Below are 42,742 nucleotides of genomic sequence, written 5' to 3'. Positions count from 1 at the left end.
GCGCATCACCCTCTTCAAGCACCCGCGTCTCAGCAAGCCTTACCAGTTCGGCCCAGGCCGCCCAGGTGGCAAACGGTGTGTCGGCTGTCGCGCCGTATGCGCACCACTCCGGACTGAAAAGCAAAGGCGGTGTGTCTTGTAGGATCGCTCGCGTGGGAAGCGCTACGCCCTACACACCGTTTGCCACCTGGGCTGCATATGCGAGTCGCTGTCGCTCGGGACGCTACGGGTGAGTGGAGTGGGGTAGGCGCTTATTCGAAGCGTGAGTAACGAGCATGAAGAAGGGCGATGCTGTGTGAGGGATAGGACCGGTTGGGGGCCCGCAGGCAACAACTAGCACTGGCGGTGTTAGCCCGCTTTCTTTGCTTACTTTCTTTGCGGCGGCAAAGAAAGTAAGTGCCGCCCCGCACAGGGGCAACACTAGCAGACCACTAACAAAAAGCGGATGCCAGCACCGAACGAATCAAAATCCAGACTAACCGCGGAAGCGAAACCAACAACGATCAATACCGCCTGGCAAGCCTCATCCTCATCAACTGCTTAGTCTCCCCATCAACATCATCAGGCAAAAAAAACTCACCACCAACGAGAGCAGCAACCGGCACCCCATCCCGATACAACACGCGATTCCCTGCAACAGCAGGCACTTTATTCCCAGGCAACAACGTGCCGACAAGATTCAACGGATCACTCCCCGCGACACAAACAAACGCGCCATCGTCCGCATGACGACGCACCTCACGCAACAGGGGAATCGCCTCAGGCAACGCAAACTGCTCGCCTGCAAGGCCATTCACAAAACGTCCGCCTCGCACCTGGCCACGCGCCTCGAGCCGCTGATACACGCGCAGCAGATCGCGCCACGGCGGCAACCATTCTGCTTCGCGCTCGAGCAGGCGCCAGAACACAACGCCATATCGCCGCAACAGTGCCATCGCGACATGCTCGATCACTTCGGGCGCGAACGATGCCGCACGCGGTGAAGGTCCGCGAGCCTTCTCCGATCCAACGCCAACGGCACCAACATCAGCCCCAGCAGGCCGCCTCAACAACGCCCACCGCCCCGCATCGTCCATGCCGCCGATCAGCGCGCCCGCACCACGCGGCCGGCGGCTCGGATAGTACGACGCATTGCGTTTTGCCACCGGCTTGAGCAGTGCACGCAAACCCGCAAAACTATCCGAATTCACGAGTCCCGCCGCCACCAGTTCGCCGAGCGCATTCTCCAGTTCCACGCGCAGCAGATGCACATCGCCCGTCAGTTCGTCGAAGAACATCGCGCCACGCTGCGTCAGCGTGTCGAACACCAGTTGCGCTTTCGACGATAACCCCGGCTGATTCGATGTATCGACCAGCGCCGTCCATGCGGGCAGCGCGCGGCGCGGCAATAGCACGATCGGCGTGCTGCGCACCGGGCCGCTCGTGCTGCGCGCGCGATCGGTGAGCCGCATCCAGACGATCTTGCCCGCGCGGCAGAAATCGTCGAGCGAGGTGATCGAATAGTCCTTCAGGCGCGCAGGCAGGATGTCTTCCTCCCACGCGCTCGCCGCCGCCTGAAACCCTTCGAGCTGATCGAGCACGGCGGCCAGTGCGTCGCGTCCTTCGCCGCGTGTGTCGGGTGTAAGACGTTGCCACGCGAACAGGAAGCGCATGAAATCGTGCCGTTCGACCGGCTCGATCTCGCGCCGCAAACGTCGCACCGTATAGCGATGGATGCGCGCGAGCAGATGCCGCTCGCACCATTCTTCGTCGAGTGTGCCAGGCGTGAAGCGGCCGCGCATCACGTAGCCTTCCGCTTCGAGCCGCGTGAGCGCGAGCGCAACGGCGGACGCAGGCAGCGTGAGCGCGCGTGCGATTTCCGCAAGCGGCAGCGGCCCGAAACCCGTCAGCCGCGCGCGCACCACGTCGACCAGTGCATCGTCTTCCGTCCAGCTTTCGTCGAAACCCTTCGGCACGCGCAACGCCGGTTCGACGGGCGCATGTGGATAGATCGCGCGCAGGCACGTCAGGCGCTCGGCGGGCAGCCACAACGCGTCGTGCGGACCGGTCTGCATGCGCGTGGCGTGGCCCGTCGTCGCCAGTTGCGCGAGCCATGCGGGCCAGCCTTCGTTGCGCTGCGCTTCGGCTTGCGTAATGCACGCGAGACCCATCAGTGCTTCGTGCATTTCGTCGGCGGAGCGCACTTGCGGCCACGCTTCTTCAGCGACGCTCGCAATCGCATCGGCATCGAGCGCGCCGAGATCGTCGGCGGATTCGGGGCCGTTCGTGTAACGCCGGTTCAGCACGGCTTGCGTGCGGCGCTCTTCGATGGGCGCGTCGTCGAGAAACGCGTAAGGCTTGGCCGTGAGGATTTCGGCTGCGAGCGGCGAGGGCGCGGGCAGGTCGCGCGACACCAGCGCAATCTGTCCGCTCTCGATCCGCCGCAGCAGCGCGAGCCACGCATCGGCATCCATTGCTTCATGCAGGCAATCGTCGAGTGTCTGATCGACGAGAGGATGACTCGGCAATTCGCGCTCGCCGACGATGTTCTCCAGGCACGCGGCCTGATCGGGAAACACGGTCGCGAGCAGATCGTCGCTGCGCATGCGCTGCAGCGGCGGCGGCGTTTTGCGGCCGCCCGTGTAGCGCGGCAAGGCGAGCGCGGTGGTCGCATTCCAGCGCCAGCGCACGCCGAACAGCGGCGCATCGAGCAGCGCCTGCACGAGCACGTGTTCGGCTGTCGTCGAACGGAGATAGCGCCACACTTCATCAAGCGCGAAGCTGTGCGCGCCCGTCAGCGACAGCACGATCGCATCTTCCGTCGCGGCGGCCTGCAGTTCGAAGTTGAAGTTGCGGCAGAACCGCTTGCGCAGCGCCAGACCCCACGCGCGATTCACGCGGCTGCCATACGGCGTGTGGATCACGAGTTGCGTGCCGCCCGATTCGTCGAAGAAGCGCTCCATCACAAGCGTGTCTTGCGTTGGCAGCGCACCGAGCGCTTGACGTGCACGCGCCAGGTATTCGACGATCTGGCGCGCGGCAGCCTCAGGCAACTGCGTTTGTTCGACGAGCCATGCGATGGCGGGTTCGAGATCGACTGTGGTCGTCGTCGGCTGTGCTTCGATGGTGGCGACACTGTCTTGCGTATAGACGGATGTGACAGCATTTGCAGCAACGCGGTCAGTCGCTTTCACGACGCCCAGCCGCCGCTCGATCTCCGCTCGCAGCCGCGCGACACCCGCCGACAACTCGTCGCTGCGTCCAGGCGCTTCGCCCAGCCAGAACGGAATGTTCGGCGGCTGGCCTTGCGCATCTTCGACGCGCACGCGGCCGCTTTCCACCCGCATGATCCGGTACGACGCATTGCCGAGCTGGAACACGTCGCCCGCGAGACTTTCGACGGCGAAGTCTTCGTTGACCGTGCCGATGTTGAGTCCTTGCGGTTCGAGAACCACCGCGTAATCGGCATTCTCGGGAATCGTGCCGCCCGACGTCACTGCGTAAAGCTGCGCGCCGCGCCGTCCGCGTAGCGTGCCGTTGACAGCGTCACGGTGCACGTACGCGGCGCGCGGGCCGTGACGGCTCGTGTAGCCTTCGGCGAGCATGCGCAGCACGGCGTCGTATTGCTCGCGTTCGAGCGTGGCGTAGGGCGCGGCGTGGCGGAAGCGTTCGAACAAGGCATCTTCGCTCCATTCGGCATTGCAGACTTCGGCGACGATCTGCTGCGCGAGCACATCGAGCGGCGCGCGCGGAATATGCAGCAGATCGAGTTCGCCACGCCGCACGCAATCGAGCAGCGCCGCACATTCGATCAGATCGTCGCGCGACGACGGAAACAGCCGTCCCTTCGGCATGCCGCCCACATGATGGCCCGATCGCCCGACACGCTGCAGGAACGGCGCGATCGCGCGCGGCGAACCCATCTGGCAGACCAGATCGACATCGCCGATATCGATGCCCAGTTCCAGCGAAGCCGTCGCGATCAGCACGCGCAATTCGCCGCGCTTCAGGCGCTGCTCGGCGTCGAAGCGCTGTTCTTTCGCAAGGCTGCCGTGATGCGCGGCGACGGCATCCTTGCCGAGCCGCTCGGTCAGATGCCGCGCGGCGCGCTCGGCCATGCGCCGCGTGTTGACGAACACGAGCGTGGTGCGATGTTGCGCGACCAGTTCGGCGAGCCGGTTGTAGACCAGTTCCCATGCTTCGTTCGACATCTCCGCTTCGAGCGGCACGGGTGGAATCTCCAGCGCGAGATCGCGCTCGCGCACATGGCCGATATCGACGATCGCGCAATCGGCGGACTCGTTGCTTTCAATAGGCGCGCCGCCGACCAGAAAACGCGCGACGGCTTCGATCGGCTTTTGCGTCGCCGACAGCCCGATACGCGGCAGACGCCGCCCGCACAGCGCGTCGAGCCGCTCCAGCGATAACGAAAGATGACTGCCGCGCTTGCCGCCCGCCACCGCATGGAGTTCATCGACGATCACCGTGCGCACGGTCGCAAGCATCTTGCGACCCGAGGCAGAACCGAGCAGCACATACAGCGATTCGGGTGTCGTGACGAGAATATGCGGCGCGCGCTTTTTCAGCGCGTTGCGTTCCTGCTGGGTCGTGTCGCCGGTGCGCACGGCAGTGCGGATTTCGGGCGCGGGCAGGCCGCGTTCGACCAGTTCACGCGCGATGCCTTCGAGCGGTGTCTGCAGGTTGATGCGGATGTCGTTCGATAGCGCCTTCAGCGGCGATACGTAGATCACCAGCGTTTCGTCGGGCAGCGCGCCGCCGTGCGCGAGGCCGTCGCGCACCAGTTCGTCGAGGGCGGCGAGAAACGCGGTCAGCGTCTTGCCCGAGCCAGTCGGCGCGGCCACCAGCGTGTGCCGTCCGCTGCGGATCAGCGGCCATGCGGCGGCTTGCGCGTCGGTGAGCGCGGGGAAGGTCTTCCGGAACCAGCCCGCGACGGCGGGATGGAAGTCGGCCAGCGGATCGGACCGATCTGCGGCAGGGCGTGAGGCGCGAGTCATGACGTCGAAGATGGGGGCGGCGCGCCGCATATCCAGTGCGCCTTCAGCCGTGAAAACGTTAGACCTGTCCAGTCTCGCAGGTTTCGCGCGGTCTTGCTGGTGCTGGTTTGTGGCGACGCAACTACCCGTCACCAACTCCAGCGTGCGCCTGCATCGCCCGTAATGGTACGTTGATGCGCACCGCCCAGATTGGTCAGCCAGCCGGCGGTGACAAACACGCTACCCGAACGCCCGATGCGCGCCACGACGCCCGCGCCGATCTGCGCGGCCGTCTGCCCGATCTGCGTGCCGAGCGCGGTGGCGCCGCCGAACGTCGTCGTATCGTCGCTGCCGAACGTGCGCAGCACGTTCACGCGCAGCCATGGCTGCCAGCGCGTGCCGAATCCGTCGACGTCGCCCGCCACCCGCGCGCCAAGCCGGGCGACAAACGTATCGCCGCTGCTGAACGAGACGTTCGAGACACCGTCGTTCAGATCGCTGATCGACAGATGCTGCCAGATGACTTGCGCCTGCGGTTCGACGGTCACGCCCGCGCCGACGGGCACGGGCAGGCCGCCTTCCACCGATCCCGCCACAGCCGTGCCGTGCGCGGACGCGCCCGTGCCATCTGTCGATTGCGGATCGGCGTGCAGCGAACTGCCTGCGAGCACGGCGTCGGTGTACCAGCCGGACGGGCCGATGTGTGTCCAGTAGCCGCCCAGCGTATAGGCGTTGATGGCGAGATGACCGGCATCGTAGCCCGGCGTGCCGAGCGCGAACCCATCGACGTCGCCGCTCGCGCGCGTGAAGCCTGCGAACAGGCCATAGTGATTGCGATGGCCGTTTTCATTCGAATCGGCGTACAGATCGTGCCCCACCTGCACGCCATAGACGGAGCCATCGAAAGTGGGGCTGGCGTCGCCGTCCTGGCTGATCGTGCTATGTCCGCCCCATGCGCGGCCCCACGCGGCGGGCAGGTTACCCGTCTCCGTCAGCAGCGACTGGTCGCCCTGGCGTTCGTGGAACGAGTCGAGTTGCAGATAGCCGATATGCCGCGCCACGCTGGCGATTTCCGTATAGACAGGCACTTCCGGGCGATATAGCGGAACCGGCGCGGAGCCGGGCGGCGCGCTGGGAAGGGGCGGCGTGCCGGCTGCGAACTCGGGTGTATCGGCCGGGTTCGACGCGGGCGCGACCGTGTTCCTGAGAAACCAGTCGCCCGATGTACCGTCGGTCACGCCGCCTTTCGCCAGGAAGTATTCATACGCGCCGGCCTTGACGGGCGCACCGAGCGTGAATGCGCTGGCGTTCGTGGTGGCGCCGTTCACGGCGTCGATGATCTGGATACCGTTGGCCTGGGGCTGCGCGCCCGAGCCGCCGATGTTCGTCACGCGCAGGCTGGTCGCCCCCGTCGCGCTGCCGCCGTCGATCACCAGCCGGTCCGACGCCGCGCCATCCTGCGCGACAACGGTATTCAGCGCGATCGAGCCGCCTTGTCCGACGTAGTTGCCCGCCACACGCAACTGGTTGCCGACTCCCGATCCGCCGATCCGCACGAGGCCCGCGTTAGCGAGCGAGCCGTTGATCGTGAAGCTGCCGTTCGTGCCTGCCGACGACGATGCAAGTGCGTTCGCCACGGCAATCGTGCCGCTGTTCGCGACCGCGCCGCTCACGCTGCCGTAGCCGCCGAGCGTCGCGCCCGACGCCACGTTCACACCGCCGCCTCCCGTCAGCGCCGCATTGCGATGCGCGTCGTCACCGACGGCGAGCGTGCCTGCCGCGACGTTCGTCGTGCCTGTGTAACTGCTGGCGCCTGTCATCAGCAGCGTGCTGCTGCCCGCCTTCGTGAGCGCGCCGCTGCCGGTGACGGACTGCGCGAGCGTCGTATCGAACGATTGCGTATCGATCGTTCCGCCGCCCGCGTCGAGGGTGATGGCGCGCGTCGCGGCGAGATCGAACGACTGGGTCAGTTGCAGCGCGCCGCCGTCGAAGGCGAGACCGCCCGTGGCGGCCCCGAGCGCATTGTCAGCGCCTGCCGCGAGCGTGCCAGCCGTGACGGTCGTGCCGCCCGCATAGGTATTGCCGGACGCCGACGTGGGCGCGAGCGTCAGCGTTCCCGCGCCGGTCTTCTCGACCGAGCCGGTGCCGGAGATCGTGCCTGCGTAGGTGCCCGCGCCAGTCTGTGCAACCCGGACCACACCGTTGTCGGTCACGTTCGAAGGCAGCGATTGCGCGTTGCCTTGCAAGGTTGCGCCCGCATCGACGAGTCCCGCGGCAGTCGTGCCCAGCGTGCCGGTGACGTTCAGCGTGCCCGTCTGAACATGCGCGAGCGTGAAGGTGCCGCTGCCGGTCCAGTCCCATTGCGCGCCCTGCATCAACAGCGTCTGGAAGTTGGTGAACGCATTCGAGGCCGTACCCGTGCCTTGCAGCGTGACCGTGTTCGAGCCGCCGCCGCCGTCGGCGATGCCGACGATCGACGAGCCGGTTTGCAGGATCAGCGAATTGTTGCCGTTGCCCATCGCGACGGCCGTGCCTGCGTTGCTTTGCAACAGGCCGGCGTTGATGATCGTCGACGCGCCGTTGAGCGTGCGTATGGCTGCGCCATTCTGGCTGACGATGACACCGCCCGCGAGGTTTTCGATAGTGACGGTGAAGCTGGATGCCACGGTGTTCGAGAACACCGCATCGGATCCCGCGCCACTCGAGGTGATCGTCCCCGTGTTGATCAGGTGGTCGGCATTGCCTTGCATGTAGACCGTCACGCTGCCTGTGCCGCTGGTCGATAGCGTGCCGCTGTTGGTAATGGTGCCGCTGCCGCCCAGTATCGACATGGCGCGCGCGTTGCTGCCCGTGGTCGATACGCTGCCCGTGTTGGTCAGCGCGTTGCCCGTCTGACCGACGTTCGTCTGTCCCCATGCCGCCGTCATGCCATACGCGTTGGGTCCCGCGGTGCTGATGGTGCCGTTGTTGACAAGCGTGTTGTTGCTGCCGTTGGCGGCCATGCCGTCGTTGAACGCGCCGCTGGTGGTGATGACGGCGCCTGACGCGGTGGTGAGGGTATTACCGTTGTTCGCGCCGAGCAGTACCGCGCCACGTTGCGTGCCTGTGCTGCCCGAGCCGGACAGCGTGAGATTGCCCGCACTCGTGATGCTGCTCGATGTATCGACGCCATACACGACAGCAGTGGCGGCGCGCGTGAAGTTGCCGCTTGCCGTGTTGTCGACGTCGATGGTGACGTTGGTGGAAGCCGCAGGCGCGACCACTGACGGCACGTTTGCGCCTGAGCAGACGACCGTCGTACCGCTGGCGGGCGGCGTATTCGTGCACGCGGCCACCGCGGGTGTCGAGCACGCACGCGTGAGCAGGATCATGCTGCCGATGCCCAGTTCGACCGACTTCCTCATCCGCATCTCCTGTTAAGGAAACACATTGATCAGTCACCGCATGCATGCGTTTTATAGCATCCCTTACAGCAGGGCAATGAATTGAAATGGATTTACATCGATTGAAAGACTTTTAGCGCGCGTGCAGCGTGGAAATGAAGGCAAACACGAGACAGAAACCCTTGCGCGCGCATCGAGTAGAAGCGCGCGCCGTGCATGAATGCTGCGGTGCGAAAGCGGTACGGACCGTTGGCAACCCACCAGCAGCCTTCACGGGCATTGAGTATGCTGGTGAGTCCAGCACGCTTCATCAGCTTCATCACCCAACGTGGAGTCCTGAACCATGCGATATAACCAGCTTGGCCGCACTGGCGTGTTCGTGTCGGAACTGTGCCTCGGTACGATGACGTTCGGCGGCACAGGTGAAATCTGGCAGCACATCGGCGACTTGCAGCAGAGCGACGCCGAAAAGCTGATTGGCCGCGCGATCGACGCGGGCATCAATTTCATCGATACAGCCGACGTTTATTCTTCCGGCATCTCCGAGCAGATCACCGGGCAGGCGCTGAAAAACCTGAAAATCCCGCGCGATAACGTGGTGGTGGCAACCAAGGTGTTCGGCCAGATGGGTGCTTCCGGGAACGCGCGCGGCGCGTCGCGCTATCACATCATGGACGGGATCAAGGCCAGTCTGCAGCGTCTGCAACTCGACCACGTCGATCTCTATCAGATTCACGGTTTCGATCCTGCTACGCCCATCGAAGAGACGTTGCGTGCGCTCGATACGCTCGTGCAGCACGGCCATGTGCGCTATATCGGCGTATCGAACTGGGCCGCGTGGCAGATCGTGAAGGCGCTCGGCATCTCGGAACGTCTGGGCCTTGCGCGCTTCGATACCTTGCAGGCGTATTACACCATTGCAGGCCGCGATCTCGAACGCGAACTCGTGCCGATGCTAAAGAGTGAAGGCCTGGGCCTGATGGTGTGGAGTCCGCTTGCGGGCGGCCTGTTGAGCGGCAAGTATCAACGCGGCCAGAAGGGCGAGGCGGGCAACCGCCGCGCGACCTTTGATTTTCCGCCCGTTAATCAGGAACGCGCGTTCGATTGCGTCGACGTGATGCGAACCATCGCTGAAGCGAAAGGCGTGTCCGTCGCGCAGATTGCGCTGGCGTGGCTGCTGCATCAGCGCGCCGTGATGAGCGTGATCGTCGGTGCGAAGCGGGTCGAGCAACTCGACGACAACATCGCCGCGACCAAGGTCGAACTGAGCGAGGACGATCTCGCGAAGCTCGACAAAGTGAGCCAATTGCCGTCCGAGTATCCGGGCTGGATGCTGGAACGGCAGGGTGAACCGCGCCGCAAGCAGATCAAGGAGACGCGCTTTGGTTTTCAGGAAGTGGGCAATGCCTGACTGACGCGCAATGCACTTTGGCGCGGCAGATTCACACTGACCGCGCCGAAGCCTGACTTCACTGCAACATAAACGTCTCATACTCCAGCGAATCGAGCTTGCGATCGAGCAGATAAAGACTCGCCAGCACCACGATCAGCAGCGACCCGGCGAACCCGTAACCGTAATAGGCCGGGTTCAGCGACAGCGTAATCGCCGTGAGCACCACGTTCGAGACCACGAACGTGCCCACCAGAAACAGCACGATCTTGCGCTTGTCGAGATAGAAGAACACGTTGATGGTGCCCATGAACACCACCTGCATGCTCGCCGCGATCACGTCGATATACAGCAGCGGCAGGTAAAGCGTGGAAATCTGCAGCCAGTTCAGCAGGATCGTGCCCGCCGCGAACAGCATCATCGCGGCGATGGCCTGCACTTTCATGATCTCCCAGATACCGTTGCGCAGCGCCTCGACCATCGCGTTGCGCATGCGCTCGATATGCTGCAGCGACGCGCCTTCGCGCACGGCATCGTAGAACGCGTCGTAGTATTCGACGAAGTCCGTTTCGATCCGCATCAGGAACACGGCCATGCCCGGAATGATCGCGAGGTACGCGAGAAACACGGGAATGTCGTAGATGATCGACGCATGCAACGGACCGATCACCGGCTGCCCCGTACCAGGCGAATACCAGAACATGAACTTGTCCGCCCAGATGCCGAGGTTGTACAGAAAGCCCGTCAGCATCAGCGAAGGGTAGCGGTACTGCTTGCGGAACATCTCGAACGAAAGGAAATGATCGCTGACGTAATCGCGGTAGATGAGCGCGAGCAGACCCACCAGCAGAATCGTCTGTCCGATCACGAACCCCGACAGCAGACCCGTCAAACCATAGCGGTTCAGCGACAGCGCCGCGATCGTCGTCACCGCATAGCCGATGAAGAACACCACGATGATCGACATGTACTGCTTCATGCCCGACAGGAAGATGGTCGCGATCCAGATGTTGCCCATCACGACAAAGCCCGCCAGCATCAGCAGCCGGTACGCGGCCGTCTGCTGCGGAAACAGGAACACGACAGCAAGCCCGCCGAGCACCGTCGAAGCCGCCGTAACGATGAACATCACCGCATGAAAATTCGGCAGCACGAGATCGCGGCGCTTTTCGAACAGCCGGTCCGACGTGAAGCGCGTGTACGCAAGCTGCAACGGTCCCGGCAGCACCAGCGAGAGCGAAATCAGATAGGGGACCGACACCTGGAACTGCGTGATCAGGCCGGTAGGCAGCACGAACGGAATGCTGAGCACGCCGATCAGCAGAATGCCGACGATCGACAGCACCCACGGTCCCGCGCCGATCAGGCCCGCATACGTATAAGCCTGCATCAGCCCCAGCAGCGTGTTGCGCCGGAGCATCTTGCGCAGTTCGAAACCAATCCCTGCCATGGTCGCGTGCTCCCGTTCAGTGAGGCATCGGCATCGGAAGATCGGCTTCCGTTGCGGGTGGATCGACGAGATCCGTTTGCGACGTAAGCCGCGCGTACAGGTCGCGATACGAGCCGACCATCTGTTCCTGCGTGTAGTAACGCTCGACGCGCGCAATGCCCGCCTGTTGGGCGCTATGCCAGTTGTCCTCGTCCAGCAGATCGAGCGCGGCTTCGGCGAGCGCGCGCGGATCGGCGATCTGCACCACGCGGCCAGCAGCACCGAGCGCGGCATCGTCGCCATCGAGGCCATAGATCAATTGGCGGCACGAACCGACATCCGTCGTCACGGACGGCACACCTGCCGCGAAACCTTCCAGCACCACCAGCGGCAACGCTTCCGAAATCGAACTGAGCACCAGCACGCCGCATTTCGGCAGCAGTTCGTCGATCTTCTGGAAGCCGAGAAACTTCACCTTGTCCTGCAAGCCGAGGCTTTCCACCAGCGCATGACACTCAGCCGCATACGAAGGATCTTCGTTTTCCGGGCCGGCGATCCATGCTACCGCTTCGGGCATGCGGCGCACCACGGACAGCATCGCGCGGATAAATGTCTTGATGTCCTTGATGGGCACCACGCGGCCAATCAGGCAGAGCGTCTTCGGCACACCGGCTGCGCGCTGTGTGCGCAGCGGGGCGAGCTTCGGCAGATTCACGCCGTTCGGAATGTTGGACGTCTTCGCTTCAGGCGCGCCGTCGATGATCTGCCGGCGGCGATTGCCTTCGTACAGCGCGATGATGTCTTCTGCGGAGTCGTAGCACACATGGCCGAGCGTTTCGAAGAAACGCACCCACAGGTCGCGGAAATAGCCGATCTGCGACACGTCGCGTTCGAAGATGCTGCGGTTGTCGCGAATCCATTCGCTCTGGAACAGATCGATCTTGCGTTCCTTCGTGTAGATGCCGTGCTCCGACACGAGCAGGGGCCGCGCATAGCGATAGCGTGCCAGCGCGCCGAGAAAGCCCGCATAACCCGTCGAGACGGTATGGAACATCTTCACGCGCGGCAGGCCCTCGGCGATCTTCGCGAGTTGCCACAGCGGCTTGTGCATGATGCGCACGGTCCAGAAGTAATCGACGAACGACGGGTCCGTGCAGAACTGCCGGTACTGGTCGGTAAGATACTGCCAGGCTTCCTTCGAATAGAGAAACGCGTCTTCGCCCAATGCGCCGCCGGGGCGCAGATCCTTCAGCATGTCCTTGAGCATGCGGCCCGCTGCGTGGCGCATGGCGGGGTTGCGCAACGATTCATGCAGATCCGCCGAGCGCATGAACGCCGACGAATCGCCGCGCTGCTTCTGCACCAGCGGCGGCGGCGCGAAGTCGTACAGATAGTGGTTCTCCAGATGCACGACGTTGTCGGGCAACGTGTACTGCATCTTCGGATAATCCTGCGGACGGCTGCCGAGAAAGCACAGCGCGAACGAATAGTCCGGAAACGCGCGGATAATCTGGTTGACCCAGCTCGACACGCCGCCGCTCACATACGGAAACGTGCCTTCGAGCAGCAGGGCAATATCGGCGGACTCCGCGTGCGGCAGGGATGGCGCTTTCGATGAAAACATGAGGGCAGCCTCAGGTGGAGCGGGATGGCGCGGCGGCAGGGCCACGCGGTTTCCAGAAATCGAGTACGGCGGACAGCGTGGGCGTCGCCGCGCGGCTGTCCATTTCGGCGAGCAGCTTGCGCACGCGCGCGAAATCGCGGCGCAGGTAGGACGTTTCCGCAAGCCACGGCAGCATGCGCTCGCGCGGAAAACCGCAGTCGATCGCACGTTGCAGCATCATGTCCGCACCGTCGAGATCGCCGCGTGCAATCGCAAGACGGCCGCGCAGACGCCAGAGCGCGGCATCCTTGGGATCATGTTCGAGCGCGGCGGCAGCGAAGCCGTCGGCCTGATCGGCGGCATTGCGGTACACGTCGCCTGTGACGAGGTTTTCGTAGATCAGTTCGCTATAGAGTTGCGCGAGCGTGCGGTTCGCATGGGCGCGCTCAGCGTTGCTCAACCCGGGATGCAGTTTTGCATCGAGCTTCGGACGTTCGACGAGAATCTGCTGCGTGAGCACTTTCTCGCGATTGTCGAGAATGCCGTAGGCAAGCAGACGAATATCGTCGAGGGGATCGGCGAGCATGCCTTGCAGCAGCGGTGACACGGTGCGCGCGGGCATCGATTGCATGGCGAGCAGCGCAGTCATGCGGAACGACGTGCCCGCTTCCGAGTTCTGCAATTCCGCCTTCAATCGCGCGCCGCGCCCATATGACACGGTGCCGATCAGATTCGCCGCGAACTCCGGTTCCTCGACCAGCACGATAGGCAATTGCGCGCGCGGCCGCGGCAACACGGCAGCAATGGCAAGCGCGCCGATCGAGCAAAGTATTCCGCCGACCGGCACCGCAAAGTTGAAGAACCACAGCCATACGAGCAGCCCTACATGCGGCCGCCGGTAACGCATCGGCATTAGCAATGTCAGACCGAGCGAGGTGGCGAGCGCGGCACAGGCCTGCATGAGCAGACACAGCAGCAGCGTTTGCGTGTTCAGCTGCGCGGCGGCCTGCAACGTGGCGACGTCGATCGTGACGAGACCGCCGAGCCATTCGGCGGACGTATCCGGTGCGCTGCGCGTGGCGATCAGCAGGACGACGCACTGCAACGCGAGGCCGAGCACGACCAGAACGACGCCCGCCAGTCTGGCGAGAGGTCGCGTGGGCTGGCCGCGTCGCGCCACGGCGGCGTCAGAAGCGGACATCGCAGCGCTCCAGCAGACGCCGCAACGCGGCGCCGGGTTCGTCGGCGGGTACGGCCATCGAATGCACGGCGACGCGCGCGGCTTCGAAATCGACGCCATACTGCGCGCGCAGATTTTCTTCGATCCGCAACAGATAACCATCCACTGCGCTATCGCCGGATAGCGGCATCAGCGTCAGCACCACGCGATGACGTTCGTCGCGCAGCGGCCATTGCACGTCTAGCGCGCGGCGTGTGCGCAGCACGTGTTCGTAGAGCGTCGTGCTGCGTTCGTCGTTATGAAACACCAGCGCGACAATCGACGAACGCACCTGCGTATCGCGCTGCAGATGCACGAGCCGCGCGTAATCGAGGGCGAACGTATGCGGGCAGGTGGGGAACGCGCCGAGCGTATCGCGCGTAATGACGGCGTGCTGCACGCCGTCCGCATAGAAGTTGCACAGCACCAGCAGGAGCTGCAGGTTGTCGCGCGTGAGCGCGAGGAACGGCATCCGTTCGACAGCCAGCACGCCGACGGGATTCTTCTGCGCGTCGATCAGCGGCACCACCACGACATAGCGGCTCGCCGACATGTCCTGATTCGTCTTCGATTCGACATGCACCAGCGTGCGGGTATCGAGCGCTTCGCGCACGAGCGGATCGTCCGGCTCGAACGCCGAAGGCGCGCCGATCGATGCAGCGGCAGTTGCCGACGGCTTGCCGCTACGCCACGCATGCACGCTCGCGCTTTCGATCTGGCAAGCCTGGGCGGCGGCTTCGAGAAACGGCTGCGCGCCACGCAGATCCACTAAGCCGTGCTGCGCGTCCGTCGGCTCCTGATTGAGCACCACCGTGCGCAGGCGCGCAAGCGAATCGCGCAACGTAGCAGGACGCCCGAGCAGATCCTGTTCGAGCCGTTCGTGCGAGATGCGCAGCATGAACTGATTGCGCGTGAGGATCGACAGGCGCTCCGCGAGGTAGTCGTTAGCGACGCGGCCTTGCCGCAGGCGCGTGATCCAGATATCGCCGAATTGCCCGCACAGCATCGTGATGACGAAGCCGCCTAGGAAGAAGCTCACGGGAAAGAGCCGCGCGCCCGGTGGCTCCATCAACGCACGGGCGAACGAAATGGGCGCGGCCGCGTTGCTGGTGTCGGGGTAGAGCACATACCAGGAACCCAGCAGGATCAGCCCGGAAACCACGCCTGCAATGGTGCCGTAACGCAGCGCGATCACGAGCGGCACGATCCAGACCCAGCCGAAGCCGCTCTGGACCAGAAGCGGATCGGAGTGGTCGAAGGCCCAGCAGATCGCCACGGCGGCGAGCGTCGCGACGATCGTCTCCAGTGCGGCAATAGTGCGGCGGCGCGCGGAGCCGCGCGGCGGCGCGATCACGCGCGCCCACCAGGAGCCCCCGCCGACGCTTTGCGCCTGACGGCGTCTGTGCCGCCCGCGCGCGGCGGCGTGTTCGTTAGCCTGCGTGTTCATGGCGTTCGCCTTAAATCGAACCCAGCTTCGATGATAGTCATGCCGAGCAGGGTGTGCTTCACTGCGCGAGCGGCGAGAGCAGGGCGCGTTCGAGCTTCTGCGCAACGCCCGACACGGCGTCGCGGCTCCAGCCGGTGCGGCTACCCGTGCCTGTCCACACCACCTTGCCCGTCTGCACGTCGATCACGTCGAAGGTTAGCCCCACGGCCGGCTCGCCGTCCACGCCGACCTTGTAGCGCCATTCGTTGACGGCACCCGACAGCGCGTAGCGTGCGTTCTGCTGGCGCGCCCAGTTCAGCGCGTTCTGCTGCGCGTCGGGCTTGGCGGCGTCGAACAGCGTTTCGTCGTCGGCGCTCGCGGGGTAGCGCGACAGATTGGTGTAGCCATACGATGCCAGCAGGCTTTGCGCAATCGATGCCGCGCGCTGGCCCGCTTGTGGCGTCTCGGTGTTGTTCGCAATCGGCAGGATCGCGACGCTGTCGCCTTTGCCGATCGTGGGCGGCGCGCTGCGGTCGACGACGGCGCAACCCGCGAGCGTGAGCGCCATCAACGCCAGCGCCGCAGCGCCTGCGCGAATGTTCTTGCTTTGGTCCATGTCGTTCTCCTCAAAGACTCTTCAATACTTCAATACAGGTAGCGATAGCGCACGCCGACTTCTTTCACCGACGTCGAATGATTCGACGAAACACCCTGATACGCGCCGTACAGCAGCATCTGATCGTTGCCGAACACGCTGCCGACGAGGCCCAGTTCCGCCTGACCCGACCAGCCCGCGCGCGAGTCGCGGATCGGGCCGCCTGCGAACATCGGCCGCCAGCCCTTCGAATACTGGTCGGGCAGATCGTCGCCGAACGAGAAAAGCAGGCCGCCTTGCGTAAAGGTCTGCGGCATGAACGACGCGGCCGTGAGCGGTGTGTTCTGCGGCAGCAGTACCGCGAGGCGGTCGCCCGGCGTGCCCGTCGCGTTGTACTGGCCGTGCGCGAATACGGCGCGGATCGTGTAGTCGGGGTAATCGGCCTTGATCTTGTAGCCGATGTTCGCTTCGACGAGACTGCCGTTGCCGAGATACGAGCGGTCCTGGCCATGAAAGCGCGCGTATTCGTAGCGCGCGCCGCCGAACCAGTGCGGATCGAGCCGGTAGTTGAAGCCCAGCGACGCGAGATCTTTGGTGCCGCCCACCGTCAGTTGCGTCGATTCCGTCGCGGCCTGGTTGTAGCCGAGCGCATAGGTCAGCGTGAGGCTCGGCGTGACGTTGTACGTGCCTTCGACGCGCGCCGTCGTAAAGTCTTCGAGCGCATTGCGGCGGCCCACCGTGACGTGCTCTTCGTCGTATTGGCCCTTGTGGCCGTAGATCGCTTCGGCAAGCCGGTCGTGCTTCGGCGCATATGCGAGTTGCGAACCGTCCACCGTCTGGTCGCGCTGCATGTAGCGGAACTGCAGGTTCTGCGACGGCGTGAGGCGCACGCTGCCCGTCGCCGATTCTTCCGTGAAGCGCAGCGATCCCTGATCGACGTAACGGAACGCGCCCGCCAGCGCCTGCGCGTTGGTCAGCAACTGTTCGCGCGCCATCGCCTGCATCACTTCGTCGTTCGGTTCGCGTGTCAGCGATTCGAACGCGCTGGTTTGCGCGGCGGAGGTGCGGCCCGTCAGCGCCTGTGCATCGACGCGGTTCTGGCGCGGCACGAGATCGGGCAGCGTGTCGAGCAGACGCGACAGTTCGTTGACGTCACCGTCGTTGATCGCGAGTTGCGCTTCGGCATAAATGGGACGCTGGCTATCGTCGATGTACTGCTTTTCGAGCCATGCGCGTTCCATGTCGGACGCGTCTTCGTTTTGCGCCCACGAAATAGCCGCTTCGCGTGCAATCGACGAATACAGCCGCTGTTGCTTGCGGATTTCTTCCTGCTTCGCCTTGGGCAACAGGCCGATGTCGCCGAGTTCGGAGGTGGCCGGTTGCGTCTCGCCCGCACCGTTGCGATCGGCGCGCAACATGTCGATCAGCACCGCGCGCGAGCGGTCGCCGTTGTCATAGAGTTGCGTGAGGGCGACGAAGCGGCCACGCAAGTCGTCCTGCTCCGCGGGCGGCAGCGGCGTGGCGTGCGACGGATCGCGACGGCGGCGCGCCAGTTCGAGCCACACCTGTTTGCGCACGCGCCACGCTTCGTCGACGCGGCCGCTCAGTTCCAGTGCGTCGGCGAACGTGAGGCGCCACAACAGGCTTTGTTTGGCATCGGCGGCCTGTTTGTGCAGATAGTGCAGCGCGCGGCGGCCATCGCCGAGACGCAGCCATGCCGCGCCGTACGGTGCCCACAGTTGCGGATCGGTTTCGGCATCGCCTGCATGGCTGCGCAGTGCCGCGAGCAGCATCGCATCGGTGCCGCGTTCGTTCAAGGTCCAGATGTAGGCGGCGCGCGCTTCCGAGTTGTTCGGATCGAGTGCCACGGCGCGCTGGATGTCGCGCAATGCGGCGTCGTTTGCGCCCGTTTGCCGCTCGTATTCCGCACGCGCAAGCAGGAACGCCGACGATTGCTCGGCCACCTTCAACTGTTCCGGCGTCAACGAGGCGAGCAGGATACGGATGCGGCCCCACGCATGCGCACGCTGATAGCCATACAGCGCTTCCGACAGCATGCGCGGCGGGCCGCCATGACGGTACGCAGTTTCAGCGAGACGCCCGGCGTCGAGCGGCGAATCGTTGAAGAAGTTGGACATGACCTCATAGTCTTGCGAGTCGGCCTTGCCGCCCGCAATCAACTGGCGATAGCCGAGGCGCGCGTCGCGGGCGTTCTGGTTCGAATCGGCGAGCAGCGAATAGAAGCGCCAGAATTCATCGTTCGACGCAGGTGCGCCGCGCTTCGCTTCGTTCATCGCCGCGAGTGCCGCGTCGAATTGCGTGCGTGTGTACAGCATCGTGCCGATCTTCAGCCCATAGTTGGCGTTCGGGCCGTACTCGCGTTCGAGGTTCTGCCATGAGCGCAGCGCGAGTTCGTCGTCGCCTTTGCGTTCGGCAACCTGCGCGTAACGCTCCATCGCCTGGCGGCGCAACGGGCCGTTGAAGCGTGTTTGCAGGAAGTGCAACGCCGAGTCGGGATCGGCGAGACGTTCGTACGAGAACACCACGGCGTCGAGCAGCTTCAGATTGCCAGGCTGCTCGTCCGCCTGATGCAGCGTGACGGCGAGCATCGCCGTGTTGTCGTTCAGGCCGGGCGCGAGACGTGCCACCTTTTTCCAGTCGTCTTCCGTGCCGCGCATCTTCGCAATCACGACGTAGTTTGCAAGCGCGATGTCCTGACGCCGGTTCCATTCGGCCACCTGCGCGAGACGCTCGCGCCACGCGACGGACTGCGGATCGCGATCGACCGCCGTCTGCGCGATGCGCTGTGCGTTCGCGACATCGCCATTGGCGAGGAACACCTTGTACGCAAGCTCGAAGTCGGACGGCGCCGCATCGCTAGGGAGCGCGGCAGGCGCGGCGGCAGACCCCGCGCCGGACGCAGCGGGAGACACCGCAGGCACGGCGGCCGCGATGCGAACCACGTGCGCGGCGTTGCCGGCATTCGACGACGCATCGAGGGCGCGCCGCAGAATCGCGCCACGCGAAGCGAACGGTCGATACCACGCCGCGCGCAGCCACACGCCGCGCGCCGTGCGACGCTCGATCACGCCCGAATCCGCCGGGCGCTTCGGCGCGAACGAGGCACGCCGCGCGAATGCCATGTCGTGATCCAGCGCCGACATCTTCATCAGCTTCTTGACGTACTTCGATGCGAGATCGGGCCGTCCCGCCGCCAGCGCGAGGTTCGCCAGGAAGCGCAGGGTGGTGGGGTCGTCGGCGAGATCGCCGATGTGCTGATCGGCGGCCTGCATGGTGGCCGCCATGTCGTTGCCCGATTGCAGCGCACGCAATCCGGCGATAAACGCGGCACGTTTGTCGTCGAGCGTAGTGGCCTGCGCCTGCACGGCGAACCAGGCGTCGGCGGCCGCGCGATGCTGCTGGTTGCCAAGCTGGGTCTGCGCGAGCGCGGCCAGCCACTCGCCTGCATGCTGCGGATCGGATTTCGACAGCAGTGTGTAGTAACGCGCAGCGAGGTCGTTGTCGTTCAGGCCGCGCGCCTGCTGCGCGAGCATCGTCAACTGCTCGACGTCCCATTTGTAGTCGAACGCTTCGTGCAGCAGCGCATCGAGTTCGTGGAGGCGGGCGGGCCGCGCGGGATCGTCGGGTTTGAGCGCGTAGAGACGTTGCTGCGCGAGCGCGATGCGAATCGCCATGGCGCTTTGCCGTGCATTCGCATCGCCGGAACGCGACAGGCGGTCGAGGATACGCGTCGCATCGGAAATGCGCTGGCCCTTCAGATACTCGCGGGTGAGTTCGGAGAGCACTTCGGCGTTGTTCGGATCGACGCGCAGCCAGGCTTCCAGATAGGCGATCGTGAGGCCGTCGACGTTCGCGCCTTCGAGCAGCCGCGACTCGATTTTCTCGCGCGGAAAGGCGAGCGCGAGCATCACGCCGACCAGCAGGCCGAGCACGAGAATCACAGCGGGCGAAAAGAGCCGCTGACGGTCAGGATGCGCAGGCGACGTCGACATGCAGTTCGTGATAGCCGTTGGCGTTGCTGTTCTCGGGGCGTTTCGTCACGCGGCAGGCGCCGGCGTTGGCGAGACGGAACATGGGTGCGACGTGCGAGCGCAGATCGAAAGCGAAACCGTTGCGGGTGCGCGTGAAGTGATCGAGCATGCCGTTGGCTTCGGCAAGATAAGGCACGCGGCGGGCAGCGGATTCGTCGATCACCGCGAAGCGCGCCATGCCGTCGCCTGTCAGATGCACATACGTGCCGCCCGGTCCTGGCAGATAGCCTGCGACACCCGTCGCACCCGACATGTCGGGCACTTTGCCGACGGGCAGCCGCACAGTGCGCAGATTCGACTCGTTGCGCACGACCCACATATTGGTGCCCGGCTCCTGCGCGATGCTGGTGTCGAGCCAGTCGAGCACCTTGCGCGCGTATTCGGACGTGAAGACGGGCGTGACGGGCTGCTTGAGGACCGTGTCGAAGATCTCCTGCAGCGCTTTCATCGACGCGTACTTCGTGCCTGTGAACATGTGGTAGTAGATGTCCATCGGCTTGAAGCGGATTGGCTTGTCGGTCATCGCGAAGGTTTCGAGCACGCGCGAGAAGCCATAGAACGGTCCGTGCCAGAGATCTGTATACAACTCTTCGTTCTGGTTGGGCGCGAAGATCTGGAAGTAGCCGTTCTTCATCACGCCGAGTGGCGCAATGGCTGCCCAGCTCGGAAAGCTCTTCGTGATCAGCGTGTCGCCGCCGTTCAGGTTCAGCACGCCCGCTTCATAGGCGGCCTTGAGCACGGGCGAGGGCACCTGGCAGTCGCCGCTCCACAACACCATCTTCACCGGCTTCGACGTAGGCGCGATCTTGCTGTCGATATAGTTGATCGAGCCGCCGATTTCACGGTCGATGTTGAAGTGGTAGCCGGGGATGTCGATGGACAGGCCGCTGCTGTTGGTCTGGCTGCTGCCTTCCGTGGGTGTATCGCGCGTGTCGGCCACGCCGAGGCCGGTGACGCGCATCCACTGCAGCGGGTGCGTGTAGGTATGCGTCGCCACTTCGACGTTCGGTAATTCGAAAATCTTCTTGCCGATGTCCCGCAGATGCGGCGCAAAACTCTTGAACGGACCTTCGTCCGACACTTCGCCTTCGATTAGCGAGACGGTGGTGGGCATGCCCGAATCGCGCAGCAGCGCATAGAGCATGTCGCCCGAGTACTGCGGCGTGATGTCGGTGTTGGCCGGCACATAGTTGGTGTACTCGGCGCGCGACGCAAACCCGTCACCGTCGATATGCGACATCAGCAGGCGCCGGCCATTTTCAGTGGTCGTATCCGGCACGGGCATGTCGCTGTTCAGGCGCAGCGCGGCGCGCAGAAACTCGATAGGTTGCGTGACCCAGCGCGCCTGATTGACGGCATCGAGCTCGTACACGCCGAACGGGCGCATCGCAAAGCCGCCCCAAGGCGTGATGCCCGCGCCGTCGATCACGAAGTCGCCCGAGCGCAGCCGCAGCAGCGAGCGGCTATGCGGGCCGACGCGGATCGGTGTGAAATCGCGTGCGAGGGGATGCGGCTTCATTTCGAAGCCCATCATCTTCGGATCGTAGGTTTGAACGTCGAGCTTGCCGTTCACCGGCGCGCCTGCCACGGTTTCGAGGTCGAGCTTCTTCGCGAGATCGCCGTCCATCGGCGTGCCGAAGGTGGTGAACACGGCAATGGGCATCTTCGCGTCGACCTGTGCCGTCAACCAGTCGCGGTATGCCTTGCTGTTAGGCACCTGACCTTCGAGCCACAACACGATACCCGCATAGCGGTCGCGCAGATCGCCTTCGGGCATCGGGTCGCGCGCATCGCGATAGTCGATCCGGTAGCCGAGGTAATTGAGCGGCATGGCCAGAAAACGCACGCCGGGCGACACGTTCAGATCCGTGCGCGCCGGCGGATCCTGGATCACCAGAATGCGCCGCTTGACGGGCTGCACGGCACCGACGCCCATGGTCGCCAGCGCGCCGTCCGTGACATACGGCACGATGCCTTGCGCCTTGATCTTCGCGACGGCGTCCTGCTGGCAGGCGTGATCGGCGGGCGGGCAATAATCGATGGAGATGACGGGCAGATGGTATTGATCACGCACCGTTCTGGCCTGGTCGAGCAGCCACGTGCGGTCCTGTTCGGACACGTCGGTATAACGTTGCTGCGCCTGGTCCCAGCCGCGATACAGCGACTCGAACGCCACCGCATAGACGAGGTCGTGCACTTGCGGAAGGATCTCGAACCCGCGGTTGAAGATCAGTTTCGCGTCCGGGTAGCGCGCCTTGATCGCGCGAATCACATTCGCGAGACCTTGCGTTTGCCGCGCGCGGGCTTCATCCGTCTTTGCAACGAGTTGCCACGAATCCATCGTGTCGAGAAAGAAGCCGCGATAGCCTTTGTCCCACAGTGGCTTGATCACGTGATCGACAAAGAACGCAGGCCACTCCGGCTGGCTTTGATCGACGACACGCGAGGCCCACGCTTCATTGCTTCCTGCCAGCCAGTTCTTGGGAAGATCGGCGTAATAGCTGCGCGAAGGCAGAACTTCGCCCACGCTCGCATAAGCGAACCATTTGGTATGCGGCAGGCGGTGAGCTAGCGGATCGAAGCCGCTTTCGGGTTCGACGACGGCGGCATCGAATGCGGAGAGCATTTCGACAGGCGGTGTCTTACCGTAATAGAGCGCAAATGACGGCTGTGTGACGGTTTGCGTAAGATCATCGGCCAATGCGTAATGCACGGGTAATACCAGTGCAATAGCGAGGACGCTTTTAGTACAGGTTAGCGCAACCGCGTTCCGCATGCGTGCATTGCAAAGCACCCATGCTGGCATTCGGAGGAATGCGCAAAAGAATTCCCTGAAATAACGATGCAAGTCGCTTAGCGTCATTGACCGAAAGTGTTCTGCTAAAGAGTACTGGCAGATAGATGTTGTGACGTCTTGTAATGACCAATTCTTTCAGCGGCTATCATAGACAACATTTAACGAATCGCCTAGCCTCATTCTTGCTTTAGCGGATTCACTGTCGCGCATGAAGCGGGTGTTTTAAAAGTGACGCGCTTTTTTATTCGCTTTGCATCAGGGATTATGCTAATGAGAATAAACGCTTAAGCGTCATTGTTCGGTATTAGCGAATTGGTTTGCGGATACGGCGATACCCGTTCGTCAAAGCGTTGCACCGGCGCCATGCACGATGTCGACCAGTGTGAGTGGCACGAGAGGGGGAATGCCTTGTGGATGACCTCGCCGAATGGATTCGATAGCGAGCGCAAGGTAATAGAAAGAGCCGATGCCGCGAATGCCGTATCCGCTCATCAGCCGGCGCTGCCCGTGATCGCAGCAGCGCGGCCTTCAACGATAGATCGAGCGGGTTGTGCCGCTCGCCGTTCGCCCTACAGCTTGACGCCGCCTGCTTCCGGCGCTTGCGACGAGCCGGCTTCGATATCGCCGACGCTGAATTCGTCAGGTCGGCCCCAGTACGGTTCGCGTCCATAGTACTGGTGGATCGAGGTAGCCCAGGTCGCGTCGGCCATCGACGGCCAATGTTGTTTGTCGAAGCCCGGCGCGTTCTTCACGCTTTCCGTAGTCATGTCGAGCACGAAACATTGGCGCTCGGCATCGAGCGTGAGTGCGCTCCACGGGATGGCAAGCAGCTTGTCGCCCATGCCGAGAAAACCGCCGCTCGACAGCACCGCATAGGCGATGCGGCCCGACCGCACATCGAGCATGATGTCCTTGATCTTGCCGATGTCGTCGCCATCGACGCTGAGTACCTTGTCGCCGTCCAGCGTACCGGCTGCCATCACTTCCGGTCCGGGGCCGCGACGATGGCTGCCGCGCGCGCCGACGATGTCCGCGCCGCCTGTCTGGTTCTGCAAAGTCATGATGGTTTCTCCCTGTGATAGTCCGTACGGTTGTGTTCGCGCAACCTGCTTGCGCGACCTGCTTGCACAACTGTTAACAGACGCCGCACATGGCGTGCCACGTGGCACGCTGTGCGGTGCAGGGAGTGTCGAAGCGGCGCTTCAGGGACGCGCGGCGATTTCGTCGAGATGCTCGAGCAGATCGGCAGGATCTTCATAGACGCGCAGTGCGCCGGCGCGTTCGAGTTCTTCCTGGCCGTAGCCGCCCGACAGGAGACCGACCCCGAGCGCGCGGCAACGTCGCGCAGCCAGCATGTCCCAGATGCTGTCGCCGACCACGACGGCGTGCTCGATCTCCACCTTGAGCCGATGCGCCGCAGCAACGAAAAGATCGGGGTCGGGCTTGGCGTATTTGACGTTGTCGCGCGTGACGACCACGGTTTTCGCTGGATCGACGCCCAGCGCTTCCAGATTGACGGCGGCGGTTTCCATCCGGCCGCTGGTGGCGATCGCCCAGGGTGTGCCGCTTTCCGTCAATGCTGCCAGCAAGGCCTGCGCGCCAGGCAACGGGCGGACTTTCGCGTGCAGTCGCTGATACGCGCGCGCATGGGCGCGCCGCAGGCGCTCGACGCGCTCGGCGCTCATGTCGCCGCCCGTTTCGCGCAGCAACTGGTTCGTGAACAGGCCACCGCTCATGCCGATCTTGCGGTGAATGCGCCACACCGACAGTTCGATGCCTTCTTCGTCCAGTGCTTCCTTCCACGCGAGCACATGCTGATAGACGCTATCGACGAGCGTGCCGTCGAGGTCGAACAGAAATGATGTCGAAATACGCATGAAGGGTTCTCCTTTGAAGTTGGCGGTCGCGCAATGCAGCGTAGCGCAAGCGGTGCCATGCGCGGGGCGGAGCACTCATATTGCGCTATCTGACGCGAAAGAATTACGTCCTCGTTGTAATTATCAGGTGCGGCGGCCTGTCGGTCTATCGACGGACGACGCAACGCGCCTTCAAGGAGGAAACGATGCGGCGATGCGGATTCAGGCTGCGTCGGCGGCGGCGCCCTTGCGTGCGCTTGCCTGCTTGCGCAGCGCACTCGATCTGGTGAGCAGCGCAGCGAGCCGCGCATCCTCGACAGCGGTGGATGCGCCGGCTTTGCCTGGATTGCGCGCGCGGCGGCTAGCGAGCCGTGCGCGCCTGTCGACCTGCGCGAGCAGGGCGGCGAAGGCCGCCTCATCGACTTTCAGGTGACGTCTTGCCTGAAGCGGCAACAGCCCCTGAAGTTCGCCCGCTTCGAAAGCCGCGATCACTTCGGGATGGATATAGCAGCGGCGGCAGACGGCAGGCGTGTTGCGCAACAGGCTCGCCACTTCCTTTACCGTCGCGACGACATGCCGGCGCGCATCGGCTGCGCTTTCGCATGCCAGTTGCCGCAACGCAGCCAGCGCATACACGCTGCCCGCCCACGTCCGATAGTCTTTCGCGGAGAACTCCCCGCTGCTCGCGTCGCGCAGATAGGCGTTGATGTCGGCGGAACCGATCGTATGGCGCGTGCCGTCTTCATCGATGTACTTGAAAAGATCGTGGCCGGGCAGTTCCGCGCACATGCGCACGATACGCTTGACGCGCGGATTGTCGACCGTCACGTCATGCTCGATGCCGCTCTTGCCCACGAAGCGGAAACGCACTTCGCCCGCGCGGATTGTCACGTGCTTCTTGCGCAGTGTGGTCAGTCCATACGACTGATTATCGCGTGCATATTCGACACTGCCGATACGGATCAAGGTCGTATCGAGCAGATGCACGACGGCAGCGATGACCTTGTCGCGTGGCATGCCGTCGCGCGCCAGATCGCGGGCGACACGCGCGCGGATTTTCGGCAGCGCGCGTCCGAATGAAGCCATGCGCCCGAACTTGGCGGCGTCGCGGGTCTCGCGCCAGTGGGCGTGGTAGCGGTACTGCTTGCGGCCGCGCGCGTCGCGGCCCGTTGCCTGGATGTGGCCGCGCGGGTCCGGGCAGATCCATACGTCGGTGTAGGCGGGCGGGATGGCGAGAGCGTTGATGCGGGCAATGTCCGTTGCGTCGCCGATGCGCTTGCCGTCCAGATCGAAATAGACGAACACGTTTCGAAGCCTGCGGCGCGTGAAGCCGGGTCGAGTGTCGTCGGCATGCCGAAGGCCCACGGGCATCACTGCCGATAGTCCTTCGGCGATAACGTCGATGGTGCCGCGAGTCATCGTTTTCATCGGTCTCCAACCTTTTTTTATGGCACGCATGTTTTCATGCTTTCACACACGCCTTGCGCAATAGCAATGCCTGACGCAGCGCGTGAGCGGCAGCACGCATCCGCGTGTCGGAACCGATGCGCGTTGGGCATTCAATTTGCTCATTGTCGTTATATGAAAGGAGCGCGTCCGTGAACGCGCAGGGTCACGGGATGCTCTTAAGCGGGACGCGAAGGGAGGACACACATGGCTAACGCGTTGGCAGGATGCAAGGTCGCGGCACTCGCCGCCGATGGCTTCGAGCGGGCCGAATTCGTCGAGCCGCGCTGCGCGCTCATGCAGGCGGCTACGGCGGTGCACGTCATGTCTGCCAATGCGGGAGGCACGTGGGTCGACAATGAAACGGGCGGGACAGGCAAGCTCATATCGAGCGAATCGTCTCGCAGTGGCGGAGCCGGTCACGCGTTCGCGCAAGGCTTCGTCATGAACGGGATGATCAAGGTATTCATGCCGCGCGCGGCGTACGAGGACTCTCTCATGCACATCACTTTCCCCGATGATGCTCCCGCATTCGATGGGTCGAGCCTCACCGTCAGCTTCATGGCGCGCGTGGACGGCGAGCCCGTCGTTTGCGCGATCTCAGCAGAGGCGCTGGAGGATCACTTCGGCGCTGACTCACCGCTGGAAGATGCGTTGATCGACGCCTACGAACGAGGCCGCGCGCGCATTCGTGCAGTCTGCGCGGAAGCGCTGGATCAGAACCGCGGCGAAAGCGTGATCCTGCACAGCGGCCTGTTTCGTGTCGAGGGAATGGAGACGGAGAGCAGGCTCAAGACCTAGCGAGGCCACGCAAAAACATGGCTGCTGCAACTGACACGCAGCCATGCGCGACCGCTAGTCGACGGGGTTACGTTAAACCCAGAGCGTGCTCGTGCGCGGTGTGACAGCCCGGTTCATCTGGCCGTCGTTGCTATCGATTGGGTGTTGATCACGTGCTGTCTCGCATGCTGCGCGAAGCAAGCCACTGTGTGCTTCATCGCATGACGGCACGCGTGCCTCACGCTGGGCTGACTGCGTTTGCGTAGCGGGCACGCCGGCTTCGGCGGACGGCATCGTCTGCATGCGTATGTGTGCGACGACAGCTGACGTGACGATAGCCACGCACAGCAGGCATTCCGCGCTGCTGATTTTCATGGTGAATTCTCCCTTGTCATTCGCTGGCCCACGTTATGTACTGGCCGCATCGCATGGCGATGTGCGGCTTGAGAGGGTCCAGCGTGCTTATATCCAGCAAGAGGGGAGCAACATCCATGCCTCTTCGCGCATTGCAAGCGCATACTGGGTTTCGACGGCCGGAATGCAGCAGATATTCATTGCAATGGAAGCAATTACCCGTCGCAATGGCAAAGATGGCAAAGCGATGCGCGAGCAACATGTCTTCATTCCAACCGCGGTCTGGCACAACGCGTGCAAAATTGGCAACATCTCAAGCAACCTGACGAGGAGCCACGAATGACGACGAATGTCATTGCCGTTCTGAATGATCTGATCGAAATATCGAAAGACGGCGAGCGCGGCTTCATGAAGGCGGCTGAGCATGTGCATCATGCAGGCGTGAAAGAAGCGTTGCTCGAAATAGCAGACGAATGCACCCAGGGCGCACGGCAACTGCAGGACTTCATGCTGAAAATGGGCAGCAAGCCGGAGTGCGGCGGCAGCGTCGCGGGGGCATTGCATCGGGGGTGGATCGATGTGAAGTCGGCAGTGGGTGACCGCACGGATCACGCGATACTCGCCGATTGCGAGAAAGGCGAACATACCGCGAAAAAGCACTTTCACGATGCGCTCGAAAAAGATCTGCCTGCCGATGTGCGCACGGTGGTCGAGCGGTTATATCAGGGTGTGCTACACAATCACGACCGCATCCGGGCACTGTGCGACCAGTTTCCGGCTTGACGCTCTGAGCATTTGCAACATGAAAAAGGCCACCCACGACGGGCGGCCTTTTTCACATCAGTACAGATGACGCAAATGCGTCACCCGTCGTGCGGATTAATCGGCTGCGATCTTCAGATGGTTCTTCACACCCTTCACGCCGGACACGGTCTGCACGACGTCCTGCGCGGCCGTCTTGTCTTCAGCCGACGGCACCGAACCCGACAGCCACACGATGCCCTTGCGGGTCTTCACATGGATGTGCGTGGACTTGACGTTCTTTGCGCCGAGCAGTTCGGCCTTGACCTTGGTGGTCACGGTGCCGTCGTCGATATGCTGGCCGACGCTTTCCGATGTGGCGGGCGGCGCCGATGCCGTGGTTTGTGCCGTAGCGTTCAGTGCGAATGCAACACATGCGATGCTGCCTGCGGCCTTGAGGAACTGGATAGTTTTCATGGTTTCTCCTTCTCGATTGATGATCAGGGTTGCGGTCCTGTTGTCCGTCCGATCGATCGCGGCGCAATGCCGCCGATGACCCGACCAAAGACCACTGCCGCCGCGGTTCCGTCTGGTCCGTCGCCGACATGGCACGCGCCGCCATTCAATCCTGGTGAAAGAGGCGCGTCCCTGTGAGCTTTCCAGCAACCGTCGTGCCCGTCGCGGGTCGCGCGTGCATCGCGTTGCCTCTCTTCTGGCGCTTCTGGCGCGCGCGGATCGATGTCGCATGATTCGGTTCGAATTTCAGTGCGTTTGTAAAATCGGCGTGAACGGCGGGCATGCGGAATGCGTCCGCAGCATGCAAAGGCGAATCAAAACAGACAGTTGCGAAACCTGGTACGACTGTTGCATATCCGTTACGCAAAAGCTCGTTGAACATTCACAGGAAGAGTCTGTATGCCGCCTACAATCGAACTACGCGCAAAGCAAACTTTTGCGCTCACACCGCGTCTGCAGCAGTCCGTGCGTCTGCTTCAACTGTCTTCGCTGGAGTTTCAGCAGGAGCTGCGCAACGCGCTCGACACCAATCCCTTCCTCGAATACGACTCGTCCGCGGCGGAAGATCTTCCTGCGGGTGCGACGGCTGAGACGGCCGGCGCCGATAGCGAGGCGCTGCCTGCTGCGGAGCGCGATAGCGCGCTCGAAAGTTCGTCGCCGGAACCGGCGGCCGAGAGCGTGGCGTCGTCGGACGACGGTGGCGACTATGGCGGCGATGCCTACGGGCGCGGCGCATCGCGCTACAACGGCGACTCCGATGCGGCGGACCCGACGGAATGGGCGCGCTCGCAACCTACCTTGCACGAGCAGTTGCACGACGCCTTGCGTCTTTACCGGCTCGACGATCGCGAGCGCGAAGTGGCGCGCCTCGTGATCGAAGCACTCGATGACGACGGGTATCTGCGTCAGGAGCTCGCGGATCTCCCCGACATCGTCGACATCGAACCTGCGCTGACTGAAGAGGAGTTGGTGGTCGCGCTGCGTCTCGTGCAGACACTGGATCGACCGGGACTCGCGGCGCGCTCGCTGTCCGAATGTCTTGCGTTGCAGATCGACGCATTGCCCGCCGATACACCCGGACGCAATGTCGCGAAGCAGGTGGTCGAGCATCATCTCGATCGGCTTGCACGCCGCGAACATGCGGAATTGCAGAAGCAGATTGGCTGCGATGCGGAAGAACTGCGCATTGCCTGCGCGCTTGTGCGCAAGCTCGATCCGAAGCCGGGCAATTCGTATGGCCGCGCCGATGACAACTACATCGTGCCGGATGTGATCGTGCGTAACGTGCGCAACAAGTGGGTGGTGACGGTCAATCCCGCCGTGCTGCCGCGCGCGAGGATTCACCGGATGTATGCCGAGCTGTTTGCGCAATCGGCGGGCGCAAGCCGTTCGCCGCTCGCGCAGCAGTTGCAGGAAGCGCGCTGGCTGATCCGCAACGCGCAGCAACGCTTCGAGACCATTCAGCGCGTCGCCGAATGCATCGTTGCGCACCAGAAGCCGTTCTTCCAGTACGGCGAGATCGCGTTGAAGCCGCTGGTACTGCGCGATGTAGCGGAAGAACTCGGCCTGCACGAATCGACGATTTCGCGTGCGACGGGCAACAAGTACATGGCGACGCCGCGCGGCATCTTCGAGTTCAAGCACTTCTTCCCGCGCGAACTCGGCACGGAAAGCGGTGGCACGTGCTCGGCTGCCGCCGTGCGTGCGTTGCTCAAGGAAATGATCGCTGCGGAAAACACACGCGATCCGTTATCGGATGTCGCGCTCGCGAAGATGCTCGCGGATCAGGGTGTACTGGTCGCGCGCCGCACGGTGGCGAAGTACCGGCATCTGATGAAGGTGCCGCCGGCGGAGTTGCGCCGGCAGATCTGACACGCGCGATGCGGAATTGACGTGTCCGCGTGAGCTTCGCAAAACGGCCGCTTCCTTGCAGAAGCGGCCGTTTCGTATGGAACGGGGCGACGCGTCAGAGACTACATGCCGATGCTGGCGCCACCGCTCGAACTGCTGCCCGTGCTGGAGCCGGACGTCGTGCTCTGACCCGAAGTGCTGGCAGGATTCAGATCGATTCTCCCGTAGACACCATTGGCTTCGCCATTCGGTCCGGCTGTGAAGAACAGCGTGGTCGACGGCTGGCTGTTCAGGTCGTTGCCGAATGCGAGACCCCACAAGCCGGGTTCGACGATCGTGCTGCCATTCGACGATTTCAGCGGGCCCAATGATTTGCCGCTCGATGCGTCGAATGTGTTGATCGTCCCGTCGCCAAAGTTGCCGATCAGGATCTCGCCGCCGATGGTGCCGAGACTGCCAGGCGCCTGCGCGATGCCCCACGGCGCGTTCAGCGGCCCGCCTGGCGCGAAGCGCTGCTTGAGATTGCCCGCCGTATCGAACACATCGACCATGCCGAGTCCGGCGCCCGCGACATCGTCGTGTCTGGCGGCATCCTGCATCGCATAGGTGACGAACAGATTCGAGCCGACCAGCTGGATGCCGAAGGGCGCGAAACCCGCTGGAATAGCGGAATCCCTGAAGCCACCGGGCATCGTGACCTTCGCGAAGTTCGTGTCGAACACGTCGATCTTGTTGTTATGGAAATCGGTGGCATAGAGGAAGTTGTTGCCATTGTTGGCCGCGAGCGCCAGACCTTTGTACACGGCGCCGCCTGCGCCATCGTCGTACAGGGTGAAGGCATTGGTCGGGCCGACTGCGGGCGCCCACGCCGTGATCGTGCCGCCTTCGCCCGCGAAGATGAACGCCGCAACGCCCGATTTGCCGTTCTCCGTGACGTTGAAGCTCTGCGTGGCATTGAACACGATGCCCGTTGGCGATGCCGCGCCGCTGGTGCCTGCCGGAATCGTGACGACCAGCGATTGCGGCACGCCGTTGCCGTCATAGAGCGTAGCGAGATTGGTGCCGTTGTCGGCAACCCAGACGAAGCCCTTTGGATTGAATGCGATGCCCCATGGGTTCTTCAGGTTCGGATCGGTGTGCGGCGCGGCGACGGCACCGTCGGAGACGATCGCCATTGCCGTGAAGGTCGATTGGGGTGGCGGGCCCATGTTATTCGACCCGGAACTGCCGCCGCATGAAACGAGCGTCGCCAGGGCCGCGCCACAGGCTGCGACGCCGAATATCTGCAGAAGAGACTTCATGACCGCACTCCTTGCCTTGTCGAAAGGTCGTGACGGTCATTGAACGGGGTGCGGGTGGGGTTTATTCCGTGATCACGGTGTGTTTTCGAACGAGGACGTGGTAACGGATCAGTTCGAAAAATATTCCATTGCTCGTTGAATATGATGAAAGTCAATGAAGCGATTGGGATCTGATGGTTGGATTTGATGAATCAATCATCCTAATCAATTTTTTACATAAATTCGTACTCGACTTGATTCAACCAGGATAGTGTTCTGGTCGAGCCGGGATTTTGAGTCGACTGGGAGCGACCATTGATGCGAGCATGGTGAACTCATCAAATTGTCAATGAGGATAGCGAAGTGAAATCGATTGCGTGTGTCGGTGACTCGAATACTCACGGGGGATTTGTGCTGACGGGGTCCGGCACGATGCATGTCGTAGGGCGAGAGGTGGCGCGACAGTTCGATCTAATTTCATGTCCATTGCATGGGGTCATCGAGATTAGCGAAGGCTCCGACATGGTGCTGGATAACGGTCGGCGCGTGGCGCTCGACGGACATCGCTGCGCTTGTGGCTGCTCGTTGATCGCATCAGGCACGTTTGCCTCGATCGGATAAGCGCCCGCGTGTTCACGAAGATCGATTCTCAGGAGCCGGTCAGGTGCAGTCTCGTCGGCTTTCTGCGGGAACAGTAACGAAATCATGAAACGCAACTTGAACGACGCGATCGATGCAACATCGAATCGCACCATGGTGACCGGGCGTCAGGCGTACTTTCTCGATGTGCCAGGCAGCGTTAGCGCATCTCAACTATCGGTCGTGTCGTTCGAGGCAACCGAAAAGCTAGGTTCACCCTGGCGTATCACGATCAGGTTGACTCATCCTGACAGTCTTCTGCGAGCAGACTATCTCGGCAAGGATGCGTCGTTCTCGATCGTTCCAGAGGATGGCGAACGCCGTACGTTTTCAGGGTGGCTCACGCGTTTCACGAAACTGGGCACGACTCGCGATTTCAACAGCTACGAGATGGTCGTCGAGGCCCATTTCGCGAAGCTTGCGCGCGTGCGCACCAGCAGGATCTTTCAACACCAAAGCGCTCCAGAGATCATTCAGGCGGTCTTGCGCGAGCATGGCTTCAAGGGGCATCAATTCACTTTCACGCTTCGTCGGCAATATCCCCAGCACGCGTTTCGCTTCGCATATCAGATCGATGATCTGTCGTACGTGCAGATGTTGATGCAAAAAGAAGGGATGGTTTGCCACATCGGCGACGGTGAGCACGGAGACGTGCTGAACTTTTGCGACGATATTGACCATTACGTGTACCAGCCGTCGCTGCAAGTTCCCTACCGCGAGACAGCGGGCCTCGAATCCGGTATCGAGTCTGTGTTTTCGATGAAAACGATTGCGCGCTCAGTCGCTGAGTCGGTCATGGTGGCCGACTACAACCCCGATCAGGCGTTCGAGCGTCTGACAGCCGAAGCGGATGTGTCAGGCGGCGACAAGACTACATATGGTCCGCAGTATGTGTGGGGCACGAATCATCTGGATAGCAAGAGTGCGCAATGGGAGGCCCAACTGCGTCACGAAGTCGAGGTCGCGTGGCAGATTGTTTTCGAGGGAGAGAGCAATGTGCTCGCGCTGCGGCCGGGGCGCGTGCTGCAGACGGACGAGATTTTGACCGATGCGCCCAAGGGCCAGGTCGTAGTCGAGGTTTCCCATCGTGGGTCCCGCGATCAGGCTTACACGAATACCTACAAGGCAATTCCCGCCGATCGTCGTGTCCGCCTGACACTCGATGAAAAAAAATGGCCGACCATCTCGGGTACGCTGAGTGCGCGCGTGACGTCCCCGGGCGAGTACAAGTACGCGTATCTCACGCAGCAAGGGTATTACGTGGTCCGGTTCGACCTGGACTTTGCACAATGGAGCCGCGGCGGCGAGAGCGTGCCGTTGCGGCTCGCAAAACCTTTTGCCGGAGCGTTGCAGACAGGATTTCACTTTCCGCTTATCGAAGGCACGGAGGTGGCGGTAGCGTTTCACGACGGCAATCCCGATCGACCGTATATCGCGCATGCGTTGCACAACAGTCAGTCGCCCGATCACGTGACAAGCGATGGCAGATGGCTCTCACGCAATGTCATCCGAACGCAAAGCAACAACAAATTGCGCATGGAAGACTGGCAGGGACAGGAGGGCATCAAGCTCGCCACCGAGTACGGCAAGACACAACTGAACATGGGGTTCCTCGTCGATCGCAACAAACAGCAACGCGGCGCCGGCTACGAGTTGCGCCCGGATAGTTGGGGCGTGTTGCGAGCCGGCAAAGGTCTATTCATCAGTGCGGATGCCCAGGGAAAGGCCGAAGGGCAGGCACTCGACATGGAACAGGCGCAGCAGCGGCTATCTACCGCTCGCGCACGGATGCGAAGCCTTGCAGATGCAGTCGTGCAAGCCAAGGCGGTCGTGGCCGCATGCGAAGAACAGCAGAATCTGCTCGAGTCGCAGATCAAAAACCTGCAGCAAGCGGTTGTGCTCGCGTCTGCTCCGCATGGTATGGCGTTCACGAGTGGCGAACATGTGCAGATTGCAGCAGGAATGCATCTTTTCACCACAGCGGGCGGAAATGCAGACTCGGCTGTGGGCGGCAACTTCACCGTCGCGGCAGGTGATGCCGTCTCGCTCTATGCGAACGGTCAGGGCATGAAGCTCTTTTCGGGAAAGGGCAAAGTCGAGATGCAGGCGCAATCGGATGCGCTCGAAATCACTGCGTTGAAAGGTGTTTCCCTGTCCAGTACGCAGGACGCAATCACGCTGAACGCAAGCAAGTCCCTGACGTTGATGTGTGGTGGTGCCTATATCAAGCTCGAGGGTTCGCAAGTGGAAATTGGCAGCGCAGGGGATATCTCCTTGAAGGGGCCGCTGCGCGTTTCAGGCTCTGCCACACAACAGGCCGCGCTGCCTGTGCTACCGACACAGCAGGATGCGGGCATGCAACTGTGGCATACGTATCCGAACGGCGAACCAGTGAAAAACGCGAGGTACAAGGTTGTGTTTCCGGACGGAAGCTCTCGCAGCGGGCGACTCGATTCGAGCGGCAAGGCAACCTTGGCCGATGTGCCCCGCGGCGGTGGCAAGGTTCAGTACTTCGAGGAGGAAGGGACGTTCGAGTCGCCGGGCCGAAAGTTCGCGGATCCGGCGGGACAGCCGCAGACGGCAGCTCACGAGGCCGCACCGGCGTTGCCCAGCCTCACTGCACAGACGCTATCCGCGGTCCCTGCGGCAATCGAATCTGTCGCTTCGGAAGCTGCCCGGCGTGCGGGCTCCGGTGCGCTCGCGGCGGCTGTAACGAAGGGTGCAGGCGTTGCCGCGTTGAAGTCCACAAGTGGGACGATTGGAAAACTGGCGGGCGAGCTACGCGATTCCGGTGGAATGGCTGATCCGTCGCCGTCCTCACTCGTCAAAGTGTAGCCATCTAATCCGTCAAGAAAAATACAGTCATTTACCTCATATGGCATCACAGGTCTCAACTGGATCAATCAATTCGGGATCCTCAGTTCCGTTTGAAATCCGAACCAACGCGGAACAGCGCCGCCTGCTGCTAAGCCCTGTTCCTGCAAAAGCGGAAAGCGCGCAGCCCGAACTTCGGCAGGTTGCAGTTACGTCGGTACGTGATCACGCGCAAGAGATTTTTATCCAGTGCATGTACATGGTGCCGCTGGTGGGCAACGCGCTGTCGCTGGCAGATGTAGGCATTGACCTGTACAGGCTATTCCGCAACGAGCCTGATCCGAACACCGGCGAGAAATATGCGAGCAGCGTGTTGCACTGGGGTGTGCTTGCGATCGACGCGATCGGCGTGATACCGGGCGCCGGTAACGCGAGCCGCCCGGCGCGCGCTGTCGTCAAGGATGTGTTGCTGGCGTTTGCTTCTGGTGGGTTGGGCGTGGCGGTTGACCTGCTGTGGGCAACGGCAGGTGGCGACGCAAAGGAGTTCATGGCTACGCTGGACGAGCATCTGAAGCAATGGAGCAACGACATCGTCGATGGCCTGCGCCGTATCAGCCATGCGCTCGCGGGGTTCATCGCCAATCCCGTTTCGGCAGAAAGCCAGATGAGCGTGGTGAAGAAACAGGATGGGTTTTTCTCGTGGTTGCCGTCGGAGGAGCACATCGCGTTGGTGGCGCTCGATCAGTTGCTCAGGCATACGGGCCTGCAGTCGAAGCTGCTCGCGTGGCTGCAGGAATTCGATCGCACTGCACCTACGGCGATAGCGCGAGCCATCGGAGAAGGCGGCGCCATTGCCATGATGGCTGCGCAGATCGCCACTGAAATCCGTGCACGGCAGAAGCATCTTGCCGCGCCGTCGCGACCTCATGAGGCGGGTGCACATCCACCGGCCACGCATGGTGCAAGTCACGAATCGGTGCCATCACATGAAGCGCAGGTTTCAACTGGTCCGCGCACGCAACCGGATACGAAACCCGGCGAGCACGCGCAGCGTACGCAACAGGGCGCTGCACCGAGCGGGACACCGGCGAAGAACGGCTGTGGTTGCCCGCCCGTTAAAGGCGGCGGTGCGATCAACTACGTAATGGGCGACGAGAACCTCGAGCAGACCGACTTCGCGCTCGACGGCATCGTGCCCATTGTGTGGACGCGGCTGTATCGTTCGAGCCTCGCAGCTTATGACGGCAGCACGCTCGGCGCCCGCTGGAGCAGCCCGTACCACGTGTCGTTGACGGAAGCGGAAGGCGTGCTGACCTTTGTCGACGTCGATAGTCGTGCAGTCCCCCTACCAGGCGTGGCGGTGGGCGATGCGTGCGAGGTGCCGCGTGAGCAGCTGACACTGAGCCGTCCCGACGCCCGGCGCGTGCAGTTGCGGCATCTGGATGGTGCGTGCGAAGAGTTCGTGCTCCATACCACGCGCAGCGGCCCGCGTTATCTGCTTACGTCTCGCCTCGGGCGCGATGGATTGGGCCTGACGCTTGCCTACAGCATGGCGGGCGAACTGACGGGTATCACCGACGGACACGGCCTGTCCCTTGCATTCGATTACACGGATGCTCGCCTGACCGCGGTCCGGCGACTGGATGTCGCGGGCGACACGCTGGAGGTGCTCGCACGCTATGAATACGGCCGCGAAGGAGATCTGGTTGCGCATACGGACGTGCTCGGCAATCGTCGGCATTATGCCTACGAGCAACATCTGCTGACCCGCTACACAGATTTCAATGGTTTCGCGACCTGCCTCGAGTGGACGTGGCCGGGCCGACGCGATGGCGCACCTGCACCCGCCGATGCAAAGTGCGTGCACGAATGGCGCTGTCATGACCGCGATCCGGATGTGCGTTATGCAGAACTGTTTTTCGAGTACCACCGCGAGCACTGGTACACGAAGGTGACAGACGGAGACGGCCACGCGACGATCCATCGCTACGACTATTACAACCAGATCGTGCGGGTGGAACATCCCGATGGCACGCGTGAGACGTACCATCGCGACGCGTGTGGGCGGCTTGTGCTGATGCAGGACGGCGCGGGCCACAGCCAGCGTTTTACCTACGATGGCGCGGGCCGTCTGACCGCGGCAAGCGATGCGCTGGGTAACACGACGCACACGCAGTATGACGCGGTGGGTCTACCGGTGCTGATCACGAACGCCGCAGGCGACGTCACGCAGATCTCGTATGCCGGCTTGGGCCGTCCCGGCGCAGTGACGGACGGTGCGGGCATGACGCGTTACGTATGGAGCGATGCGGGCCGCCTGATTGCGCTGACGGACCCGAAAGGCGGCACGCGCGAATTCGCCTATGACGGTAGAGGGCGGCTGATCTCGGCACGCGACTGTTCGGGCTACGAGACGCACTATCAGTACGATGAACGCGGCTATCCGCTCTTGCGACGGGATGCGCTGGGCCAGGTCACAGGTTGGCGCCACGACGCGCGCGGCCAGTTGCTTCAGGTAACGCACCCGGATGGCACAAGCGAGCACCGCACGTACGACGCCGAAGGCAACCTGACGACATACACGGACGGCGCAGGACGTATCACGCACTATCGTTACCTGGGCCAGCGGCAGCCCTATGCACGCACCGATGCAGCCGGGCGCACGCTGGCTTATGACTATGACCGTCAATGGCGCCTGACGCAGTTGCGCAACGAAAACGACGAAACGATGCGCTTCGCCTACGACGCGATGGGCAGGCTGGTGAGCGAGACGGGTTTCGACGATAGCGTCACCGAGTATGCGTACGACGCCGCAGGTCAGCTCGCGCAGTCGCGTCAGGGCGATACGTGGACGCAGTACACGCGCGACGCGCTGGGCCGGCTCACGCAACGCGACATGCGCGGGCCGGACAGCAAGGTAAGCGAACGATTTTATTACGACCTGCGCGGGCGGCTGAGTACGGCGCAGACGGAAGACAGCACGGTGCGCCTGCATTACGACGACGCAGGCAACCTGGTGGCCGAGGAGCAGCACGTCGATATCGGTTTCGGCGAGACGTATGCGTCGGTGACGCGGCATGAGTACGATTCACTGGGTAACCGGATGCGCACGGTGTTGCCCAATACACGCACGATCGGGTGGCTGCGTTACGGGTCGGGCCACGTGCACGGGGTGCTGCTGGACGGGCAGCCTTTGCTGGACTTCGAACGCGACCGGCTGCATCGGGAGACGGGGCGCACGCATGCGGCGTTCAGCCAGCAGCGCGAATACGATCCGGCCGGACGCCTGCGGCGGCTGTCGGTGATGGCGACGCAGGCGCAGGGTGCGGGGCGGCAGCTTGCTTCACGTCGGCTGGCATACGACGCAGCAGGGCAACTCACGCGTATCGAGGACCACACGCGAGGCGCGACGGGTTACAGCTATGACCCGGTTGGACGGCTGCTCATGGCGACAGGCGCGGACCTGACGGAGACCTTCGTATTCGATCCGGCGGGCAATCCTGTCGATGCGTCGAAGATTCCTGCATATCCGCAGGATCTGGAGTCGGAGCAGGAGAAGTCGGCACGCTTTGCGCGCGAAGCCGCGGAGGATGCTGAATGGACGCGCGCGCATGGCGGGCAGAAGCCGCTGTCGCGATACGACGCGCGTGGGGTGCAGGACCTTGCGAAGATCGACGCGTGGCGCCGGTCGTTGCCGAAGTGGCTGGGCAACGTGATGCGCGAGTATCTCGGGGTGACGTATGCGTACGATGCGCTAGGCAACCTGATCCGCCGTACGGAGCCGGGTGGGCGCACGTGGGTGTATGAGTGGGATGCGGCCGGGCGTTTGCGACAGGCGATGCGGTATGCGAGGGCGCCTGGTGAGGATCTGGCCGCACGAGATCGGGTGCAGCCGGAGCTGACGGTGCGGCTGCGCTACGACGCATTCGGTCGGCGCACGTCGAAGGCGGTGCAGCACGCTCAAGGTGGCACCGACCTGACTGTGTTTACGTGGGATGGCGACGTGCTGCTACTCGAGGAGCGCTTCCATGCAGCGCCACCGAGGCGCGGCCAGGACTGGCGCACTTCATACCGCGGGCTGCAACTGGTGCGTGATGATCCCGCCGATGCGCATGCGCTGCCCGTGGCGCAGCGCCAGCACACGCTGGATGCGCAGCGTCACGTGTGGCAGGCAGCCTCGGTGTATCTGCATGAGCCGGGTTCGTTTGTGCCGCTGGCTCGGCTGGACGAGACGCTGGAGCAGGCGGCGTATGTGGCCACGGGGACGAACGGGCGCTTTGTGGAATACCCGGCGCGTACACGACATGCGACGTACTTTTACCAGAACGATCATCTGGGCACGCCGCAGGAGCTGGTGGATACGTCGGGTAAGGTGGTTTGGCTGGGCCGGTATCGGGCGGGGGGGGCGCTGCGTGGTGCGAAGCTGGCGAGTGGGGAAGCGGCTGGGGCAGGGAACCGGATCCGGGCGCAGGGGCAGTATGATGATGAAGAGTTGGGGCTGTTTTACAACCGGTATCGGTACTATGATCCCAACGCTGGGCGGTTCATATCGAAGGATCCGATTGGGCTCAAAGGCGGGATCAATGTATATCAATATGCGCCTAGTCCGGTGCAGTGGATCGATCCGCTGGGATTGGCTGGCAGTTTTGTGCGTGGATTGCCTGCGCCCGTGCGATCGAGTGCGTCGATTCCTACGCCCAATACGAATCCGATCGATCCGATTACGCAAGCTCCAATTGGCCGAGTAATTATTGATAGGAATGGGAACGCGGTAATCGAGCCAGTCGGCGGTAGTACCGTGTCGAGAAGCAATGGAGTTGATACTCACACGTTATACTCGAATGGATCAAATTGTTACCGCTTGAATCCCAAAGGGCATGCGAACAATCCATGCCCGCACGGTCATGCTCATGCCCTTGGAACTGGACCCAACATGAAGGGGCAAGGAGCATCTTTGGACATCGATGGCAATGTTGTGCCGTCAAACAGCGCTGCTGCTCATATTCCTTTGAAATGAAAAACAATCCATCAGATTTCTTGAAAACCGTGTACTTTGGTGATCGTGCATGTAAGGCGGTCTGCATAAATACATGGGATTCGAAAATAAAAATTCAAATTGATCTTATATCCAGAATTCGATCGGAATCTGGAAATTGGGACTTTTATAAAGATGAAGATATTGAGAATGGATTTCTCGTCTTCGCCAAGGTGAAGTACTTTTCGATGAAGCCCGAAGGGTTGTTGCCGAACGATCTTATAAATTCGGTATCGGTAGAAGTAGATGATCAAGAGGGATTTTGGATATTTAAATTAGGCATAGATTCAGCCGATGAAAATGGCTGCTCTGAGGAGGTTCAAGTAAGGATCGTGGCTGAATCTGTATCCATTGAGACAAATGATGGGTTGGCTATTACGTAGTTGACGATATTGTTGGAATCGTAACGACAATGCGGCAGCGAAACGCGGCGCTTCGCTTGTCAATTTGCCGGCAATTGCGAGCCGCCGGATTTCAACGCAAATCTTGAGCCGTTGCCCGGTTTCGGCCGCTGCTTTACGACACGGCGGGGCAACTCACGCGTATCGATGATCACACGCGAGGCGCGACGGGTTACAGCTATGACCCGGTGGGACGGTCGCTCACGGCGGCGGGCGCGGACCTGACGGAGACCTTTGCATTCGATCCGGCGGGCACTCCCGGCGATGCGTCGAAGATTCCTGCATATCCGCAGGATCTGGAGACGGAGCAGGAGAAGTCGGCACGCTTCGCGCGCGAAGCCGCGGAGGATGCTGAATGGAAGGCGATTCCTCCGGGTATGAAACCAGCAACACCTATTGGACAGTAAAGGCGGAGATGTCTGAAGGAGAATTGAAACAATTGCTAAGCGACTATCACAATTTTGATGATGGTCTTTTTGTGTCGTTTCGTTTCTTCTATCCAGTAGGAAAGTCTGTAGCAGCTCAAGCTATCTTTTATGCGAAAAATCATTCGGTTCGGGGGGATAGATGGGATACCGTTAAGATCATCGTGAAAGATGTTGCGGAATTCAATGCCCAGTGGAAAGGGAATCAGCCAAACTCGATTCGGGCGGGCGTGCATCTGGTGAAATTCGATGACTTATGGTGCTTGGATGTTGACGGTGTGTATGGAGAGGTCGGGGATCCGAAGTCAATTGAAGATGTTCGGAGATTTGGTGACTGCTATGTAACTGGTCGTGACGTTTACGTTTATGTTGCGGAAAATCGTCAGCTTGATTTATACGGGAACTTGGTAACGCTCTAAGTGAGTAAGTGAAGGGCCGCTGGCGCGACCCTTCGTTTGGCCAATCGGTGGCAATGGTGAGTCGCTCGTGTTCAACGACGCTCTTCACGCGCAGGCCTGTTTCGAACCCGGTGATTTCGATCCACTGTACGGCGGGCTCCATACACTGATAAAGCGGCGGCTCGGTTCGCATGTTGAACTGACGGTTCCAGTTGCGCGGGAAGCGTCGCGTCTGCGGAATGGTCACGAAGCGTTCCATGACGTAAGAAGGTACGCTACAACCGGCACAGATAATACGATCCCAATGCTGGGCGGATCATCAGTAAGGATCCGATTGGTTTTGTTGGTGGCATTAACGTTTTCGAATGGACGCCTAACCCGACCGGCTGGATTGACCCGCCGCAAGTTGAAAATACGAACCAGCAAGTGCACGCGCATTGTCAATGTAAGTCCAGAAAACAAGAGGTTGTTGTGAATAAGGACGGCTCTCAAAGTCATGGATCACGAGGCGACACTGCAGGACTTACGCGGACAGAGAAGGACTATTTACGCGACAAGGGGTTCAATCTATGACTGAATTGGGTGATTTGAATATTTGGGGAACGCGTGAGGGCAGCGATAAATCTGTGAAGCTGGACGAGATGTCGCTCCTTGCGACACCGGGAGTGATCCGTGCTCTCGGAGTGTTCCTAATCAACGCTGCTTACGAAATGGAGGTCAACGAGGTGGAGCACATGCACCTTCAAGACTCAATAGCGAACTTCTCATACGAACGCCACGTTGATGTGATCGCGATCAATCAAGACAAGGTGAAGTTGGGTGATAAGTGATTGAGTGAAGGGCCGCTGACGCGGCCCTGCGTGTTTTTACTCGGCGGTAATGGTCAGCCGCCCCTGTCCGCCATTGATCCTGACGCGCTGGCCTGCTCCGAACACGGCGTTCTCGATCCACCGTCCGACGAGGCGGGGCCACGAATAGAGCGGCGGCTCGGTGCGATAGCCCTGAGATCGCCACGAGCGATATCGCCAGGATTGCTGGACTTCGAACGCGACCGGCTGCATCGGGAGACGGGGCGCATGCATGCGGGGTTAAGCCGGCAGCGTGAATACGATCCGGCTGGACGCCTGCAGCGGCTGGCGGTGATGGCGACGCAGGCGCAGGGACTCGGAGTACAGCTTGCTGCAAGACCGTCTGGACTACGACACGTTGGTACAACTCACGCCCCGAAAGATCGAACCGTGGCCCGCCGTAGCTAAAGGACCCAAATACAAAGTACGCCCGCGATACACCCAGCACCGAGTCACATCCTGTCTCGTCAACTCATCTCCGAGCCCCCGAG

General features: G+C 62.2%; 28 protein-coding genes. 12 read left to right on the top strand and 16 right to left on the bottom strand.

Features of this window, described 5'->3' with window-relative positions; genetic code table 11:
• Window positions 1-503: 503 nt before the first annotated feature.
• The 3 genes from DK391_RS31830 to DK391_RS31820 form a co-directional block, all read right to left on the bottom strand.
• The gene (locus DK391_RS31830; RefSeq protein ID WP_109481982.1) at window positions 504-5,024 is read right to left on the bottom strand and encodes a DEAD/DEAH box helicase; all 4,521 of its coding nucleotides are present in this window, start codon (window positions 5,022-5,024) and stop codon (window positions 504-506) included.
• A 98-nt stretch (window positions 5,025-5,122) separates the two neighbouring features.
• Window positions 5,123-8,377: an autotransporter outer membrane beta-barrel domain-containing protein gene (locus DK391_RS31825; RefSeq protein WP_239483004.1), complete on the bottom strand. Its 3,255-nt coding sequence runs from the start codon at window positions 8,375-8,377 to the stop codon at window positions 5,123-5,125.
• A 92-nt stretch (window positions 8,378-8,469) separates the two neighbouring features.
• Entirely contained in the window at window positions 8,470-8,676 is a 207-nt protein-coding gene (locus tag DK391_RS31820) for a hypothetical protein (protein ID WP_109481981.1), read from the bottom strand.
• Between the two features lie 23 nt (window positions 8,677-8,699).
• Here DK391_RS31820 and DK391_RS31815 point away from each other — a divergent pair, with 23 nt between their 5' ends.
• Window positions 8,700-9,767: an aldo/keto reductase gene (locus tag DK391_RS31815; protein WP_109481980.1), complete on the top strand. Its 1,068-nt coding sequence runs from the start codon at window positions 8,700-8,702 to the stop codon at window positions 9,765-9,767.
• A 58-nt stretch (window positions 9,768-9,825) separates the two neighbouring features.
• Here the strand turns inward: DK391_RS31815 and pelG are convergent, their stop codons facing one another.
• From pelG to DK391_RS31765, 10 genes are all read right to left on the bottom strand, one after another.
• Window positions 9,826-11,196, bottom strand: coding sequence for an exopolysaccharide Pel transporter PelG (pelG, locus tag DK391_RS31810; RefSeq protein ID WP_109481979.1), 1,371 nt, complete (start codon window positions 11,194-11,196; stop codon window positions 9,826-9,828).
• A 16-nt stretch (window positions 11,197-11,212) separates the two neighbouring features.
• On the bottom strand, window positions 11,213-12,799 hold the full coding sequence (pelF, locus tag DK391_RS31805; RefSeq protein WP_109481978.1) for a GT4 family glycosyltransferase PelF: 1,587 nt from the start codon (window positions 12,797-12,799) through the stop codon (window positions 11,213-11,215).
• A 10-nt stretch (window positions 12,800-12,809) separates the two neighbouring features.
• Window positions 12,810-13,979, bottom strand: a complete 1,170-nt coding sequence (locus DK391_RS31800) for a sugar ABC transporter permease (protein WP_109481977.1) — start codon at window positions 13,977-13,979, stop codon at window positions 12,810-12,812.
• A complete protein-coding gene (locus DK391_RS31795) occupies window positions 13,966-15,444 on the bottom strand; it encodes a PelD GGDEF domain-containing protein (protein WP_109481976.1) in 1,479 nt (492 codons plus the stop codon). The genes DK391_RS31800 and DK391_RS31795 overlap by 14 nt, the downstream gene beginning before the upstream one ends.
• Before the next feature lie 58 nt (window positions 15,445-15,502).
• Complete coding sequence (locus DK391_RS31790; RefSeq protein WP_109481975.1) at window positions 15,503-16,039, bottom strand: penicillin-binding protein activator LpoB; 537 nt, start codon at window positions 16,037-16,039, stop codon at window positions 15,503-15,505.
• A 29-nt stretch (window positions 16,040-16,068) separates the two neighbouring features.
• Window positions 16,069-20,031 carry a tetratricopeptide repeat protein gene (locus tag DK391_RS31785; RefSeq protein WP_109481974.1) on the bottom strand — a complete coding sequence of 1,321 codons (3,963 nt, stop codon included), beginning with the start codon at window positions 20,029-20,031 and terminating at the stop codon, window positions 16,069-16,071.
• Window positions 20,006-22,771 carry a bifunctional glycoside hydrolase 114/ polysaccharide deacetylase family protein gene (locus tag DK391_RS31780; RefSeq protein ID WP_239483003.1) on the bottom strand — a complete coding sequence of 922 codons (2,766 nt, stop codon included), beginning with the start codon at window positions 22,769-22,771 and terminating at the stop codon, window positions 20,006-20,008. The genes DK391_RS31785 and DK391_RS31780 overlap by 26 nt, the downstream gene beginning before the upstream one ends.
• A 665-nt stretch (window positions 22,772-23,436) precedes the next feature.
• On the bottom strand, window positions 23,437-23,928 hold the full coding sequence (locus DK391_RS31775) for a PRC-barrel domain-containing protein (RefSeq protein ID WP_109481972.1): 492 nt from the start codon (window positions 23,926-23,928) through the stop codon (window positions 23,437-23,439).
• Window positions 23,929-24,069: 141 nt separating this feature from the next.
• Complete coding sequence (locus DK391_RS31770; protein WP_109481971.1) at window positions 24,070-24,744, bottom strand: HAD family hydrolase; 675 nt, start codon at window positions 24,742-24,744, stop codon at window positions 24,070-24,072.
• Window positions 24,745-24,945: 201 nt separating this feature from the next.
• On the bottom strand, window positions 24,946-26,151 hold the full coding sequence (locus tag DK391_RS31765) for a DNA topoisomerase IB (RefSeq protein WP_109481970.1): 1,206 nt from the start codon (window positions 26,149-26,151) through the stop codon (window positions 24,946-24,948).
• 474 nt (window positions 26,152-26,625) lie between these two features.
• Between DK391_RS31765 and DK391_RS31760 the strand changes: the two genes are divergently transcribed.
• The 3 genes from DK391_RS31760 to DK391_RS31745 all read left to right on the top strand — a co-directional run bounded on the left by DK391_RS31760 (window position 26,626) and on the right by DK391_RS31745 (window position 28,086).
• Complete coding sequence (locus DK391_RS31760) at window positions 26,626-26,970, top strand: DUF1488 domain-containing protein (RefSeq protein ID WP_109481983.1); 345 nt, start codon at window positions 26,626-26,628, stop codon at window positions 26,968-26,970.
• Between the two features lie 307 nt (window positions 26,971-27,277).
• Window positions 27,278-27,646, top strand: coding sequence for a hypothetical protein (locus DK391_RS31750; protein ID WP_162600960.1), 369 nt, complete (start codon window positions 27,278-27,280; stop codon window positions 27,644-27,646).
• Window positions 27,643-28,086 (top strand): PA2169 family four-helix-bundle protein, encoded by a 444-nt coding sequence (locus DK391_RS31745; RefSeq protein WP_109481967.1) that lies wholly within the window; start codon window positions 27,643-27,645, stop codon window positions 28,084-28,086. The genes DK391_RS31750 and DK391_RS31745 overlap by 4 nt, the downstream gene beginning before the upstream one ends.
• 96 nt (window positions 28,087-28,182) lie before the next feature.
• Here the strand turns inward: DK391_RS31745 and DK391_RS31740 are convergent, their stop codons facing one another.
• On the bottom strand, window positions 28,183-28,521 hold the full coding sequence (locus DK391_RS31740) for a BON domain-containing protein (RefSeq protein WP_109481966.1): 339 nt from the start codon (window positions 28,519-28,521) through the stop codon (window positions 28,183-28,185).
• Window positions 28,522-28,959: 438 nt separating this feature from the next.
• On the opposite strand from DK391_RS31740, the gene DK391_RS31730 reads away from it, so the two are divergent.
• Entirely contained in the window at window positions 28,960-30,432 is a 1,473-nt protein-coding gene (locus DK391_RS31730; RefSeq protein ID WP_109481964.1) for an RNA polymerase factor sigma-54, read from the top strand.
• Window positions 30,433-30,533: 101 nt separating this feature from the next.
• Here the strand turns inward: DK391_RS31730 and DK391_RS31725 are convergent, their stop codons facing one another.
• Window positions 30,534-31,712 carry a TIGR03118 family protein gene (locus DK391_RS31725; RefSeq protein ID WP_109481963.1) on the bottom strand — a complete coding sequence of 393 codons (1,179 nt, stop codon included), beginning with the start codon at window positions 31,710-31,712 and terminating at the stop codon, window positions 30,534-30,536.
• 342 nt (window positions 31,713-32,054) lie between these two features.
• On the opposite strand from DK391_RS31725, the gene DK391_RS31720 reads away from it, so the two are divergent.
• The 7 genes from DK391_RS31720 to DK391_RS31690 all read left to right on the top strand — a co-directional run bounded on the left by DK391_RS31720 (window position 32,055) and on the right by DK391_RS31690 (window position 42,233).
• On the top strand, window positions 32,055-32,312 hold the full coding sequence (locus tag DK391_RS31720) for a PAAR domain-containing protein (RefSeq protein ID WP_109481962.1): 258 nt from the start codon (window positions 32,055-32,057) through the stop codon (window positions 32,310-32,312).
• Between the two features lie 84 nt (window positions 32,313-32,396).
• Complete coding sequence (gene vgrG / locus DK391_RS31715; RefSeq protein WP_109481961.1) at window positions 32,397-35,165, top strand: type VI secretion system Vgr family protein; 2,769 nt, start codon at window positions 32,397-32,399, stop codon at window positions 35,163-35,165.
• Window positions 35,166-35,397: 232 nt separating this feature from the next.
• Window positions 35,398-40,161 carry an RHS repeat-associated core domain-containing protein gene (locus DK391_RS31710; protein ID WP_204117481.1) on the top strand — a complete coding sequence of 1,588 codons (4,764 nt, stop codon included), beginning with the start codon at window positions 35,398-35,400 and terminating at the stop codon, window positions 40,159-40,161.
• Window positions 40,158-40,562 (top strand): DUF6258 family protein, encoded by a 405-nt coding sequence (locus DK391_RS31705; RefSeq protein ID WP_109481959.1) that lies wholly within the window; start codon window positions 40,158-40,160, stop codon window positions 40,560-40,562. The genes DK391_RS31710 and DK391_RS31705 overlap by 4 nt, the downstream gene beginning before the upstream one ends.
• Window positions 40,563-40,768: 206 nt before the next feature.
• Window positions 40,769-40,987, top strand: coding sequence for a hypothetical protein (locus DK391_RS31700; RefSeq protein WP_162600957.1), 219 nt, complete (start codon window positions 40,769-40,771; stop codon window positions 40,985-40,987).
• Window positions 40,936-41,424 carry a hypothetical protein gene (locus DK391_RS44520; RefSeq protein ID WP_162600956.1) on the top strand — a complete coding sequence of 163 codons (489 nt, stop codon included), beginning with the start codon at window positions 40,936-40,938 and terminating at the stop codon, window positions 41,422-41,424. The genes DK391_RS31700 and DK391_RS44520 overlap by 52 nt, the downstream gene beginning before the upstream one ends.
• Window positions 41,425-41,972: 548 nt before the next feature.
• Window positions 41,973-42,233, top strand: a complete 261-nt coding sequence (locus tag DK391_RS31690) for a hypothetical protein (RefSeq protein ID WP_109481957.1) — start codon at window positions 41,973-41,975, stop codon at window positions 42,231-42,233.
• Window positions 42,234-42,269: 36 nt separating this feature from the next.
• Here the strand turns inward: DK391_RS31690 and DK391_RS31685 are convergent, their stop codons facing one another.
• Window positions 42,270-42,485 (bottom strand): hypothetical protein, encoded by a 216-nt coding sequence (locus DK391_RS31685; protein ID WP_109481956.1) that lies wholly within the window; start codon window positions 42,483-42,485, stop codon window positions 42,270-42,272.
• Window positions 42,486-42,742 lie beyond the last annotated feature (257 nt).

The organism is Paraburkholderia sp. C35 (genome assembly GCF_003121405.1).
GTDB lineage: Bacteria > Pseudomonadota > Gammaproteobacteria > Burkholderiales > Burkholderiaceae > Paraburkholderia.
The sequence above is the reverse complement of the archived record's forward strand: the minus strand, read 5'-3'. Positions and strand labels throughout refer to the sequence as shown.

Excerpts from the sequence above, each read along its gene's own strand:
- DK391_RS31830 (WP_109481982.1), bottom strand. The coding sequence starts at position 5,024 with ATGCGGCGCGCCGCCCCCATCTTCGACGTCATGACTCGCGCCTCACGC.
- DK391_RS31825 (WP_239483004.1), bottom strand. The coding sequence starts at position 8,377 with ATGAGGAAGTCGGTCGAACTGGGCATCGGCAGCATGATCCTGCTCACG.
- DK391_RS31820 (WP_109481981.1), bottom strand. The coding sequence starts at position 8,676 with ATGAAGCTGATGAAGCGTGCTGGACTCACCAGCATACTCAATGCCCGT.
- DK391_RS31815 (WP_109481980.1), top strand. The coding sequence starts at position 8,700 with ATGCGATATAACCAGCTTGGCCGCACTGGCGTGTTCGTGTCGGAACTG.
- pelG (WP_109481979.1), bottom strand. The coding sequence starts at position 11,196 with ATGGCAGGGATTGGTTTCGAACTGCGCAAGATGCTCCGGCGCAACACG.
- pelF (WP_109481978.1), bottom strand. The coding sequence starts at position 12,799 with ATGTTTTCATCGAAAGCGCCATCCCTGCCGCACGCGGAGTCCGCCGAT.
- DK391_RS31800 (WP_109481977.1), bottom strand. The coding sequence starts at position 13,979 with ATGTCCGCTTCTGACGCCGCCGTGGCGCGACGCGGCCAGCCCACGCGA.
- DK391_RS31795 (WP_109481976.1), bottom strand. The coding sequence starts at position 15,444 with ATGAACACGCAGGCTAACGAACACGCCGCCGCGCGCGGGCGGCACAGA.
- DK391_RS31790 (WP_109481975.1), bottom strand. The coding sequence starts at position 16,039 with ATGGACCAAAGCAAGAACATTCGCGCAGGCGCTGCGGCGCTGGCGTTG.
- DK391_RS31785 (WP_109481974.1), bottom strand. The coding sequence starts at position 20,031 with ATGTCGACGTCGCCTGCGCATCCTGACCGTCAGCGGCTCTTTTCGCCC.
- DK391_RS31775 (WP_109481972.1), bottom strand. The coding sequence starts at position 23,928 with ATGACTTTGCAGAACCAGACAGGCGGCGCGGACATCGTCGGCGCGCGC.
- DK391_RS31770 (WP_109481971.1), bottom strand. The coding sequence starts at position 24,744 with ATGCGTATTTCGACATCATTTCTGTTCGACCTCGACGGCACGCTCGTC.
- DK391_RS31765 (WP_109481970.1), bottom strand. The coding sequence starts at position 26,151 with ATGAAAACGATGACTCGCGGCACCATCGACGTTATCGCCGAAGGACTA.
- DK391_RS31745 (WP_109481967.1), top strand. The coding sequence starts at position 27,643 with ATGACGACGAATGTCATTGCCGTTCTGAATGATCTGATCGAAATATCG.
- DK391_RS31740 (WP_109481966.1), bottom strand. The coding sequence starts at position 28,521 with ATGAAAACTATCCAGTTCCTCAAGGCCGCAGGCAGCATCGCATGTGTT.
- DK391_RS31730 (WP_109481964.1), top strand. The coding sequence starts at position 28,960 with ATGCCGCCTACAATCGAACTACGCGCAAAGCAAACTTTTGCGCTCACA.
- DK391_RS31725 (WP_109481963.1), bottom strand. The coding sequence starts at position 31,712 with ATGAAGTCTCTTCTGCAGATATTCGGCGTCGCAGCCTGTGGCGCGGCC.
- vgrG (WP_109481961.1), top strand. The coding sequence starts at position 32,397 with ATGAAACGCAACTTGAACGACGCGATCGATGCAACATCGAATCGCACC.
- DK391_RS31710 (WP_204117481.1), top strand. The coding sequence starts at position 35,398 with ATGTACATGGTGCCGCTGGTGGGCAACGCGCTGTCGCTGGCAGATGTA.
- DK391_RS31705 (WP_109481959.1), top strand. The coding sequence starts at position 40,158 with ATGAAAAACAATCCATCAGATTTCTTGAAAACCGTGTACTTTGGTGAT.
- DK391_RS44520 (WP_162600956.1), top strand. The coding sequence starts at position 40,936 with ATGGAAGGCGATTCCTCCGGGTATGAAACCAGCAACACCTATTGGACA.
- DK391_RS31690 (WP_109481957.1), top strand. The coding sequence starts at position 41,973 with ATGACTGAATTGGGTGATTTGAATATTTGGGGAACGCGTGAGGGCAGC.
- DK391_RS31685 (WP_109481956.1), bottom strand. The coding sequence starts at position 42,485 with ATGCATGCGCCCCGTCTCCCGATGCAGCCGGTCGCGTTCGAAGTCCAG.